Annotated in this window: 53 protein-coding genes and 1 pseudogene (2 of these 54 only partly in view); 21 read left to right on the forward strand and 33 right to left on the reverse strand. The window is 71.6% G+C overall.

The window, feature by feature from the left end; all coding sequences use genetic code 11:
• Positions 1–633, reverse strand: the 5' portion of a protein-coding gene (locus AACH11_RS08375) for a LysR family transcriptional regulator (RefSeq protein WP_341373760.1). The gene continues 384 nt to the left of window position 1, outside the view; only the first 633 of its 1,017 coding nucleotides appear in the window; it begins with the start codon at positions 631–633; the stop codon falls past the left edge of the window.
• A gap of 221 nt (positions 634–854) precedes the next feature.
• Here AACH11_RS08375 and pruA point away from each other — a divergent pair, with 221 nt between their 5' ends.
• The 5 genes from pruA to AACH11_RS08400 all read left to right on the forward strand — a co-directional run bounded on the left by pruA (position 855) and on the right by AACH11_RS08400 (position 9,743).
• Entirely contained in the window at positions 855–2,453 is a 1,599-nt protein-coding gene (gene pruA / locus AACH11_RS08380) for an L-glutamate gamma-semialdehyde dehydrogenase (protein WP_341373761.1), read from the forward strand.
• A 336-nt stretch (positions 2,454–2,789) separates the two neighbouring features.
• Positions 2,790–3,866, forward strand: a complete 1,077-nt coding sequence (locus AACH11_RS08385) for an ABC transporter ATP-binding protein (RefSeq protein ID WP_341373762.1) — start codon at positions 2,790–2,792, stop codon at positions 3,864–3,866.
• A 34-nt stretch (positions 3,867–3,900) separates the two neighbouring features.
• Positions 3,901–5,199, forward strand: coding sequence for an ABC transporter permease (locus tag AACH11_RS08390; protein WP_341373763.1), 1,299 nt, complete (start codon positions 3,901–3,903; stop codon positions 5,197–5,199).
• A 9-nt stretch (positions 5,200–5,208) separates the two neighbouring features.
• Complete coding sequence (locus tag AACH11_RS08395) at positions 5,209–6,039, forward strand: ABC transporter permease (RefSeq protein WP_341373764.1); 831 nt, start codon at positions 5,209–5,211, stop codon at positions 6,037–6,039.
• A gap of 38 nt (positions 6,040–6,077) precedes the next feature.
• Positions 6,078–9,743, forward strand: a complete 3,666-nt coding sequence (locus AACH11_RS08400) for a proline dehydrogenase family protein (protein ID WP_423228707.1) — start codon at positions 6,078–6,080, stop codon at positions 9,741–9,743.
• 129 nt (positions 9,744–9,872) lie between these two features.
• Here the strand turns inward: AACH11_RS08400 and hutG are convergent, their stop codons facing one another.
• Positions 9,873–10,700: an N-formylglutamate deformylase gene (gene hutG / locus AACH11_RS08405; protein WP_341373766.1), complete on the reverse strand. Its 828-nt coding sequence runs from the start codon at positions 10,698–10,700 to the stop codon at positions 9,873–9,875.
• A 210-nt stretch (positions 10,701–10,910) separates the two neighbouring features.
• On the opposite strand from hutG, the gene AACH11_RS08410 reads away from it, so the two are divergent.
• The 11 genes from AACH11_RS08410 to AACH11_RS08460 all read left to right on the forward strand — a co-directional run bounded on the left by AACH11_RS08410 (position 10,911) and on the right by AACH11_RS08460 (position 20,648).
• Positions 10,911–12,098, forward strand: a complete 1,188-nt coding sequence (locus tag AACH11_RS08410) for an NAD(P)/FAD-dependent oxidoreductase (protein ID WP_341373767.1) — start codon at positions 10,911–10,913, stop codon at positions 12,096–12,098.
• A 37-nt stretch (positions 12,099–12,135) separates the two neighbouring features.
• A complete protein-coding gene (locus AACH11_RS08415; protein WP_341373768.1) occupies positions 12,136–12,891 on the forward strand; it encodes an electron transfer flavoprotein subunit beta/FixA family protein in 756 nt (251 codons plus the stop codon).
• A gap of 22 nt (positions 12,892–12,913) precedes the next feature.
• Positions 12,914–13,846 (forward strand): electron transfer flavoprotein subunit alpha/FixB family protein, encoded by a 933-nt coding sequence (locus AACH11_RS08420; RefSeq protein WP_341373769.1) that lies wholly within the window; start codon positions 12,914–12,916, stop codon positions 13,844–13,846.
• Positions 13,846–14,463, forward strand: coding sequence for a HutD/Ves family protein (locus AACH11_RS08425; RefSeq protein ID WP_341373847.1), 618 nt, complete (start codon positions 13,846–13,848; stop codon positions 14,461–14,463). Before AACH11_RS08420 ends, AACH11_RS08425 begins: the two co-directional genes overlap by 1 nt.
• The gene (locus tag AACH11_RS08430) at positions 14,460–16,136 is read left to right on the forward strand and encodes an electron transfer flavoprotein-ubiquinone oxidoreductase (protein WP_341373770.1); all 1,677 of its coding nucleotides are present in this window, start codon (positions 14,460–14,462) and stop codon (positions 16,134–16,136) included. Before AACH11_RS08425 ends, AACH11_RS08430 begins: the two co-directional genes overlap by 4 nt.
• 76 nt (positions 16,137–16,212) lie before the next feature.
• Positions 16,213–16,536, forward strand: a complete 324-nt coding sequence (locus AACH11_RS08435) for a DUF1330 domain-containing protein (protein ID WP_341373771.1) — start codon at positions 16,213–16,215, stop codon at positions 16,534–16,536.
• A gap of 48 nt (positions 16,537–16,584) precedes the next feature.
• Entirely contained in the window at positions 16,585–17,289 is a 705-nt protein-coding gene (locus AACH11_RS08440) for a LysE family translocator (RefSeq protein ID WP_341373772.1), read from the forward strand.
• A gap of 37 nt (positions 17,290–17,326) precedes the next feature.
• A complete protein-coding gene (locus tag AACH11_RS08445) occupies positions 17,327–17,803 on the forward strand; it encodes an Lrp/AsnC family transcriptional regulator (protein ID WP_341373773.1) in 477 nt (158 codons plus the stop codon).
• 22 nt (positions 17,804–17,825) lie between these two features.
• Positions 17,826–18,503, forward strand: coding sequence for a 5,6-dimethylbenzimidazole synthase (bluB, locus tag AACH11_RS08450; RefSeq protein WP_341373774.1), 678 nt, complete (start codon positions 17,826–17,828; stop codon positions 18,501–18,503).
• Between the two features lie 162 nt (positions 18,504–18,665).
• The gene (locus AACH11_RS08455; protein ID WP_341373775.1) at positions 18,666–19,562 is read left to right on the forward strand and encodes a PhzF family phenazine biosynthesis protein; all 897 of its coding nucleotides are present in this window, start codon (positions 18,666–18,668) and stop codon (positions 19,560–19,562) included.
• A gap of 171 nt (positions 19,563–19,733) precedes the next feature.
• On the forward strand, positions 19,734–20,648 hold the full coding sequence (locus tag AACH11_RS08460) for a DMT family transporter (protein ID WP_341373776.1): 915 nt from the start codon (positions 19,734–19,736) through the stop codon (positions 20,646–20,648).
• Here AACH11_RS08460 and AACH11_RS08465 read toward each other — a convergent pair.
• From AACH11_RS08465 to AACH11_RS08515, 11 genes are all read right to left on the reverse strand, one after another.
• Complete coding sequence (locus AACH11_RS08465; RefSeq protein ID WP_341373777.1) at positions 20,611–21,633, reverse strand: DctP family TRAP transporter solute-binding subunit; 1,023 nt, start codon at positions 21,631–21,633, stop codon at positions 20,611–20,613. The two genes, AACH11_RS08460 and AACH11_RS08465, sit on opposite strands and share 38 nt — an antisense overlap.
• A gap of 23 nt (positions 21,634–21,656) precedes the next feature.
• The gene (locus AACH11_RS08470) at positions 21,657–22,694 is read right to left on the reverse strand and encodes an L-idonate 5-dehydrogenase (RefSeq protein ID WP_341373778.1); all 1,038 of its coding nucleotides are present in this window, start codon (positions 22,692–22,694) and stop codon (positions 21,657–21,659) included.
• A 46-nt stretch (positions 22,695–22,740) separates the two neighbouring features.
• Entirely contained in the window at positions 22,741–24,021 is a 1,281-nt protein-coding gene (locus AACH11_RS08475; protein WP_341373779.1) for a TRAP transporter large permease, read from the reverse strand.
• Positions 24,018–24,605 (reverse strand): TRAP transporter small permease, encoded by a 588-nt coding sequence (locus AACH11_RS08480; RefSeq protein ID WP_341373780.1) that lies wholly within the window; start codon positions 24,603–24,605, stop codon positions 24,018–24,020. Before AACH11_RS08480 ends, AACH11_RS08475 begins: the two co-directional genes overlap by 4 nt.
• A 15-nt stretch (positions 24,606–24,620) precedes the next feature.
• Positions 24,621–25,631 (reverse strand): TRAP transporter substrate-binding protein, encoded by a 1,011-nt coding sequence (locus AACH11_RS08485; RefSeq protein ID WP_341373781.1) that lies wholly within the window; start codon positions 25,629–25,631, stop codon positions 24,621–24,623.
• A 38-nt stretch (positions 25,632–25,669) separates the two neighbouring features.
• Positions 25,670–26,950, reverse strand: coding sequence for a TRAP transporter large permease subunit (locus tag AACH11_RS08490; protein WP_341373782.1), 1,281 nt, complete (start codon positions 26,948–26,950; stop codon positions 25,670–25,672).
• Positions 26,947–27,498 (reverse strand): TRAP transporter small permease, encoded by a 552-nt coding sequence (locus tag AACH11_RS08495; protein WP_341373783.1) that lies wholly within the window; start codon positions 27,496–27,498, stop codon positions 26,947–26,949. The genes AACH11_RS08490 and AACH11_RS08495 overlap by 4 nt, the downstream gene beginning before the upstream one ends.
• A gap of 20 nt (positions 27,499–27,518) precedes the next feature.
• Entirely contained in the window at positions 27,519–28,508 is a 990-nt protein-coding gene (locus AACH11_RS08500; protein ID WP_341373784.1) for a TRAP transporter substrate-binding protein, read from the reverse strand.
• Positions 28,509–28,581: 73 nt separating this feature from the next.
• Positions 28,582–29,574, reverse strand: coding sequence for a 2-hydroxyacid dehydrogenase (locus AACH11_RS08505; protein WP_341373785.1), 993 nt, complete (start codon positions 29,572–29,574; stop codon positions 28,582–28,584).
• Positions 29,571–30,818, reverse strand: a complete 1,248-nt coding sequence (locus AACH11_RS08510; RefSeq protein ID WP_341373786.1) for an enolase C-terminal domain-like protein — start codon at positions 30,816–30,818, stop codon at positions 29,571–29,573. The genes AACH11_RS08505 and AACH11_RS08510 overlap by 4 nt, the downstream gene beginning before the upstream one ends.
• A 6-nt stretch (positions 30,819–30,824) precedes the next feature.
• Positions 30,825–31,607, reverse strand: a complete 783-nt coding sequence (locus tag AACH11_RS08515) for an SDR family oxidoreductase (RefSeq protein WP_341373787.1) — start codon at positions 31,605–31,607, stop codon at positions 30,825–30,827.
• A gap of 134 nt (positions 31,608–31,741) precedes the next feature.
• Here AACH11_RS08515 and AACH11_RS08520 point away from each other — a divergent pair, with 134 nt between their 5' ends.
• The 3 genes from AACH11_RS08520 to AACH11_RS08530 all read left to right on the forward strand — a co-directional run bounded on the left by AACH11_RS08520 (position 31,742) and on the right by AACH11_RS08530 (position 34,769).
• Positions 31,742–32,527: a FadR/GntR family transcriptional regulator gene (locus AACH11_RS08520; RefSeq protein ID WP_341373788.1), complete on the forward strand. Its 786-nt coding sequence runs from the start codon at positions 31,742–31,744 to the stop codon at positions 32,525–32,527.
• Between the two features lie 9 nt (positions 32,528–32,536).
• On the forward strand, positions 32,537–33,685 hold the full coding sequence (gene dgoD, locus AACH11_RS08525) for a galactonate dehydratase (RefSeq protein ID WP_341373789.1): 1,149 nt from the start codon (positions 32,537–32,539) through the stop codon (positions 33,683–33,685).
• Positions 33,686–33,794: 109 nt separating this feature from the next.
• Positions 33,795–34,769 (forward strand): helix-turn-helix domain-containing protein, encoded by a 975-nt coding sequence (locus AACH11_RS08530; RefSeq protein WP_341373790.1) that lies wholly within the window; start codon positions 33,795–33,797, stop codon positions 34,767–34,769.
• 50 nt (positions 34,770–34,819) lie between these two features.
• On the opposite strand, the gene AACH11_RS08535 is transcribed toward AACH11_RS08530, so the two are convergent.
• The 9 genes from AACH11_RS08535 to AACH11_RS08575 all read right to left on the reverse strand — a co-directional run bounded on the left by AACH11_RS08535 (position 34,820) and on the right by AACH11_RS08575 (position 42,981).
• A complete protein-coding gene (locus AACH11_RS08535) occupies positions 34,820–35,842 on the reverse strand; it encodes a zinc-dependent alcohol dehydrogenase (protein ID WP_341373791.1) in 1,023 nt (340 codons plus the stop codon).
• Between the two features lie 12 nt (positions 35,843–35,854).
• On the reverse strand, positions 35,855–36,682 hold the full coding sequence (locus AACH11_RS08540) for an SDR family NAD(P)-dependent oxidoreductase (RefSeq protein WP_341373792.1): 828 nt from the start codon (positions 36,680–36,682) through the stop codon (positions 35,855–35,857).
• 14 nt (positions 36,683–36,696) lie between these two features.
• The gene (locus AACH11_RS08545) at positions 36,697–37,230 is read right to left on the reverse strand and encodes a 2,4'-dihydroxyacetophenone dioxygenase family protein (protein WP_341373793.1); all 534 of its coding nucleotides are present in this window, start codon (positions 37,228–37,230) and stop codon (positions 36,697–36,699) included.
• Between the two features lie 106 nt (positions 37,231–37,336).
• On the reverse strand, positions 37,337–38,446 hold the full coding sequence (locus AACH11_RS08550; protein WP_341373794.1) for a branched-chain amino acid ABC transporter permease: 1,110 nt from the start codon (positions 38,444–38,446) through the stop codon (positions 37,337–37,339).
• A 58-nt stretch (positions 38,447–38,504) separates the two neighbouring features.
• Positions 38,505–39,365: a branched-chain amino acid ABC transporter permease gene (locus AACH11_RS08555; protein WP_341373795.1), complete on the reverse strand. Its 861-nt coding sequence runs from the start codon at positions 39,363–39,365 to the stop codon at positions 38,505–38,507.
• Positions 39,352–40,104 carry an ABC transporter ATP-binding protein gene (locus tag AACH11_RS08560; RefSeq protein WP_341373796.1) on the reverse strand — a complete coding sequence of 251 codons (753 nt, stop codon included), beginning with the start codon at positions 40,102–40,104 and terminating at the stop codon, positions 39,352–39,354. The genes AACH11_RS08555 and AACH11_RS08560 overlap by 14 nt, the downstream gene beginning before the upstream one ends.
• A complete protein-coding gene (locus tag AACH11_RS08565) occupies positions 40,101–40,838 on the reverse strand; it encodes an ABC transporter ATP-binding protein (RefSeq protein WP_341373797.1) in 738 nt (245 codons plus the stop codon). Before AACH11_RS08565 ends, AACH11_RS08560 begins: the two co-directional genes overlap by 4 nt.
• Positions 40,839–40,868: 30 nt before the next feature.
• Positions 40,869–42,197 (reverse strand): ABC transporter substrate-binding protein, encoded by a 1,329-nt coding sequence (locus tag AACH11_RS08570; protein ID WP_341373798.1) that lies wholly within the window; start codon positions 42,195–42,197, stop codon positions 40,869–40,871.
• Positions 42,198–42,252: 55 nt separating this feature from the next.
• Positions 42,253–42,981 (reverse strand): SDR family NAD(P)-dependent oxidoreductase, encoded by a 729-nt coding sequence (locus AACH11_RS08575; protein ID WP_341373799.1) that lies wholly within the window; start codon positions 42,979–42,981, stop codon positions 42,253–42,255.
• 395 nt (positions 42,982–43,376) lie between these two features.
• On the opposite strand from AACH11_RS08575, the pseudogene AACH11_RS08580 reads away from it, so the two are divergent.
• Both AACH11_RS08580 and AACH11_RS08585 read left to right on the forward strand, forming a co-directional pair.
• Positions 43,377–44,066 (forward strand): annotated as a pseudogene (locus tag AACH11_RS08580) (HAD-IA family hydrolase); the annotation flags it as partial.
• A gap of 75 nt (positions 44,067–44,141) precedes the next feature.
• Entirely contained in the window at positions 44,142–44,492 is a 351-nt protein-coding gene (locus AACH11_RS08585) for a cupin domain-containing protein (RefSeq protein ID WP_341373848.1), read from the forward strand.
• Between the two features lie 67 nt (positions 44,493–44,559).
• Here the strand turns inward: AACH11_RS08585 and AACH11_RS08590 are convergent, their stop codons facing one another.
• The 11 genes from AACH11_RS08590 to AACH11_RS08640 form a co-directional block, all read right to left on the reverse strand.
• A complete protein-coding gene (locus AACH11_RS08590; protein WP_341373800.1) occupies positions 44,560–45,078 on the reverse strand; it encodes a YgjV family protein in 519 nt (172 codons plus the stop codon).
• A gap of 118 nt (positions 45,079–45,196) precedes the next feature.
• Entirely contained in the window at positions 45,197–46,165 is a 969-nt protein-coding gene (locus AACH11_RS08595; protein ID WP_341373801.1) for a LysR family transcriptional regulator, read from the reverse strand.
• Between the two features lie 28 nt (positions 46,166–46,193).
• Positions 46,194–47,129 (reverse strand): electron transfer flavoprotein subunit alpha/FixB family protein, encoded by a 936-nt coding sequence (locus tag AACH11_RS08600; protein WP_341373802.1) that lies wholly within the window; start codon positions 47,127–47,129, stop codon positions 46,194–46,196.
• Positions 47,130–47,131: 2 nt separating this feature from the next.
• Positions 47,132–47,881: an electron transfer flavoprotein subunit beta/FixA family protein gene (locus tag AACH11_RS08605; RefSeq protein WP_341373849.1), complete on the reverse strand. Its 750-nt coding sequence runs from the start codon at positions 47,879–47,881 to the stop codon at positions 47,132–47,134.
• Positions 47,882–47,899: 18 nt separating this feature from the next.
• Positions 47,900–48,625: a B3/B4 domain-containing protein gene (locus tag AACH11_RS08610; RefSeq protein ID WP_341373803.1), complete on the reverse strand. Its 726-nt coding sequence runs from the start codon at positions 48,623–48,625 to the stop codon at positions 47,900–47,902.
• Positions 48,622–49,833: an amino acid aminotransferase gene (locus AACH11_RS08615; protein WP_341373804.1), complete on the reverse strand. Its 1,212-nt coding sequence runs from the start codon at positions 49,831–49,833 to the stop codon at positions 48,622–48,624. The genes AACH11_RS08610 and AACH11_RS08615 overlap by 4 nt, the downstream gene beginning before the upstream one ends.
• 51 nt (positions 49,834–49,884) lie before the next feature.
• Complete coding sequence (locus AACH11_RS08620; RefSeq protein WP_341373805.1) at positions 49,885–51,360, reverse strand: aldehyde dehydrogenase family protein; 1,476 nt, start codon at positions 51,358–51,360, stop codon at positions 49,885–49,887.
• Positions 51,357–52,346, reverse strand: a complete 990-nt coding sequence (locus AACH11_RS08625; protein WP_341373806.1) for a 2-dehydropantoate 2-reductase — start codon at positions 52,344–52,346, stop codon at positions 51,357–51,359. The genes AACH11_RS08620 and AACH11_RS08625 overlap by 4 nt, the downstream gene beginning before the upstream one ends.
• A gap of 38 nt (positions 52,347–52,384) precedes the next feature.
• Positions 52,385–53,341 carry a fumarylacetoacetate hydrolase family protein gene (locus tag AACH11_RS08630; protein WP_341373807.1) on the reverse strand — a complete coding sequence of 319 codons (957 nt, stop codon included), beginning with the start codon at positions 53,339–53,341 and terminating at the stop codon, positions 52,385–52,387.
• A complete protein-coding gene (locus AACH11_RS08635) occupies positions 53,338–54,237 on the reverse strand; it encodes a DODA-type extradiol aromatic ring-opening family dioxygenase (protein WP_341373808.1) in 900 nt (299 codons plus the stop codon). Before AACH11_RS08635 ends, AACH11_RS08630 begins: the two co-directional genes overlap by 4 nt.
• Positions 54,238–54,354: 117 nt before the next feature.
• Positions 54,355–55,242, reverse strand: the 3' portion of a protein-coding gene (locus AACH11_RS08640; protein WP_341373809.1) for an aldehyde dehydrogenase family protein. The gene runs 588 nt beyond the window's last position; only the last 888 of its 1,476 coding nucleotides appear in the window; its start codon lies beyond the right edge, outside the window; the stop codon is at positions 54,355–54,357.

The following is a 55,242-nucleotide window of genomic DNA, read 5'->3' on the forward strand; positions in this document are numbered from 1 at the left end:
GACCTGCTCGCCGATCGACGAGCGCGCGCTGTAGCGGATCAGCGGCAGGCGGCCGCCCAGATCGCTCAAGGAGCTGGCCGGGCTGACGTCGAAGTTCGCCGGCACGGCCAGCAGGTACTGCTCGGAGAACAGCGGCAGGTGCGAGACCCCGGTCTGGTCCACCGCGGTGGCGGTGGTGACGATGACGTCGAGCTGCCGGTTGCCGAACTGCGTGACCAGCGACGGTGTCAGCCCCGACCACAGCCGCACCTGCTGCGTGGTGCTGGACAGCGCGCGGTAGAGCACCGGCCCGACCGTGGCCGCCAGCGAATCGACACAGCCGATGCGCACCACCGAGCGCCGCGCACGGCTGATGCCGCGCACCGTCTCCAGCAGCTCGTCGGCATTGCGCAGCAGTTCGGTGGTGGTCTCGTAGAGGCGCTGGCCGGCCAGCGTGACCTTGGCCGGACGGGTGCCGCGGTCCAGCAGCACGGTGTCGAGCTTGGTCTCCAGCAGCTTGACGCGCATCGAGACGGCGGCCTGCGACAGGCCCAGCCGGTGGGCGGCCTGCGACACGGACTCGGATTCCACGACCGCCACCCAGGCGCTGAGCAGGCTCCAGTCGGGGTACTGGCTGGTGGCTTCGTCACTCATGGCAGGATCGTCGCCGCACGCAGGGGGGCCGGTGGCTCACCCATCGTCCAGGCTGGTGTTTTGTATCGGGGGGACTGATGCTGCGGTGCGCCGGGCGGACGCCACGCCAGACTTGATCTTATCCGTCTCCCCATTTCGAGCGGTGGCTGCGGCGACGCCCGCCACCGTCGCATCCGGGTCCGGCGGTCACCCGCAACGTCCTCTCCCGTCCCGAGGTCCGCATGAATTCCCGTCCGATCTTTCCCTTCCCCGCCAACGAACCGACCTGCGACTACGCGCCGGGCAGCGCCGCACGCGAGGCGCTGGAGCGCCATCTGGCCGACCGCACGGTGGTCGACGTGCCGGCCGTCATCGGCGGGCGCAAGATCTACTCCGACGACGTGGAGACCGTCCATGCGCCGCATGACCGCAGCCGCGTGCTGGCGCGCATCCACCGGCCGTCGGCCGCGCAGGTGGCCGAGGCCATCCAGAGCAATCTGGAGGCCGCCCACGACTGGGCCCGCATGGACTTCGCCGACCGGGCCGCGATCATGCACCGCGCCGCGGCCATCATCCGCGGCCGCATGCGCCACCGCATCAACGCGGCCACCATGCTGGGCCAGAGCAAGATCCTGGACGAGGCCGAGGCCGACAGTGCCTGCGAGCTGATCGACTTCCTGCACTTCAACACCCACAGCGCCCAGCGCGTGGTGCAGGAGCAGCCGCTGACCGTGGCCTCGGCCCAGAACCGCACCGACTGGCGGCCGCTGGAGGGCTTCGTCTACGCGGTCTCGCCGTTCAACTTCACCGCCATCGGCACCAACCTGACCTGCGCGCCCGCGCTGATGGGCAACGTGGTGCTGTGGAAGCCGTCGATGAAGTCGGCCTGGGCCAACCACCTCTTCTTCGAGGCGCTGGAGGAGGCCGGCCTGCCGCCGGGCGTCATCAACTTCGTGCCGGGCGACGCGCGCATGGTGACCGATGCGGTCTACGGCTCGCGCGACTTCGCCGGCCTGCACTTCACCGGCTCGTCCGAGGTCTTCCGCTCGCTGTGGAAGCGGGCGGCCGCGGGCATCGACCAGTACCGCACCTTCCCGCGCATCGTCGGCGAGACCGGTGGCAAGGACTTCGTGCTGGTGCACCGTTCCGCCCATCCTGAGGAGGTGGCGGTGGCGCTGCTCAAGGGCGCCTTCGGCTACCAGGGCCAGAAGTGCAGCGCGGCCTCGCGCGCCTACGTGCCGGCCAGCCTGTGGCCGGCGGTGCGCGGCACGCTGTGCGATCTGCTGGCCGGCTGGCGCGTGGGCGACGTGGCGGATGCGGCCACCGACATGGGCGCCGTCATCGACGAGACCTCGTTCCGCAAGTTGGCCAGCCGCCTGGCGGCGGCCAAGGGCGACCCGGGTGTCAAGGTGATCAGCGGCGGCCGCTGCAGCGACGAGGTCGGCTACTTCGTCGATCCCACCGTGCTGCAGGTCGATGACCCGGGCCACGCGCTGATGAAGGAGGAGCTGTTCGGGCCCGTGCTGTCGGTCCACGTCTATGCCGATGCCGACTGGTCGGACCTGCTGCACGTCGTCGACAGCACCTCCGACTACGCGCTGACCGGCTCGATCTTCTGCACCGAGCGGGCCGCCCTGCTGCAGGCGCAGGACGTGCTGGTGCACGCGGCCGGCAACCTGTACGTCAACGACAAGCCCACCGGCGCCGTCGTCGGCCAGCAGCCCTTCGGTGGCGGCCGTGCCAGCGGCACCAACGACAAGGCGGCCTCGTGGATGAACCTGGTGCGCTGGACCTCGCCGCGGGTCGTCAAGGAGACCTACGCCCCGCCGCGCCAGCGCTGATGCCGGCGCACCGAGGGTGAGCGAGGGCGGACCAGTGGTCCGCCCTTGTCGTTTCAGGCGCGGCCGGAAGCGGTCGCGCCATCCGGATCAGCCCTGATCGACACGCCCCGGATCGGTGAGCGCGGACGCCTCGACTTGGGGATAGTCCCGTAGCCAAGTCCTTGATGCACCACATCGATTCCGGTGGATCAGCGCCGCTGAAGATGAGCATCAGTGCGGGTCCGTGACACCGGCGTGTCCGGGGCCGCGCCGTACGCTTGCCGGCATCCGTGGCCCTGGATGACCCGCATTCGCAGGGGCCCGCCTTCCACCCCTCTTGCATTCGGACGCCCGCGCATGCCCCCCATCGTTGCCTTTCGAGACGTGCAGAAGACCTACGACGGCGAGTCGCTGGTGGTCAAGAGCCTGAACCTCGACATCCGCGAGGGCGAGTTCCTGACCATGCTCGGCCCGTCGGGCTCGGGCAAGACCACCTGCCTGATGATGCTGGCCGGCTTCGAGACCGCCACCCACGGCCAGATCCTGCTCAAGGACCGCGAGATCAACCGCATCCCGCCCGAGCGCCGCAACATCGGCATGGTGTTCCAGAGTTATGCGCTGTTTCCGAACATGTCGGTGCGCGAGAACCTGGCCTTCCCGCTGAAGGTGCGCAAGGTGCCCAAGGCCGACATCGACGCCAAGGTGCGCCGCGCGCTGGCGATGGTCACGATGGAGAAGTTCGCCGACCGCATGCCGGGGCAGCTGTCCGGCGGCCAGCAGCAGCGCATCGCGGTGGCGCGGGCGCTGGTGTTCGAGCCCTCGCTGGTGCTGATGGACGAGCCGCTGGGCGCGCTCGACAAGCAGCTGCGCGAGCAGATGCAGTACGAGATCAAGCGCATCCATGCGCAGAGCGGCCTGACCATCGTCTACGTCACGCACGACCAGGATGAGGCGATGACGATGTCCGACCGCATCGCCGTCTTCAACAACGGGCGCATCCAGCAGCTGGCCGCGCCGTCCGATCTCTACGAGACGCCGGACAACGCCTTCGTCGGCCGCTTCATCGGCGAGTCCAACGCGCTGCAGGGCACGGTGCGCACCGTCTACGGCGCCTCCTGCGAGGTGGCGCTGGCCGATGGCACGGCGGTGCGCGCCGCGCTGGGCCCGCAGGTGCGCGGCGGCGCCGAGGTGACGGTGCTGATGCGCCCCGAACGCATCCTGGTCGGCGCCCAGGCCGCGACCTGCGAGAACCGCTTCACCGCCCGCGTGGCCGACGTCATCTACTACGGCGACCACCTGCGCCTGGTGTGCAGCGTCTGCGGCCGCGAGGACTTCATCGTCAAGCTCGCCAACGACGGCGAGGGCCGGCGCATCCATGTCGGCGACGCGATCGAGCTGGGCTGGCGCGCCGAGGCCTGCCGCGCGCTGCACTGATGCCCGCCCCTTCCGCCGCCGCCCAGGAGCTGCCATGAACACCGCCCGTCAGGAGTTGACGATGCCCGTGCCGATGCTCGCCGTCGTGCCTTCCGATCCGGCCCGCGACGCGCCCCAGGACATCTCGCGCCTGAAGGCCAGCCTGCGGCGCGCCGAGCGCCTGGGCCAGCTGCGTGCCTGGCTGCTGATCCTGCCGCTGCTGGCCTTCCTGGCCTTCACCTTCATCGTGCCGATCGCCAACCTGCTGCTCAAGAGCGTGCGCGACACCGTGGTGCACGACGAGATGCCGGGGCTGTCGCAGGCGCTGCAGGCCTGGGATCCGGCGGTCCTGGCCCGGCCGCCCGAGGCGGTCTACGCGGCCTTCGCCGCCGACCTGCGCGCCCGCCAGGGCAGCGACGGCGTCAGCAAGGTGGCGATGCGCCTGAACTTCGAGGAGCCCGGCCTGCGCAGCCTGGTGCTGCGCACCGCGCGCGGCCTGGAGCGCACCGAGGGCGCGACCTGGCGCGAGCGCTTCGTGGCGCTCGACGCCCGCTGGGACCAGCCGCTGACCTGGGTGCGCATCAAGTACGCGGCCACGCCCTGGACGCTGGAGTACTACGTCAAGGCCTTCGACCTGACGCGCGATGCGCACGGCGCCGTGGTGGCCCTGCCCGAGACCGAACAGCTCTACCGCGGCGTGTTCGTGCGCACGGTGGGCCTGAGCCTGCTGGTGGCCGCGCTGTGCGTGCTGATCGGCTATCCGGTGGCCTGGTTCCTGGCCGCGCTGCCCACGCGCATCAGCAACGTGCTGATGATCCTGGTGCTGCTGCCGTTCTGGACCTCGTTCCTGGTGCGCTCGATCTCGTGGATGGTGATCCTGCAGAGCAACGGCATCCTCAACAGCCTGCTGAACACGCTGGGCCTGGGCAGCGTGGCGCTGATCTACCAGCGCGGCGGGGTGCTGATCGCCATGACGCACATCCTGATGCCCTACGCCATCCTGTCGATCTACAGCGTGATGAAGAACGTGCCGCCGATCTACATGCGTGCGGCGCGCTCGCTGGGGGCCGGGCCGGTGCGGGCCTTCTTCAGCGCCTACTTCCCGCACACGCTGCCGGGCGTGGCGGCCGGCGGCCTGCTGACCTTCATCCTGGCCGTGGGCTACTACATCACGCCGGCCATGCTCGGCGGGGCCGAGGACCAGCTGGTCAGCTACTACATCGCCAACCACGTCAACAGCACGCTCAACTGGGGGCTGGCCGCCGCGCTCGCCACCCTGCTGCTGGGCGGCGTGATGCTGATCTACGCCCTGTTCGTCCGCCTGACCGGCGGCACGGGTGTCAAGCTGGGTTGAGAGGCCGACATGAAATTTCCCGCCTACGTGTCCTTCTGGGGGGCCTGCGGCCGCTGGCTGCACCTCGCTTTCTCCGTTGCGGTGCTGGTGTTCCTGCTGCTGCCCTTGCTGGTAGTGATGCCGCTGTCGTTCAACAGCGAGCCCTATTTCACCTACCCGATGCCCGGCTTCAGCCTGCGCTGGTACGAGACCTTCATCGAGCGTGACGAGTGGCGCCTGGCGCTGAGCAACACGCTGTTCATCGGCGTGGCCTCGACGCTGCTGGCCACGGTGCTGGGGGTGCCGGCGGCGCTCGGCCTGATGCATCCGCGCCTGAAAGGCGGTGCCATCGTGCGCGGCCTGCTGCTGTCGCCGATGATCGTGCCGGCCATCATCACGGCCGTCGGCGTGTACTTCGCGTTCAGTCCGCTGGGCCTGGTCAACAGCCTGACGGGCCTGGTGCTGGCCCATGCCGCGCTCGGCGTGCCCTTCATCGTCGTCACCGTCAGTGCCACGCTGGCCGGCTTCAACGAGACGCTGACGCGCGCCGGCCGCAGCCTGGGCGCCGGGCCGCTGTACGTGTTCTGGCGCATCAAGCTGCCGCTGATCGCGCCGGGCGTCATCTCGGGCGCGCTGTTCGCGTTCGCGACCTCGTTCGACGAGGTGGTGGTCGCGCTGTTCCTGGCCGGCGCCGACCAGCGCACGGTGCCGCGCGAGATGTGGTCCGGCGTGCGCGAGCAGCTCAGCCCGACCATCCTGGCCGTGGCCACCACCCTGGTGCTGATTTCCGCCCTGCTGCTGGTCACGCTGGAAGGCCTGCGCCGTCGCTCCGAGCGGCTGCGTGGCATCCAGGGCGCGTGAGCGGCTTTCCCCCTTTCCTGCTTGATCGAGAGTCCATCGTGTTGACTGATCCGTCCGTCCGGCCCAACGCCCCGGGTGCGTCCGACCTGGAGGCCCTGCATGCGCGCATCTTCACCTTCGACGACTGCGACGAGCAGGCGGTGATGGCCGAGCTGATGCCGCTCGCGCGGCTGGAGCCGCGCCAGCTGGCGCAGGCCACCGCGCTGGCCACGCGCCTGGCCGAGGGCGTGCGCAAGGCGCGGCTGGAGGCCGGCGGTGTCGACCTGCTGACGCAGGAGTTCACGCTCGACAGCCGCGAGGGCGTGGCCCTGATGTGCCTGGCCGAGGCCATGCTGCGCGTGCCCGACACCGAGACCCGCAACAAGCTGATCCGCGACAAGATCGTCGACCAGGACTGGCGCTCGCACATCGGGCAGTCGCCCTCGCTGTTCGTCAACGCGGCGGCCTGGGGCCTGGCGCTGACGGGCAAGGTGCTCAAGCCGGCCGACGAGCCCTCGCTGGCCGCGGCACTGTCGACCGTGCTGCGGCGCGGCGGCGAGGGCGTGGTGCGTGCTGGCGTGTCCTTCGCGATGAAGCTGCTGGGCAAGCAGTTCGTCACCGGCCAGACCATCGAGGAGGCGCTGACGCTGGCCGCCGGCCGCGAGAAGCTCGGCTACCGCTACACCTACGACATGCTGGGCGAGGCCGCGCTGACGCTGAAGGACGCGGACGCCTACCACGAGGCCTATGCGCACACCATCGAGGCGGTGGGCAAGGCCGCCCAGGGCCGCGGCCCGGTGCTGGGGGCCGGCGTCTCGGTCAAGCTCACCGGCCTGCATCCGCGCTACGAGGTCGCCCAGCGCGAGCGGGTGCTGGCCGAGATGTACCCCAAGCTGCTGCAACTGGCCCGCGAGGCCCGGCGTTGGGGCATGGGCTTCCACCTCGACCAGGAGGAGGCCGCCCGCTTCCCGCTCACGCTGGAGATGCTGCACCGGCTGGCCCATGAGCCTGATCTGGCCGGTTGGGACGGCCTCGGCATCTCGCTGCAGGCCTACCAGAAGCGCGCCCGCGCGGTGGCCGAGTGGCTGATCGCGCTGGCCCGCCGCACGCAGCGCAAGATCTGCGTGCGCCTGGTCAAGGGCGCCTACTGGGACACCGAGATCAAGCACTGCCAGAGCACGGGGACAGCCGGCTTCCCGGTGTTCACCCGCAAGGTGCATTCGGACGTCAGTTACGTGGCCTGCGCCAAGATCCTGTTCGGCGCGCAGGACGCGGTCTTTCCGCAGTTCGCCACCCACAACGCGTTCTCGATCGCCGCCGTCCACACGCTGGGCGAGGGCAAGGACTACGAGTTCCAGTGCCTGCACGGCATGGGCGAGTCGGTCTACGACCAGATCGTCGGCGATGGCCGCATGGGCCGCGCCTGCCGCGTCTACGCGCCGGTCGGCCCGCACGAGACGCTGCTGGCCTATCTGGTGCGCCGCCTGCTGGAGAACGGCGCCAACACCTCCTTCGTCAACCAGGTGGTCGATCCGGCCGTCTCGATCGCCGACATCGTCGCCGATCCGGTCGAGGTCGCGGCCCGCACCGGCGGGCGGCCCCATCCGGCGGTGGTGCTGCCGCGCCGGCTGCTGGGCTGGCGCGATGGTGATGGCGACGGCGACGGCGATGGCGCAGGCGTGGCCGAGGCGGCCGCCGCGGTGCCGCCGGGCGGACGCCCGGCCGTGGCGCTGGCGACGGCCATGCCGGCCGCGGTGCCGGCGGCCAGTCCCGACGCGGCACTGACCGCCGCGGTGGCGGCCGGTGCGGCCTGGGCGGCCCGGCCGCTGGGCGCCCGCGTGAAGGTGCTGCAGGCGCTGGCCCGCCAGCTGGAGGCCGGCGCGCCGACGCTGGTCGACGCGCTGGTGCACGAGCGCGGCATCACGGTGGCCGAGGTCGGCCGCGAGCTGCGCGCGGCGGCCGACGGCTGTCGCCTGCATCTGGCCAGCATCCAGGCCGAGCCGGCGTTTCTCGATGCGACGCCGGTCGGCCCGGTCGTGCTGCTGGGGCCGGCCACCTCGGCCGTGGCCTGGCCGCTGGCCCAGATCGCCGCCGCCCTGCTCACCGGCAATCCGGTGGTCTTCAAGCCCGCCAGCGGCACCGTGCGCTGTGCCCGTGCGCTGGCGGCCGCCGTGCGCGAGGCCGGCCTGCCCGACGGCGTGCTGCAGGTGGTCGAGGGCCCGGGCGAGCGCGTGGGCGCCGCCCTGGCACGGCACCCGCAGACCGCGCTGGTGCTGTTCGGTGGCACGCGGGCGGTGGCCGCGACGCTGCGCACGGCGCTGGCGGGCCGCCGCACGCGGCTGCTGGTGCGCGCCTCGGCCTGCAACGCGATGGTCGTCGACAGCTCGGCGCTGCCCGAGCAGGTGATCACCGATGCGGTCACCGGCGCCTTCGATGGCGCCGGCCTGCGCGTGGATGCGCTCAAGCTGCTGTGCCTGCAGGACGTGGTGGCCGATCGCATCGGCGAGATGCTGCGTGCGATGCTGGAGGAGCGGCAGCTCGGCGATCCCTCGCTGCCGGCCAGCGACATCGGTCCGATGCCGGATGCGGCCGCGGGCGAGGCGGTCGAGCGCCATCTGCAGCACCTGGCGGAGCGCGGCTGCCGTGTCGTGCGTGCGGGCCGGCGCCTGACCGGCCATCCCGGCGGCCGCAGCGGCGGCGCCTGGGTGCAGCCGGCCATCGTCGAGCTGCGCGGGCTGCAGGACCTGGCCCTCATCGACCCCGACCGCACGGGGCCGGTGCTGTACGTGCTGCGCTGGTCGGCCGGAGCGCTGCCGGCGCTGCTGCAGGCCCTCGATGGCCAGTTGATGCCGGCCACCCTCGGCCTGCACACGCGCATCTTCGAGACCGCCGGCGAGGTGCTGTCGATCGGCCGCTTCGGTGCCGTGTGCGTCAACCGCGGCGTGCACGGCAGCCGGCCGGGCATGCAGGTCGAGGCCCGCTCGCCGGCCGACCGGGGCGCCAGCGAGACCGGCCCGCTGTTCCTGCGCGAGTTCCTGGCCGAGGCCATCGACGGCCTGCCTTTCGCCGTCGGACCGTTCCGGCGCATCGCGCTGCCGGCGGGCGACTGTCTGTCGCAGTACCCGGTGGTGCAGCAGGGCCGGCTGCAGTCGCGTGCCGCCTGGCAGGACCAGCAGCGCCGCGAGCGCCTGGACCGGCTGGAGCGTCTGGCGCCGCTGCTGACCGGCGTCATCGACGTGCCGCGCTGGCAGGCGCTGAAGGCGCTGGCCACCGGCCTGGCACCGGTGTCGCTGCCGGCGCTCTCCGGCGAGGAGAACACGCTGCTGCTGGAGCCCTGTGGCCGCGTGCTCTGCCTGGCCGAGGGCCGCGCCGAGCTGCTGCAGCAGGCCGCGCTGGCGCTGGCCTGCGGCAACCGTCTGGTGCTGTGGTCGGGCGCGCCCGCGGCCCCGGCGCTGGTCGAGGCCCTGGGGGCGTCGGCGGTGCAGGTGGTCGATCGGGTGCGGGCGGGTGCGGTGGCCGCGCCGGTCGATGCGGTGCTGACCGGCGCGGCCGGCCTGCCGCCCGAGGCCGCGGCCTGGCTGGGGATGCACACCCGCGTGCTCTACCCCGATGCGCAGGGCCGCCATGCCTGGGCGCCGCTGGTGCGCGAGCGCCAGATCGCCGTCAACGCCAGCGCCTCGGGCGGCAACATGCAGCTGATGATGATGGACGCGGCGGCGGTCTGAGGGCGGCCGGCACGCGGGCCACATGCCGCGTGCCGGGATCGGGGCGGCCCGGCTGGTGATCCCCGGTCGCCGTCGCACCCCGGGCGCGACGGCGGTCGCACACCGGCGGCCCGGCCGCCGGTGATGCGTTCAGCGCGCTTGCCCGAGCTGCCCCATCGCTGCCTGCAGCATCTCCTGCAGCGCCTGCTGCACCGGTGCCGCCCGTTTCTCCTGGTAGGTGAACGGCGGCTGCTCGTCCATGTACAGGCACTGGCACATCTCCAGCTGGATCGCGTGGATGCCGCGCTGCGGCTGGCCGTGGTGCCGCGTGATGTGGCCGCCCTTGAAGCGCCCGTTGACGACCCAGCTGAGCGCCGGATGCCGCTGCAGCGGCGCGGTCACCGCCTCCAGCAGGGCCGTCGCGCAGGCCAGGCCGCCGTGGGTGCCGAAGTTCAGGTCCGGCAGCTTGCCGTCGAACAGGCGCGGCACGTGGCTGGCGATCGAGTGGGCCTCCCACAGCAGCACGTCCGGGTGCTGCCCGCGCAGGCGCGCCAGCTCGGTCTCCAGCGCCGCGTGATAGGGCGCCCACCAGGTCTCGACGCGACGCGCGATCTCGTCGGCGCCGGGCTCGCGTCCCGGCCGGTACAGCGGCTGGCCATCGAAGGTGGTGGTCGGGCACAGGCCGGTGGTGGCCTGGCCCGGGTACAGGCTCTCACCGCTGGACGGCCGGTTCAGGTCGATCACGTAGCGCGAGATGCGTGCCGCGATGACGGTGGCATCGAGCTGCGTGGCGAACGCGTACAGCCGGTCCAGGTGCCAGTCGGTGTCGGTCAGCGTCAGCGCCAGCGGCGTGTAGTCGTCGCGCAGCGCCTCGGGCAGCGTGGTGCCCAGGTGCGGAATCGAGATCAGCAGCGGGGCCCGGCCGCGGCGCAGCACATGGGTGGGGTGGACGTCCTCGGTCGGATGGGGGGCATGCATCGTGTGTTCTCCAGCAAGGGCGATCCGGCCGGACCCGGACCGGGCTGTACCAGAGACCAGAACGCGGCAGCCATCCTCATCGGGGCCTCGCCGTGCGGCCGCGGCATGCGTTGATCCTGAACCATAGCTTCAACGTCCGTGATCGTGTCGCGCTGCGCGAGGGCCGCCCCTAGGCTGCGAAGCATTCCAACCAACGGCTCGTTCGCAAGCATGGAAACCTACGATGTCATCGTGATCGGCGCCGGTGTGATCGGCTGCTCGGTCGCCTTCCACCTGGCGCGTCACGGTGCCGGCCGCGTGCTGGTGCTGGACCGCACGCAGATCGGCGCGGGCACCACCTCGCAGTCCAGCGGCATCCTGCGCACGCACTACTCGGTCACCGAGAACGTCGAGCTCGCCCGCCGCAGCTGGCGCGTGTTCAATGATTTCGCGGGTTATCTGCAGGACGACGAGGCCTCCGCCGGCCTGGTCAAGTGCGGCTACCTGATCGCCGCGCCGGACGGCGACAAGCTCGCGGCGCTGCGGGCCTCGCTGCAGGCGCAGCGCGACATGGGCATCGAGCTGCACCTGATCGACGCGCAGCAGGCGCGCGAGCGCCTGCCGATCGCCCGCTTCGATGACGCCGCGCTGATCGGCTACGAGCCCGAGGCCGGCTTCGCCGATGCCTACCTGGTGGCCACCAGCTTCGCCCGCGCCGCGCGCCGGCAGGGCGTGCGCATCCTGGAGGGCGTGGACGTCGAGCAGCTGCTGGTCGAGGGCGGCCGCGTCGTCGGCGTGCAGACCGCGCAGGGCCGCTTCCAGGCCGGCACCGTGGTCAGCACGCAGAACATCTGGGCCCGTGACATCGAGCGCTGGACCGGCATCCCGACCCCGGTCGAGGCCGAGCGCCACGCCGTGCTGGCCCTGGAGGCCGAGGCCGCGGCTTACACCTTCCAGATGCCGGTCTACAAGGACCTGGGCTCGGCCGGCATGCTGTACTGCCGCTCGTACGGCGGCAACCAGATGCTGGTCAGCGAGGGCATCGTCGGCGAGCGCCTGAGCCAGCCCGACAACGAGCAGGGCGACATCCCGATGGACTACGTCGTCGAGGTCGGCGCCCAGGTGGCCGAGCGCTTTCCGGCCTACGAGACGGCCGGCCTGGCCTCGTCCTGGACCGGCGTCTACGACGTCACGCCGGACTGGAACCCGGTGCTCGGGCCGATCCCCGACGTGCCGGGCCTGGTGGTGGGCTACGGCTTCTCCGGCCACGGCTTCAAGCTGTCGCCGGGCGTCGGCGCCATCCTGGCGCAGAGCGCGCTCGGCCTGCCGACCGACGTGCCGCTGGCGCCCTACGCGCTGGAGCGCTTCCGCAACGGCCGGCTGCTGACCGGCAAGTACGGCCTGGGCGCCGTCTCCTGATTCCGATCGTTCAAGAGTCTTTCCGACGAGAACTGACATGCACATTCTGGTACCCGTCAAGCGTGTCGTGGACTACAACGTCAAGGTCCGCGTCAAGTCCGACGGCCGTGGCGTGGACACGGCTGGCGTCAAGATGTCGATGAACCCCTTCGACGAGGTGGCCGTCGAGCAGGCGGTGCGCCTGCGCGAGCAGGGCGTGGCCACCAAGGTGACCGTGGTCACGCTCGGCGAGCCGGTGGCGCAGGACGTGCTGCGCACCGCGCTGGCCATGGGCGCCGATGCGGCCCAGCTGCTGACGCTCGACGGCGCCGAGGCCGATCCGCTGGCCGTCGCCCGTGCGCTGAGCGTGCTCGTCGAGCGCGAGCAGATCGGTCTGGTGCTGTGCGGCAAGCAGGCCATCGATGACGATCTGGGCGCTGCCGGGCCGATGCTGGCCGCGCTGCTGGACTGGCCGCAGGCCGTCTCGGTCAACCGGCTGACGATCGAGGGCGGCCAGTGCACGCTGGCCTGTGACGGCGACGGCGGCCTGGAGCAGTGGGTGCTGCCGCTGCCGGCGGTGCTCAGCGTCGATCTGCGGCTGTGCGATCCGCGCACCATCTCGCTGCCCAACATGATGAAGGCGAAGAAGGCGCCGCTGCTCACGCAGGCGGCGGCCAGCCTGCGCGCGCTGGAGGCCCCGCGCGCCAGCGTGGTGGCGGTGCGCGAGCCGCCGGCACGTGCGCCGGGTGTGCGCGTGGCGGACGTGACCGCGCTGGTCGAGCGCCTGCGCCAGCTGCCCCTGATGAACACCTGATGAACGCCTGAGGATAGACGTCATGACTTCATTCACGCTCGTTCTGCTGCCGATCGACGGCGAGGTGCTTGATGCCGGGGCCGGCCGCGTGGTGGCGGCGGCCCAGGCCTTCGGCCAGCCGGTGCATGCGCTGGTGCAGGGGCCTGCGGCCGTGGCCGCCCAGGCGGCGCGCCTGCAGGGGGTGGCTCGCGTGCTGCACGCCGAGACCGCGCCGCCCAACGCCGAAACCCTGGCGCGCCGCATCGCCGCGCTGGCCGAGCGCTACGACACCGTCGTCGCGGCCCACGGCATGCTGGCGCGTGCGGCGCTGCCGCGCGTGGCCGCGCTGACCGGCCGTGCCTATCTGTCGGACGTCACGGCCATTCCCTCGCGCCGCAGCGTCGTGCGGCCGATCTACGCCGGCAGCGCGATGGCCACCGTGCAGGTCGAGGGCGCGTTGTGCCTGACGGTGCGCGCCTCGGCCTTCGAGCCGCTGGCCGACCGCGCCGCGCCGGTCGACATCGAGGCGCTGGCGCCGGTCGAGCCCGATGGCCGCAGCCGCCTGCTCGGCCGCGAGACCGCCGGCCAGGACCGGCCCGATCTGACCCGTGCCCGCGTGGTGGTCGCCGGTGGACGCGGTGTCGGTGCCGCCGAGCACATGCGCCTGGTCGAGGCGCTGGCCGACCGCCTGGGCGGCGCGGTCGGGGCCTCGCGCGCGGCCGTCGATGCGGGCTTCGCGCCGAACTCGGTGCAGGTCGGCCAGACCGGCAAGGTGGTGGCGCCGGAGCTCTACATCGCCGCCGGCATCTCCGGCGCGATCCAGCACGTGGCCGGCATCAAGGATGCCAAGGTGATCGTGGCCATCAACAAGGACCCGGACGCCCCGATCTTCGCCCATGCCGACATCGGCCTGGTCGGCGATCTGTTCGAGGTGCTGCCGGCGCTCGCCCAGGCCCTGCCGGCGCGCGGCGCGTGATGCCGGCCGCGATGCGGGCCGAGGTGTCGGCCGAGTTGCCGACCGGCGTGCGCCGCTTCGCGGTCGACGCGCTGCAGGCCGAGCCCTGGCGCAACGGGGCCGGGCTCACGCGCACCGTGTGGCCGCACGCGGTCGACGGCCATGACCTGTGGCGGGTCAGCGTCGCCGATCTGCCCGAGCCGGCCGCCTTCTCCTGCTTTCCGGGGCGGGTGCGGCGCTCGGTCCTGCTGCGCGGGCCGGGCCTGGTGCTGGGCGCGCAGGGCGCGTCCTGGTCCTTCCCGCAGGTCGGCAGCGTCGCGGCCTATCCGGGTGAGCTGCCCATCCTGGCGCAGCCGCCGCAGGGCGGCTCGCGCCTGCTCAACGTCATGGCCGACCGCGCGCGCGTCACGCCGCTGCTGCAGGTCGACGACGGTCCGGCCAGCGGCCTGCGGCTGCCCCTGCCGTCCATCCTGATGGTGCTGTCCGGTGAGGCCGACATCGGCCCTGCGGGCGCCGCCTGGGGCACCTTCGGCGCCGAACAGGGCCTGGTGCTGGAGGCCGGCCTGCCGGGGCCCTTGTCCATCGAATCCCGAGCCCGGCCGCTGGTCTGGGCCCTCATCAGCTTTCAGATGTCATGAACGATCAGGACGCTCTGCTGGAGCGCTACGGCCCCCGCGAGTCGATGGACTACGACGTGGTCATCGTCGGCGGCGGGCCCGCCGGCCTGGCCACCGCGATCCGCCTGAAGCAGCTGCGCCCCGAGGCCTCGGTGGTGGTGCTGGAGAAGGGCGCCGAGCCCGGTGCGCACACGCTGTCGGGCGCCGTCATGGACCCGCGGGCCCTGACCGAGCTGCTGCCCGACTGGCGCGAGCGCGGCGCGCCGCTGAGCCAGCCGGTCACCGGCGACGACGTGCTGGTGCTCAGCCCCGACCGGGCGCGCCGCGTGCCCGATGCGCTGGTGCCCGACTGCCTGCACAACCCCGGCAACTACATCGTGCGCCTGGGCGCGGTCGTGAAGTGGCTGGCCGAGCAGGCCGAGGCCCTCGGCGTCGAGGTCTTTCCGGGCTTCGCTGGCGCCGAGATCCTGTACGACGAGCAGGGGCGGGTCCGCGGCGTGGCCACCGGCCACAGCGGCCTGGGCAAGGACGGCCAGCCCACCGCCGGCTTCCAGCTCGGCATGGCGCTGCACGGCCGCTACACCGTGTTCGCCGAAGGCGCGCGCGGCCATCTGGGCCAGCAGCTGATCCAGCGTTACCGGCTGGATGAGGGGCGGGATCCCCAGACCTACGCGCTCGGCATCAAGGAGCTGTGGGAGGTGCCGCCCGAGCGTGTGCAGCCCGGCCGCGTGGTGCACACCGCCGGCTGGCCGATGGACGACGCGACCTACGGCGGCGGCTTCCTGTACCACCTGGATGGCGGCCAGGTGGCCCTCGGTTTCGTCGTCGGGCTCGACTACACCAACCCCTGGCTCAGCCCCTTCGAGGAGATGCAGCGCTGGAAGACCCATCCGGCCATCCGCGCCCATCTGGAGGGCGGGCGGCGCATCGGCTACGGGGCGCGGGCCATCACGGCCGGCGGCATCCTGAGCCTGCCGCGGCTGGTCTTCCCCGGCGGCGCGCTGGTCGGCTGCGAGGCCGGCACGCTCAACGCGGCCCGCATCAAGGGCAGCCATGCGGCGATCGCCACCGGCATGCTGTGCGCCGAGGCGCTGGCCGATGCGCTGACCCAGGGCCGCGCCCATGACGAGCTGAGCACCTATCCGGAGGCCTTCGAGCGCAGCTGGCTGCATGCGGAGCTGCGGCAGTCGAAGAACTTCAAGCAGTGGTTCAAGCAGGGCAACCGCATCGGCGGCCTGATGACCGGCGTCGAGCAGTGGCTGCTGCCGCGCCTGGGCCTGCGCGAGCCGCCGTGGACGCTGCACCGCCGCGTCGCCGATCACGAGCGCCTGCGCCCGGCGGCGGATGCGCCGCGCATCGACTATCCGCGGCCCGACGGCGTGCTGACCTTCGACCGCCTGAGCTCGGTCTTCCTCAGTGGCACCCATCATGAGGAGAACCAGCCGGCCCATCTGGTGCTGCGCGACGCACGCGCGCCGGTGGAGGTCAACCTGGCCCGCCATGCCGGCCCCGAGGCCCGCTACTGCCCGGCCGGTGTCTACGAGTTCCTGCCCACCGACACGGGCGGATCCCGGCTGCAGATCAACGCGCAGAACTGCCTGCACTGCAAGACCTGCGACATCAAGGACCCGGGTCGCAACATCGTCTGGACCGTGCCCGAGGGCGGCGGCGGGCCGGTCTATTCCGGGATGTGAGCGGACTTTCATGTTCGCCGCCGCCACCACCGGCCTCACCCGCTCCGGCCGTCCTTCATTGCCCCCATCCACACCCATGCCCGCACCCGACATGCAGACCTCGCCCGCCTACTGGCTGATCCTGGCCAGCGAGGTCGGCGATGCCGCAGCCCAGGCCCGCTATGCCGCCGCCTGGGCACCGATCGCCGAGCGCTACCAGGCGCGCGTGCAGGTGCTGGACGCCGCCCGCGTGCTGGCCGAGCCCGACGGCCATGCGCGCGTGTTGACCGTCGCCTTTCCCAGCCTGGAGGCCGCCCGGGCCTGCCACGGCGATCCGGCCTACCAGGCCGCCGTCGCCCACGTGCTGCCGGTCTCGCGGCGCGCGCTGCTGATCCTGCCCGGCGAGCCGCCGGCGGCCTGAGGCCCGGGCGGGGCGGGCGGCCGGGCCCGGCTCTCCTATCATCGCCCCATGCCCGACGCCGCCCAACTCCTGTCCTTCCTCGTCGCTGCCGTCCTCATCACGGCCACGCCCGGTCCCGACAACCTGATGGTGCTGGGCATGGGCGTCTCCCGCGGGTGCCGGCAGGGCATCGCCTTCGGTCTCGGGTGTGCGGCCGGCTGCCTGAGCCACACGCTGCTGGCGGTGGTCGGCGTCAGCGCGCTGGTGGCGGCCTCGCCACTGGCTTTCACCGCGCTGAAGTGGCTCGGCGGCGGCTATCTGGTGTGGCTGGGGGTGCAGGCCATCCGCCATGCCGGCCAGGGCGTGGCCGCCGCGACGCCGGTGGCCGGGGCGGGTGTGCAGGGCGCGGCGGCGGATGCCCTTTCCGGTCCTTCCGGTCCTTCCGATCGTTCCGATGGGGCGGCCGGTGCCGCCGCCCGCGCGGCCTTCCTGCGCGGCCTGGTGGCCAATGCCGTCAACCCCAAGGTGGTGCTGTTCTTCCTGTCCTTCCTGCCGCAGTTCGTCGTGCCGGGGCAGGGCGCGGTCAGCACCCAGCTCGGGGTGTTGGGTGTGGTGTTCGCGCTGCAGGCGGCGCTGCTGTTCGGGCTGCTGGGCTGGTTCTCGGGCGGCATCGGGGCCTGGCTGGCACGCCGGCCGCAGGCCGCGGCCTGGCTGGACCGGGTGGCCGGCGGCGTGTTCATCGCGCTCGGCCTGCGCATGGTGGCCAGCCGCTGAGGGCGGTCGGCCTCGTCCGTCTCACCGCGCGCCGTCGATGAACCTGCCCCGCCCCGAGCTCGATACCCTCGACCTGCGCATCCTGCGCGAGCTGCAGGCCGATGGCAGCCTGAGCAATGTCGAGCTGGCCCGCCGCGTCGGCCTCTCGCCCTCGCCCTGTCTGGCCCGCGTCAAGGCGCTGACGGCCTCCGGCGTCATCCGCCAGTACGTGGCGCTGCTGGATGCCCAGCGCCTGGGCCTGCACCTGAACGTCTTCATCTCGATCAGCCTCAAGCAGCAGACGCGCGCCGCGCTCGAAGCCTTCGAGGCCCGCATCTGCGCCCGTGACGAGGTGATGGAGTGTTATCTGATGACCGGCGATGCGGACTACCTGATCCGCGTCGCCGTGGCCGACATGGCGGCGCTGGAGCGCTTCATCCTCGAACAGCTGTCGCCGATGCCGCAGGTCGAGAAGATCCGCTCCAGCTTCGCGCTCAAGCAGGTGCGCTACAAGACGGCGCTGCCGCTGGGCTGAGATGACGCGCTCCGATCCCGTCATGCCGGACCCCGACCGCCGCTTCACCGACGCCGAGCGCGAGGCCGTGCACGCGCTGATGCAGCTGCGCCGCGACATGCGGCACTTCCGCCCCGGCTGCACGGTGGCCCCGGCGGTGATCGCGCGCCTGCAGGCGGCGGTGCTGGCCGCGCCGTCGGTTGGCCTGATGCAGCCGCTGCGGGTGCTGCGCATCACCGATGCGGCGCTGCGCGCGGCGCTCGCGCAGTGCGTCGACGCGGAGCGTCTGCGCACGGCCGCGGTGCTGGGGCCGCGCGGCGACGACTTCCTGGCGCTCAAGGTCGAGGGCCTGCGCGAGTGCGCCGAGCTCTGGGCCCTGGTGCTGGCGCCCGATGACGGCACGGTCTTCGGCCGCCGCACGCTGGCGCGCGAGATGGCCTGGTGCTCGGCCGGGGCCGCGGTCGAGAACCTGTGGCTGGCCGCGCGGGCCGAGCACCTGGGCCTGGGCTGGGTCTCGCTGTTCGATCCGCAGGATCTGGTGCGGTTGCTGAACTTGCCCGACGGCGCCCAGCCGCTGGGTCTGCTGTGCATCAGCCCCGTCGACCACTTCTACCCGGCCCCGATGCTGATGCGCACCGGCTGGCGCCAGCCGCGCGCCCCGCGCGTGCTGTTCGGCGAGAACGGCTGGTCGGGGCTGCAGGACGACGCGCCGGGGCCTTGAGGCCGGCGGTGGCCGGCCTCAAGGCCCGCCGACCGCTGTGCTGCGTGTGCCGGGCCGCATCTGTGTCTGTCGCCCGGCGGCCGGGCTGACCAGAATCGGTCCTTCCGGCGACGGGCCCGTGCCGGGTCCGCGCCCCATCCGCTGCTCCACCGCGAAACCGCCATGCGCCACCGTGCCTTCCAGCAGGTCGATGTCTTCACCGACCGTCCCTTCCTCGGCAACCCGGTCGCCGTCGTGCTCGACGGCGAGGGCCTGGACACCGCCCAGATGCAGCGCATTGCCGCCTGGACCAACCTGTCGGAGACCACCTTCGTGCTGCCGGCCACCGAGCCCGGCGCCGACTGGCTGCTGCGCATCTTCACCCCCGGCGGCGAGCTGCCCTTCGCCGGCCATCCGACGATCGGCACCGCGCACGCGCTGCTGGAGGCCGGCCGCGTGCAGCCGCGTGACGGGGCCCTGGTGCAGCAATGCGCGGCCGGCCTGGTGCCGCTGCAGATCGACACCGGTGCCGATGGCCAGCGCCGCATCGCCTTCACCCTGCCGCCCACGCGCGAGACCGCGCTCGACGACGGCCAGCTCGACGCGCTGGACCGTGCGCTGGGCCAGCCCGTGCTGCGCAGCCCGCGCCCGCGCGTGATCGACGTCGGCCCGCGCTGGCTGGTCGCCCAGATGGCCGATGCTGCCGCGGTGCTGGCCCTGCGGCCGGACTTCGCCGAGATGGCGCGCCAGGACGCGGCGCGCGGACCGGGCAGCGGCGTGATCGTCTTCGGCGCCCATGATCCTCAGGTCGGCGGCCATGCCGGTGCCCAGGTCGAGCTGCGGGCCTTCATGCCCGCGGCCGGCGTGCCCGAGGATCCGGTGTGCGGCAGCGGCAACGGCTGCATGGCCGTCTTCGTGCGCGACACCGGCCAGACCGGGCGCTTCGGCGCCCGCTTCATCAGCACGCAGGGCCGGGCGCTGGGGCGCGACGGCCAGGTCGCGCTCGGCATCGCCGACGACGGCGCCATCACCGTCGGCGGGCAGGCGGTGACGGTGATCGAGGGGCGGATCCAGGCCTGAGAGCGCGGCCGTGCCGTGCGGCCGGCCGCGCCCCTGCGCTGATCCGGTCGCGATGGTGATCGACTGAGCCTGTACGGCCCGCCCACGCGATCCGACACTGGCGAGTCCGCCGGATCGGCGGCCGCTTCACCCGTTCGTGCTCTGCCCGTGTCCGCACCCACCGCCCTCGCCATGCCCGCCGCCTCCCCACACGCCAATCTGCGGGGCATCGGCTGGATGGTCGCCGCGATGGCCGCCTTCGCCATCGAGGACGTCTGCGTCAAGCTCGCCGCCCGCACGCTGCCGGTCGGCCAGGTGCTGATGCTGTTCGGCCTCGGCGGCATGCTGCTGTTCGCGGCCTGCCCGCGCGGGTCAGGGGCGCCCCTGTTCGATGCCGCGGTGCGGGCACCGGCGATGCGCGTGCGCGCCGTCTTCGAGTTCATCGGCCGGCTGTTCTACGTGCTGGCGATCAGCCTGACGCCGCTGTCCGCCGCCACCGCCATCCTGCAGGCCACGCCGGTGCTGGTGGTCCTCGGCGCCAGCCTGTGGTTCGGCGAGCGCGTGGGCTGGCGGCGCTGGCTGGCCATCGTCGCCGGCCTGCTCGGCGTGCTGGTGGTGCTGCGCCCGGCCGCCGGCGACTTCTCCGCGCTGTCGATGCTGACCGTGGTCGGCATGATCGGCTTCGCCGGCCGCGATCTGGCCAGCCGCGCCGTGCCGGCGACGCTCGGCACCCGCCACCTCGGCTTCTTCGGCTTCCTGACCGTCACCGTCGCCGGCGCGGCCTGTGCGCTGTGGGACGGCCGCGCGCCGGTGTGGCCCACGGCCAGCGCCGCCGCCGCCCTGGCCGGCGGCGTGGCCATCGGCGTGGCGGCCTATGCCTGCCTGATGAAGGCCATGCGCACCGGCGACATCGCCACCGTCACCCCCTTCCGCTACACCCGCCTGCTGTTCGGCCTGGGGCTGGGCGTGGCCGTCTTCGGCGAGCGGCTGGACGGGCCGATGCTGGCCGGCTGCGCGATCATCGTGGGGGCGGGGTTGATGATCGCGTGGGAGGGGCGGCGGCGCGGCCTCACCGCGCCGCACGCGCCTTCTGGATCTCGCCCATGAAGCCGCCCACGAAGTCGGTGCCCAGCGCGGCCAGGTTGCGCTCGACGACCGGCTGCACGACGGCGCGGATCCTGGCCAGCTCGGCGGGCGGCATCTCCTGGACCAGCATGCCCTTGGCCTTCAGCTCGGTGATGACCTCCGCCGCCTGCTTCAGCTCCTGGGTCCGCTGGACGCCGCGGATCTCCTCGGCCGCCTTGCGCACGGCGGCCTGCTGATCCGCAGGCAGCGCCGACCACCAGCGACGCGAGGCCACGATGGCCACCGGCGTGTAGACGTGATTCGTGATCGTCAGGTACTTCTGCACCTCGTACATCTTGTTGGCATGCATGTCGACGACCGGGTGCTCGTAGCCGTCGAGCGCCTTGATCTCGAGCGCCGGATAGACCTCGGTGAAGGCCATCGGCACCGCGTTCATGCCCATCGCGTTGAAGCTGGCCAGCGCCATCGGGCTCTGCATGACACGCACCTTCAGGCCCTTCATGTCCGCCAGCGAGCCCAGCGCGCGCTTGCTGTTGCTCATGTTGCGGAATGCGCCACCGGACCAGACCAGGCCCTGCAGGCCCAGGTCGGACAGGCCGTCCAGCAGCTGGCGTCCGGCGCTGCCGTCCAGCACGGCCGCGGCCTCGGCATCGTTGCCGAACAGGAAGGGCACGTCGAAGATCTGCAGCTCCTTGCGGCGGGCCGAGATCGGTGCCAGCGATCCCATGTAGAGGTCCTGGGTACCGCTCTGGGTGGCCAGCAGCATCTTCTCCTCGGAGCCCAGCACCGCGTTGCCGTAGACCTCGATGACGATCTTGCCGCCGGAGGCCTTCTGCACGGCTGCCGCGAACTGCTTCATCGCCATGGCGCGCGGATGGCTGTCGGCGAACGAGTGACCCAGGCGCACCTTGCGCGTCTCCTGGGCGCTGGCGGCCTGCGCCGTGAACAGGGTGCCGAGCGCGACAGCGGCGGTCAGCAGGCGGCGGCGGGCGGTGGGGTGATGCATGGGTGTCTCCGGGGGCGGTGTCGTCATTCGAAGTCCAGCAGGACCTTCATCGCCTGCGTGCGGTCGGCGGCCAGCGCGAAGGCCCGGCCGGCATCCCGGTAGGGCAGCGTGGCCGAGATCAGCGGCTTGAGGTCGACCAGACTGCCGTTGATCAGCGCCACGGCGGTGGCGAACTCCTCGTGGAAGCGGAAGGCGCCGCGCAGGTCGAACTCCTTGGCGACCACCATGTTGAACGGCAGCGTCGCCTCGCTGCCGGACAGACCGAGCTGCACCAGCGCGCCGCGCGGCCGCAGCACATCGAAGCCGCTGCGCATGGCCTGGGCATTGCCGCTGCATTCCAGCAGCACGTCGAACTGGCCCTTGTCGACGGCGTGACGGGCGAGGGCGGCTGGATCCTCCGCGACGTGGATGACCTCGTCGGCCCCCACCTGGGCCGCCTTGCGCAGCGGATGGGCGACCACATCGGTGGCCGCGATGAAGCCGGCCCCGGCACGGCGGGCCGCGATGATCGCCATCGCGCCGATCGGGCCGCAGCCGGTCACCAGCACCCGCCGGCCGAGCAGGGGGCCGGCACGGTTGACGGCGTGCAGGGCCACGGCCAGCGGCTCGGCCATCGCGCCTTCGGCATCGCTGACCGTGTCGGCCAGCACATGGGCCTGTGAGGCCTCGATCACCAGCTCCTGCCGGAACGCGCCCTGGACATGCGGCATGCGCATTGCGCTGCCGAAATAGCGCATGTCCAGGCAGTGGTTCTGCAGGCCCTTCTGGCAGAAGCGGCAGAGGCCACAGGGCCGGCTCGGGTTGACGGCCACCCGGGTGCCGACGCTCAGGCCCGCCACGCCCTCGCCGACGGCCGCGATGCGGCCGGCCACCTCATGGCCCAGCACCATCGGCTGCTGCAGCCGGATGGTGCCGAAGCCACCGTGCTGGTAGTAGTGCAGATCCGAGCCGCAGATGCCGCCGCAGCGCACGCGCACCAGCACCTGGTCGGGGCCCACCGGCGGGCGTTCCTGAGGTTCGACGCGAAGGTCGTGAGGGGCGTGGATGACCAGAGCTTCCATGAGAGCTTGAACGTGAAAAATGAGAGATAACGGCGCGACAACGGCGTCAGCGCGTCATCCACTGCAGCGGCCACATGACCAGCTGCGGGAACAGCACCAGCAGGAACATCACGATCGACTGCGCGACCATGAATGGCAGCACGCCGCGGATGGCGCCGCTCATCGGGATCCTGGCCACGCCGCAGACCACGTTGAGCACGGTGCCCACCGGCGGGGTCACCAGCCCGATCGCGTTGTTCATGATGAACAGCACGCCGAAGTACACCGGATCGATGCCGGCCTGCTTGAGCACCGGCATCAGCACCGGCGTGAGGATCAGCACCGTCGGCGTGAAGTCCAGCGCGGTGCCGATCACCAGCACCAGCAGCATCAGCACGAGCACCAGCAGCGTGGGCTGATCCATCAGGGGCTGCACCAGCTCGGCCAGCTGCTGCGGGATGTTCGCGGTCGTGATCAGCCAGGCCGAGACACCGGCGGCCGAGACCAGGAACATGATCACCGCCGTGGTCTCGGCCGCCCGGTAGAACAGGCGGTAGAGCTGCGACGGCCGGATCTCGCGGTAGACCAGCGTGCCGATCAGCAGCGAGTAGACCGCGGCGATCACCGCCGCCTCGGTCGGCGTGAACAGGCCGAACTTCAGCCCGCCGATGATGACCACCGGCAGCACCAGGGCCCACAGGGCGTCCCGGCTGGCCTGCAGGCGCTGCGCCGTGCTGCTGCGCGGCTCGACACGGATCACGTCACGGCCGCTGACCCAGCGCCAGGCCAGCATGATCGCCAGGCCCATCAGGATGCCGGGCACGATGCCGGCGATGAACAGCTTGGTGATCGACACCCCGCCGGTCACGCCGTAGAGGATCATCGCGATCGACGGCGGGATGACCGGCGCGATGATGCCGCCGCAGGCGATCAGCCCGCAGGACCGGTTGACGTCGTAGCCGGCGTTGCGCATCAGCGGAACGAGCACCGACGCCAGCGCCGCGGTGTCGGCCACGGCCGAGCCCGACAGCGAGGCCATGATCACCGCCGCGGCCACCGCCACGTAGCCCAGGCCACCACGGATGTGGCCGACCCAGGACATCGCCATCACGATGATGCGGCGCGTCATGCCGCCGGCGTTCATGAACTCGCCGGCCAGCATGAAGAAGGGCACCGCCAGCAGCGGGAAGCTGTTGGCACCATCCCACATGTTCTGGATCACGATCTGCGGATCGGTGATGCCCATCTGGAACATCACGGCCAGACCGCAGCCGATCAGGGCGAAGGCCACCGGCATGCCGAGGGCCATCAGGCCGAGCAGCGATCCGATGAAGACGAGGAGCGTCATGGACGGCCTCCCTGGGGCGTCGGGGCGGCGCCGTGGGCCGGCGCGTGGCCGAGGTCGTTCATCGCGTCACGGGCTTCGGCCATGCCTTCCTCGTGCACGTCGATCAGTTCGTCATCGGCCACCCGGCCCAGGGCCAGGCGCAGCAGGTTGGACAGGCAGATCAGGCCCATCACGGTGCCTGACAGGTAGGAGACACCGAAGACCCAGATCATGCTGATCTGCGCGACGGGCGAGGCATTGCCCGCCAGGATGTCGTGCTGCAGCCAGGTGCCGTAGACCATGTAGCCACAGCACACCAGCATCAGCGCCTGGCTCAGGCCCCAGCACAGCCGACGCCCGGCGCCGGGCAGCGCCTGGACCAGCAGATCGACGCCCAGGTGTGCCCGGCGGCGCATGCCCACGGCCGCACCGATGAAGGTCAGCCAGACGAAGGCGAACCGGGGCATCTCTTCCGACAGGTCGATGCCGGTGTTGAGGAACAGACGCAACATGACGTTGCCGAACACCATCACCAGCATCACCGCCAGGCACAGCACCATCACGCCTTCGAGCAGGCGGGTGAGGGTGTCGGCGAACCACTTCATGTGACGGTCCCGTGTTCAGCGCGCGGCGCGCGCCTTCTCGATCTCGGCCTGGAAGCCCTTGACGAAGTCCTCACCGATCTGCGCCGAGAACTTCGCCAGCACCGGCTTGACCTTGTCCTGGATGCGGGCCAGCTCGGCCGCCGGCACCGCGTCGACGGTGACACCGGCGGCGCGGAACCTGCCGATCACGTCCGCATTGCCTTCGTCCAGCAGCTTGCGCTGCAGCAGGCCGGCCTCGGTCGCGGCCTTCTGCACGCCCGCCTTGTCCTCGGCCGACAGCGTCTCCCAGAACTTCCTGGAGGCGACGAGCGCGACCGGGGTGTAGACGTGATTGGTCAGCGAGATGTGCTTCTGCACCTCATGCATCTTGTTGGCGTACATGTGCAGCAGCGGGTTCTCCTGGCCGTCGAGCGCCTTGATCTCGAGTGCGGGGAACACCTCGGCGAAGGCCATCGGCGTCGCGTTGGCCCCCAGCGCCTTCCAGGTGTCGAGGGCCACGGGATTGGTCATCACGCGCACCTTCAGCCCGCTGATGTCCTCCGCCCGCGTCACCGTGCGCTTGCTGTTGGACAGGTTGCGGAAGCCCATGCCGGTCCAGGTCAGGCCGACGATGCCGCTGGGCTCCACCGCCGCGAAGATCTTCTTCGACGACGCGCCGTCGAACACCGCGTAGACCTCGCGCTCGTTCTGGAACAGGAAGGGCAGATCCCAGACCTGGACCTCCTTGACCCGGGTCGACAGCGGCGCGAGCGTGCCGATGTAGAACTCCTGCGTGCCGGCCTGCACCGCCTGCAGCTGCTTCTCGTCGCTGCCCAGCGTGGCGCTGTGGTGGACGGCGGGCTGGATGCGGCCCTTGGTGTAGGTCTTCAGCAGTTCGGCGAAGCGGTTCATCGCCACGGCCTGCGGATGCGTCTCGGGCATCGCGTGGCCGATCTTGGCGCGGACCTGGGCGTGGGCCGTGGCGGTGAGCAGCGACACGGTGGCGGCGATCAGGGCACCGCGGCGGATCAGGGAGAAGGGCTTCATGGTCAGGAGTGCAGGGGGAAGAGTCGGCGCCGGGCGCATCAGCCCAGCATCCAGCGCATCGGTGCGAGCACCAGCGCGGGGAACAGGATCAGCAGCCCCAGCACGACGAGCTGGGACAGCAGGAACGGCCACACGCCGCGGATCACCTCGTGCATCGGGATGCGGCCCACGCCGCAGACGACGTTGAGCACGGTGCCCACGGGCGGGGTCAGCAGGCCGATGGCGTTGTTGATGATGAACAGGACGCCGAAGTACACCGGATCGATGCCGGCCTGGCGGACCAGGGGCATCAACACGGGCGTCAGGATCAGGACGGTGGGGGCGAAGTCCAGCGCCGTGCCGACCACCACCACCAGCAGCATCAGAAGAGCCATCAGCAGCCGCGGGCTGTCGTGGAACGGCTCCACCAGCGCCGCCACCTGGGCCGGGATGTTGGCGACCGTGATGAGCCATGCGGACACCAGCGCCGCGGCGACCAGGAACATCACGACCGCCGAGGTCTTGCCCGCCGCCAGCACGATGGCGTAGAGCTGCCGCGGGTGGATCTCGCGATAGATGAACATCCCGACCAGCAGCGCATAGACCACCGCCACCACGGCGGCCTCGGTCGGCGTGAAGACCCCGGCCTTCATGCCGCCGATGATGGTCACGGCCAGCAGGTAGCACCAGAACGCATCGGCGGTGACGCGCAGCCGCTCGCGCAGGGGCACCTTGGGCGCGACGCTCACGCGGTCGCTGCGGGCGACGATGCGCCAGGTCACCAGCAGGGCCAGGCCCATCAGCACGCCGGGCACGATGCCGGCCATGAACAGCTTGCTGATCGACACGCCGCCGATCACGCCGAACAGGATGAAGCCGATCGATGGCGGGATGACCGGCGCGATGATGCCGCCCGCGGCGATCAGGCCGGCCGAGCGGTCCATCCGGTAGCCCGCGTCGCGCATCATCGGCAGCAGCACCGCGGCCAGGGCGGCGGTGTCGGCCACCGCCGAGCCCGACAGGCTGGCCATCAGCAGCGCGGCGAAGACGGCGACGTAGCCCAGGCCGCCCTGCAGATGGCCGACCCACACCAGGGCCGACTGCACGATGCGCCGGCTCATGCCGCCGGCATTCATCAGCTCGCCCGCCAACATGAAGAAGGGCACGGCCATCAGCGGAAAGTTGTCGGCTCCGCTGATCAGGTTCTGCGAGACGATCTGGGTGTCGAACTGGTCGAGGTGCAGCATCAGCGCCACGCCCGAGACCAGCAGCGAGAACGCCAGCGGCATGCCCAGCGCCATGGCGCCGAGCAGCGACAGCACGAACACGGTGATCGTCATCGAGCGGCTCCTGCGGTGGTCGCCGGCGACGCGGGCGTGTGGCCCTCCTCGGCGTCCTGGACCTGGATCAGGTCGGCGTCGGTGATGTCGCCGCGCACCAGGCGCACCAGGTTGCCGAAGATCAGTCCGCCCATCGCGAGGCTGGCCACGTAGCCCACGCCATAGACCCAGATCATCGGCAGCTCGGTCACCGGCGACAGCGTGGTCGCGTGGATGCCGTGCTGCCGCCACGTGCCGTAGAACATCAGACCGCAGCAGCCGAGCATCATCAGGTTGCTCAGCGCGAAGCAGCCCATGCGGCCGGCGCGCGGCAGCACGCGGATCAGCGTGTCCAGCCCCAGGTGCGCGTTCTCGCGCAGCGCGATGATGGCGCCCAGGAAGGTGATCCAGATGAAGGCGAAGCGCGACAGCTCCTCGGAGAAGTCGATGCCGGTGTTGAAGCCGTAGCGCAGCACGACGTTGCCGAAGACCATCACCACCATGGCGGTCAACAGCAGCACCAGCAGCCCTTCGGCCAGCCGGAACAGCGCCTGTGTGAACGTGGTCATGCCGTCCCCGCGTGTCCGGCTCAGCGGGTGGCCTCGATGGCCTTGAGCAGGTCCGGTCCGTTCTTCTCGGCGAAGGTCTTGCCGATGGGCTCCGACACGATCTTCTGGAACGGCGCCATGTCCACGTTCTCGACCACCTGCATGCCGGCCTTCTTCAGCTCGGCCACCACCTTGGCCGCGTTGCCCGCGTTGAGCTCACGCTGGAAGCGGGCGGCGTCACGCGCTGAATCGACGATGGCCGTCTGGTAGGCCGGCGGCAGGCTGTCGAAGCGGGCCTTGTTCATCACCACGATCAGCGGCGAGTACACGTGGTTGCTGACGGTCAGGTGCTTCTGCACCTCGTGGAACTTGGCCGACAGGGTGACGTTGATCGGGTGCTCCTGCGCGTCGAAGGTGCCGGTCTCCAGCGCGGTGTAGAGCTCGCTGATGGGCATCGGCGACGGGTTCATGCCCAGCAGCTTGAAGGCCTGGATGTGGTACGGGTTGGGCGTCGAACGGATCTTCAGACCCTTGAGGTCATCGGGCGTGCGCACCGCACGGCGGTTGTTGGTGAAGGCGCGCCAGCCGTTCTCCCAGTAGGCCAGGCCCTTGAGGCCGTGGGGTTGCAGTTCGGCGAGCACGCCGCTGCCCACGCTGCCGTCCAGCACGGCATAGGCATGGGCTGCGCTGCGGAAGACGAAGGGCAACTCCATGGCCGCGGTGTGCGGCACGATGCCGTTGTAGTTGCTGGCCCCGCTGGAGACGATGTCGATCGTGCCGCCGCGGGCGCCGTTGATCATGGCCGCGTCGTTGCCGAGTTGGCCGGACGGGAAGACGGTGATCTCCACCTCGCCCCCCGTGCGCTGCTTGACCAGCTCGGCCAGCTTCAGCGCCGCCGCGTGCTGTCCGTCCGTCGTGGCCACCGAATGGGCCATCTTCAGGTTGAACCGCGCGGCCATGGCGCTGGGCGTCAGGACCACGGACAGGGCGGCCAGCGTGGCGGCGGCCAGGGAACGACGGACGGCATTCATGGGTGTGTCTCCAGTGGAATGGGGCGGGGGGCGGTCCGGCCGGGCGGATCTGCGTCGCGCTCCGGCCGGCCGTTCAGGCCGGGGTGGCCGCGCGGACCACGTGGTCCAGCGGGTGTCCGCGGACCAGGCGCGCGATGTTGTCGGCGATGGTCTGCTGACGGCGACGGACGGTGCCTTCCGTCCAGCCGCTCATGTGCGGTGTCATGGTGACGTTGGGCAGGGTGCGGAAGTCCAGCCGGGACGGTGCGCAGGTCGACCGCTCGGCGTTCGGGTACTGGTACCAGGTGTCGATCACCGCGCCGCCGAGATGGCCGCTGGACAGCGCACCGTGCAGCGCGGCCTCGTCGATCACCGGGCCGCGCCCGACATTGATCACCCAGGCGCCGCGCGGCAGCGCCGACAGCAGGTCGGCATTGACCAGGCCCTGCGTCTGCGGCGTCAGTGGCAGGGTCACGACCAGCACGTCCAGGCCGGCCAGGAACGGCGTCAGCTCGGTCAGCGACCAGGCCTGATGGACCTGCGGGTCGCGCACCGGGCTGCGGTTGGCCGCATGCACCCGCATGCCGAAGGCACGGGCCCGTGGCGCCAGGGCCTGGGCAATGTGGCCATAGCCCAGCAGTCCGAGCGTCTGGCCGCCCAGTTCGCTGCGCAGCGCACCCGGTCGGCCGGCCCACCAGGTCCAGCGGTCCTGGCGCAGGTCGGCGTCGGCGACCGCCAGTGGCACATGGCGCTGCAGCAGCGCCGCGAACACGTACTCCGCGATCGCCTGTTCATGGCCGTGGCAGTTGCACAGCGCGGTCGTGGCCGGCAGCCGGCGGGTGTCGATGGCGTCGGTGCCCGCCGCCGGGGCGTGGAACAGGCGCGCGGCGGCCGGCGCCGGCAGCGTGTCGTCGAGCCGGATGCCGACGATGACGTCGGCGCGGGCGTAGGCCTCGCGCTCGCCGGGGCCGGACAGGTCGTCGCTGAGGTCCAGCACGGTGTGGCCCGGCTCGATCAGCCGCTCGAAGCCGGCGCGGAAGTTGGCCGCGTTCTGCCCGTGGAAGGCGATCGTCAGTCCGTGTGTCATGGCGTGTGCAGGCTGCCGTCGGGCAGTCGGGTCTGGGTCCAGGTGGTGATGCCGGCCGTGCAGGGGTGGCGGGCCGCGGCCGCTTCGTTCAGCTCGACGCCCAGGCCCGGTCGGTCGCTGGGGTAGACATGGCCCGCGCGGCATTCGGGCAGGCCCGGGAACACCTCCAGCAGCGCCGATCCGGATCCGCTGATCTCCTGGATCACGCCGTTGGGCGGTTCGATGCCGGACCACTCCTGGATGCCGAAGTTGCGGGCCACCAGGTCGAGGTGGATGTTGGCGGCGTGGCCGACCGGTGACAGGTCGCCGGGGCCGTGCCAGGCGGTGCGCACGCCGTGGGTCTCGGCCACCAGCTGCAGCTTGCGGGTGGGCGTGATGCCGCCGAGCTGGCTGGGATGCACGCGGATGAAGTCGATCAGGCGCTCGGTCAGCAGCGTGCGCCATTCCAGCGGGTGGTTGAACAGCTCGCCCTGGGCCAGCGGCGTGCGGGTCTGCTCACGCAGGCGGCGCAGCCAGTCACCCTGTTCCAGCGGGATCGCGTCCTCCAGGAAGAACAGCTCGTGCGGCTCCAGCAGCTTCGCCAGACGGATCGCATCGGTCGGATGCAGGCGCTCGTGCACGTCGTGGCACAGCTCGACGTCGAAGCCGACCCGTTCGCGCAGCACATCGAACAGGCGCACCGTCTCGCGGATGTAGCGGCGCGGGTCGAGGTAGATGCCGTCGCGCGACTGCTCGGGCGCGCCGGCCGGCGCCGGACCGAAGGCGCCGCCGCCGTAGCCGCCGCTCTGGCAGCGGATGTGGCCGACGCCCTGCTCGCGCAGGCGGGCGATGCTGTCGGTCAGCTCGGCCAGATCACGTCCTTCGGCATGGCGGTAGACCGGCACACCGGTGCGGACCTGCCCGCCAAACAACTGGTACAGCGGCAGGCCGGCCTGCTTGCCCTTGATGTCCCACAGCGCCATGTCGACGCCGGAGATCGCGTTGTTCTCGATCGGGCCGTTGCGCCAGTAGGCGTTCTGGTGCATCAGCTGCCACAGCTCCTCGATGGCCTCGGCGCTGCGGCCCACCAGCAGGGGCTTGAGGTACTGCTCGACGACGCACTGCACGGCCAGATGCCGGTAGGCGAAGGTGGCGCAGCCCAGTCCGGTCAGGCCGGGCTGGTTCGTCTCGATCCGGACCACCAGCAGGTTGATGCCCTGCGGCGCGGTCGCGATCGTCCGGATGTCGGTGATGAGGACGGACATGGGGTGTCAGAGCACGGAGAGCCAGCCGCCATCGACATAGATGATCTGGCCGTTGACGTAGTTGGAGGCGGACGAGGCGAGGTAGACGGCGGTGCCGACGAGCTCCTCCGGGCGACCCCAGCGCTGGGCCGGGTTGCTGGCCTTGACCCAGGCGTCGAAGTCCGGGTTGTTGACCAGGGCGGTGTTCATCTCGGTCAGGATGTAGCCCGGGCCGATGGCGTTGGCCTGGATGTCGTGCCGGGCCCATTCGGCGGCCATCGCCTTGGACAGCAGCTTGATGCCACCCTTGGCCACCGTGTAGGGCGCGACGGTGGCGCGCGCGGCCTCGCTGGTCAGCGAGCCGATGTTGATGATCTTGCCGCCCCGGCCGCGCTCGATCATGCGGCGCGCGGCTTCCCGCCCGACCAGGAAAGCGGCGGTCAGGTTGGTGTCGATCACCCTTTGCCAGTCGGCCAGGGCCAGCTCGACCATCGGCTGGCGGTGCTGGATGCCGGCGTTGTTGACCAGGATGTCGACCGTCAGGCCCTGCCGGTCCAGCGCGGCGAAGGCCTGGGCGACGGCGGCTTCGTCGGTGACGTCGAAGGCGGCGCCGAAAGCCTGCAGACCGTCGGCCCGCAGGGTGGCCACGGCGGTGTCGATGGCCTCGGGCTGGCGGCCGTTCAGGATGACGCGGGCACCCGCGCCGGCCAGGCCGCGGGCCAGCGCGAGCCCGATGCCACGGGTGGCGCCGGTGACCAGCGCGGTCTTGCCCGTCAGATCGAACAGGGCGGGGGAGGAAGCGGTCTGCATGTCATCCACTTTATATGACGTATGATGTTTGAATCCCCGGGGCAACCCTGATGGGTCTATGCATGGCGTGCCATCATCAGAGAAACGTCCACGCCGGACCGCTGGCGTACATATGACGTTCTAGAATGCGGCCGATGGTCACCCGCCCCGCCACCGCCCGCGCCACTTTCCAGGAACAGGTCGTCGACCAGCTCGGCGCCGAGATCTGTGCCGGCCAGTGGCAGCCCGGGCAGATCCTGCCCTCGGAGCCCGAGCTGTGCACCCGCTTCGGCTACTCCCGCATCGTCATCCGCGAGGCGATCAAGTCGCTCGTCTCCAAGGGCATGCTCAAGGTCGGGCGGCGCTTCGGCACGCTGGTGCTGGAGCCGGCCTGCTGGAACCTGTTCGATCCGCAGGTGATCGCCTGGCGGGCGACCCATGCGGCGCTGGACGGCACCATGTCGCGCGATCTGCTGGAGCTGCGCCGCGTCGTCGAGCCGGCCGCCGTGCGCATGGCCGCGCTGCGTGCCAGCGAGGCCGAGCGGCGGGCACTGCGTGCGGCCTACATGGCGATGGCCCGGGCCGTGGTCGGCAAGGGCAACTACATCGAGGCCGATCTGGCCTTCCACGGCACCATCCTGCTGGCCTGCGGCAACCAGTACCTGCGCCAGATGCAGGAGGCCATGTCGGCGATGCTGGAGGCCAACTTCGAGATCGTCACCCAGAAAGTGGGCGGCACGGCCGTCTCGCTGCCCTTGCACGAGGCCGTGTGCGTGGCGATCGAGCAGGGGGATCCGGTGGCCGCCGAGCGTGCGGCGCTGGCCCTGATCGACCAGTCCGAGCGCGACCTCAAGGAGCTGATCGACGCCGGCGCGGTGCGCCAGCGGGGTGCCCCGCGCGCGCCGGGGCGGCCCGCGCGGGGTGAGCCGCAGGCCGGTTGAAGGGCGATCATGCGCATCACGCGTCTGTCGACGTTCCGCGTGGCGCCGCGGTGGATGTTCCTGAAGGTCGAGACCGACGAAGGGCTGACCGGCTGGGGTGAGCCGGTGCTCGAAGGACGCGCGCTCACCGTCGAGGCCGCGGTCCACGAGCTGGGCCAGACCCTGATCGGCCGCGATCCGATGCGGATCAACGACCACTGGCAGTCGATGTACCGCCATCACTTCTACCGCGGTGGCGCGGTGCTGATGAGCGCGATCGCCGGCATCGACCAGGCGCTGTGGGACATCAAGGGCAAGGCCCTCGGCGTGCCCGTGCACGAGCTGTTGGGCGGGCGGGTGCGCGACCGCATGAAGGTCTACAGCTGGGTCGGCGGCGACCGGCCGGCCGACGTGGTCGAGCAGATCCGGCGCCTGGTCGAGGGTGGCTTCGACACCTTCAAGCTCAACGGCTGCGAGGAGATGGCGATGGTCGATTCGGTGCGGGCCGTCGACCGTGCGCTGGCGGTGGTCGACGAGGTGCGCCGGGTCTTCGGCACCCGCATCGATTTCGGGCTGGACTTCCACGGCCGGGTCGCGCTGCCGATGGCCCGGCCGCTGCTCAGGGCGCTGGAGCCCTACCGGCCGCTGTTCGTCGAGGAGCCGGTGCTGGCCGAACAGGCCGAGCACTATCCGGCGCTGGCCGCGGCCACCGCCATTCCGCTGGCCGCCGGCGAACGCATGTACTCGCGCTTCGAGTTCAAGCACGTGTTCCAGCGCGGTGGCATCGCGATCGTGCAGCCCGATCTCTCGCATGCGGGCGGCATCACCGAATGCCACAAGATCGCCGCCATGGCCGAGGCCCATGACGTGGCGCTCGCCCCGCACTGCCCGCTGGGCCCGGTGGCGCTGGCGGCCTGTCTGCAGCTCGATTTCGTCGCCTGGAACGCCGTGCTGCAGGAGCAGAGCATGGGCATCCACTACAACGAGGGCGCCGAGCTGCTGGACTATGTGTCCAACCGCGACGACTTCCGCATCGAGCAGGGCTGCATCGCGGCCTTGCCCGGCCCGGGGCTGGGTGTCGTGATCGATGAGGACCGTGTCCGTGAGGCCGCGGCCCGCGCGCCCGACTGGCACAACCCGATGTGGCGCCACGCGGACGGCAGCGTGGCCGAGTGGTGAGGCCGCAGAAGGCGCGTCGCTCCGTACAACTGCCGATCGGCACCCCTGCCCCGCTCTGCTCCAATCGTCCGCTCATCGGCCACGTCGGCCGTCGTCCGCGACGAGAGCCATGCCCGCAGCCGTACGCCAGCGCCTGATCTTCGACACCCGGACCCTGCGGCCCGAGGACCGGGTCGCCTACTGGGAGAGCCAGTGCCGCGACAACGTGGTCAGCCTGCGCTGCTCGCCCCATGCCGAGGAGGGGCTGGTGGCGCGCCAGGTCTGCGTCGAGGCCGGGGCGCTGCGCCTGGGCAAGACCAGCGCCAATGCGCACGTGATCGAGCGCACGCCGCAGATGATCCGCGCCCATCCGCAGGAATCGGTCTTCGTCAACGTGGTGCTGCGCGGTGGCACCTTCACCTACCAGCGCGGCCACTGTGCCAAGCTGCAGCCGCAGGAGGCGCTGGTCTATGACGCGCGCCATCCCTACCTGATCGGCGGCGGGCCGGATTTCGAGCTGCTGCACATCGATCTGCCGGTGGCGCTGTTCCACCGCCATCTGCTGCGCGACGATCTCGCGCTGCCGCTGCAGATCGACGGCCATGACCGCACCGCGCAGCTGTATCTGCGCACGCTGTCGCGGCTGGTGCTGGCCCATGTCGACGGGCCCGAGCAGGCCGGGGCGGCCCCTGAGGTCGAGCTGCAGGTCTGCGACCTGCTCGCCGCGCTGCTGCGGCAGTCGCGCGAGGGGGCGGCGCCGCTGTCGACGCTGTCGGCCGGCCATCTGCTGGCGGCCAAGGCCTACATCGACGAGCACCTGGACGACGACGGCCTGCAGGCCGCCGAGGTGGCGCAGGCCGTCGGCATCTCCGAGCGCCATCTGCGCCGGCTGTTCGCGGCGCAGGACGGCACGCTGGCCGACCATCTGATGGCCCGGCGTCTGGATCTGGCCCATCGCCTGCTGCGCGAGTCCGCGCAGCGCGGGGCCACCGTGGCCGAGATCGCCTACCGCTGCGGCTTCGCCAGCGCCGCACACTTCGCGCGTTGCTTCAAGCTGCGCTTCGGCCTGACGCCGACCGAGCTGCGGCGCCAGGCCGGGCACTGAAGACTTGGCCCGGCCTGCCCGGCCGGCCGCGGTGCCGGCGGCTGCCCCGGCTACGGCGCCGCGCCCACCGCATGCGGATCGACCAGCACCTTGCACTGCGTGCTGCGCTGCTTCAGCGCCTCGAAGGCCTGCGGCAGCTGGTCGAGCGACACCGTCTCGCTGACCAGCAGCTGCGGCGCGACGCGGCCGGCGTCCAGCGCGCGGATCGCGGTATCGAACTCGTGCAGGTCGAAGAAGACGCTCATCACCAGCGTCACCTCCTTGCTGATCGCGCGGAAGCTGTCGAGGTGGTCGCGCGGCGTGCACAGGCCCAGCACCAGCACCGTGCCGCGGGGGCGCACGAGGCCGATGCAGTGGTCGATCAGGCCGGGCTTGCCCACGCACTCGAAGACGATGTCGGGCTCGCCGCCCAGCTGCTCGCGCACGCGCACGGCCTGCTCGGCGTCGGCGGCGATGAAGGCGTCCAGGCCGAGTGCCAGCGCCCGCTCGCGCTGGTGCGGCGCCAGGTCGGTGATGGCCACGCGGGCGGCACCCAGGCGGCGCGCCCACCAGCCCACGGCCAGACCGATGGCCCCGGCGCCGACCACCAGCACGCGGTCGCCGGGCTTCAGGCCGGCGCGCAGCACGCCGTGCAGCGCGACGGCCAGCGGCTCGGCCAGCGCGCCATCGGCCGGCGAGATGCCCCAGGGCAGCGGCCGGCACTGGCGTGCGGCCACGGCCGCGTACTGGGCATAGCCGCCGCCCACCAGCTGCATCCGGGGGCACAGGGCCGGGCGGCCGGCGTGGCAGGCCGGGCAGTCGCCGCAGCCGTGCAGCGGCGCGACGGTGACGGCGTCGCCCGGGCGCAGGCCGCGCACGTCGGCGCCCACCTCCAGCACCTCACCCGAGATCTCGTGGCCCAGCACGTCGCCGGCCTGGGCGCCGAACACCGGGTCCTCGGTGATGTGCAGATCGCTGCCGCAGATGCCGCAGCGGCAGACCTTCAGCAGCACGCCGTCGCGGCCGGGCCGTGGCGTGTCCACCGAGGCCAGGCGCAGCGGGCGGTGCAGGGCGTCGAACAGGACGGCGCGCATGGGCGGGCTCCTTCAGTCGGTGCGGCCGAGCATCTGGCCGCCATCGATCACGATCTGGGCGCCGGTCACGTAGCTCGACGCGCGGGAGGCGAGGAACAGCGCCAGCGGCTTGATCTCGTCGGTCTCGGCCACGCGGTGCTGGGGCACGCGGGTCTCGAAGGCGCGGCGGTCGGCGGCGTGGCGCAGCCGCCCGCCAGCGATGTTGGTGACGAAGGGCCCGGGCGCGATGGCGTTGACGCGGATGCCGTGGCGGGCCAGCTCCATCGCCGCCTGACGCACGAGTGAGGCGGCACCGGCCTTGGCCGGCATGTAGGGCGTGCCGACGATGGCCTCGTTGATGATCGCCGCGTTCGAGGTGGTGACGATGATGCTGCCGCTGCCCTGCGGCTTCATGCGCCGCACCGCCGCGCGCAGCGTGGTGAACACGCTGCCGAGGTTGGTGGCGATGACGGCGTCCCAGTGCGCCTCGTCCAGCGTCTCCAGCGCGCCCTCGGGGTTGCGCTGGTGGTCCGGCGTCAGGAAGCCGGGGCCGGCATCGATGCCGGCGTTGGCGAAGACCACGTCCAGTCGCTCGCCCTGGGCGACGGCCGTGCGCTCGAAGGCGGCGTACAGCGCGGCGCGCTCGGTGACGTCGACCGCTTCGGCCCGCACACGGGCGCCGGCCTCGGCCAGGCGGGCGCAGGCGCGGTCCAGGCCGGCGGCGTCGCGGTCCATCAGCGTGACGAGGGCGCCGTGTTCGGCCATCACCTCGGCATAGGCCAGGCCGATGCCGCTGGCCGCGCCGGTGACGGCGCAGGACAGGCCCCGCACGTCGAAGGTCTGGAGGGTGGGCGTGAGCATGGGCGGGCTCCGGCTCAGATGAACAGCGCCTGGTTGATCGGCAGGCCGTGCTCGCGGCAGTGGGTCACGTAGTGGTTGATGAACCAGAACACGTCCACCGTTTCCAGATACTTCCCCTGATCGTCGAAGAACTCGATCGGGCCGTTGAGCCAGAACATCGCCTTCATGCCGTTCGGATCGTCCGAGTACAGCGTGTGGTGCGTGCCCGGGGTCTCGTAGACGAAGCTGCCGGGGGTGGCGATCCAGTCGTACTCGTAGTAGCCCCAGCTGCCTTCCAGGGTGACGGCCGAGACGTGGCCGCGGTGGCGGTGGGTGCCGATGCGCCCGCCGCCCTTGACCCACAGGATGTTGGCGGCCATGCCCTGGCGCACGTCGAAGGCCAGATGGCGGATGGCCGCGCTCTCGCCGAAGGGCACCCAGGGCGAATCGGCCTCGCTGGCGCCGATGAAGCCGCCTTCGAGCGCGTACTCCTGGACGATGGCCTCGTGGGGCTGGGGCGGCAGGGTGACGATGCCGGGGTGGCGGCGCGGCGGGGTCATCGTGGTCATGGTGTTGTCTCCTCAGGTGGTGGGCCGCCTCAGGGGCGGACGGTCGGGGTCGAATGGGCGCAACAGTGGGCGCAACGGTGGGCGGGCGACCCGGGCGCGGGGCGGCTCAGGCCGCGTCGTCGCCGCGCCGCAGGCGCCTGCGCAGGGCGAACCAGGGCGCGTCGACGCGCCGGCTCCACAGCCCCCACAGGCCCTTGGGCGCGAACAGCGCGACGGCGATCGTCATCAGGCCGAGCGCAACCATGTAGGTGGCGCCGTACTGGCCGAACAGGCGGTCGGCCGCGAAGTACAGGACGGCGCCGATCAGCGGCCCCTCGATCGAGCCGATGCCGCCGACCATCACGATGAAGATGCAGATCGACGACCAGTTGACGTCGTAGGCCGCGGCCGGCGAGATGCGCAGCGCGCTGAGGTAGTAGACGACGCCGACCAGACCGGTGCCCACGGCGGCAGCCAGCCAGATCAGCAGGCGCAGGCGCCGCACGTCGACACCCTGGCTGGCGGCTGCCACCGGGTTGTCGCGCAGCGCCGTCAGCGCCAGACCGTGGCGTGAGCGCAGCAGCCAGAGGCTGCCGCCCACCGTCAGCACCAGCATCGCGGCGGCCAGCCACACGGTGCCCAGCTCGCGGGTGCCGGCCTCGTGCTGTGCCATCGCGCGCAGCGTCATGCCCGAGCCGCTGCCCACCGCGTCCTGGGTCGAGGTCCACAGCCGCAGCACCTCGGCCACCACCCAGGTGCCGATCGAGAAGTAGGGGCCGTCCAGACGGTGCAGCAGCGCATGGGCCGGCACGGCCACCAGCAGCGGCAGCAGCAGGGCCAGCGGTGCGGCCAGGAAGGGATCGAGCCCGGCACGCTCGGACAGCACGAACAGCGCGTAGCCGCCCAACCCGATGAAGGCCTGCTGGCCGACCGAGACCATGCCGCCATAGCCGGCCAGCAGGTTCCACATCTGGGCCAGCGCGATGTAGCAGGCCAGCTCCACCACCGAGCGCATCAGCCCGGCATCGGCCCACCAGGGCAGGCTGAGCATGACCAGCAGCGCGGTGACGGCCAGGGTGCCGCCGATGCGGCTGGAGCGGGTGTGGCGCTCGACGACGGGGCCGGCCGCGGGCGTGCCGACAGGCCCGGGGCGTGTGGCCGGTGTCGGTGGGCCGGACGGCGCCGGCGTTGCCGGCTCCACGGTGGCGAGGGCGGCGGTGACGACGTTCGGGGTCATCGGACGATGTCTCCTGAGAATTGGAGTTGGGTTGGCGAGGGCGGCCGCTGGCCCGTGCTCAGGCCCGCCGCGCCATCAGGCCCTGCGGCCGCAGCGCCAGCACGGCGAGGAAGACCAGGTGGCCGGCCAGCACGCCCCAGCCCGCGTCCAGCCGGAAGCCGATGGCCTGGGCCACGCCCAGCACCATCGCGCCCAGGAAGGCGCCCCAGACCGAGCCCATGCCGCCGATGATCACGGCCTCGAAGGCGTAGATCAGCTGCGCCGGCCCGTCCGACGGCGAGACGGTGGCCCGCAGCGACTGGCCGACGGCCGCCACCCCCAGCAGGCCGACCGCGATGGCGGTGGCCACCGCGTAGACGCGCCGCGTGTCCAGCCCGGTGAGGGCCGCGGCCTCCGGATCGGCTGCGGCGGCGCGCAGGGCGCGGCCGAAAGCGGTCAGACGCAGGCTCAGGTCCAGCCCGGCGCTCATCAGCAGTGCGGCGACGAAGATCAGCAGCGGCAGCATGCCGACGTACAGCGGGCCGACGGCCAGGCTCTCGGCCTCCAGCCCGTCGCCGGGCAGCGAGCGGGTGTCGGCCGACCAGATCTGCAGCATCGCGTTCTGCAGCGCGATCGACAGGCCGAAGGTGGCGATCAGCGAGGGCAGCGGATCGCTGCCCAGCACGCGGTCGAGCAGCAGACGCTGCAGCAGCAGGCCCGCCACCGCGGCGATGGGCACCAGCAGCGCCACCACCGCACCCGGGCCGAGGCCGAAGCCGGCGGCCAGCGTGATGCCCAGCAGCGCCAGCAGCATCACCATGTCGCCGTGCGCGGTGTTGACGATGCGCATGACGCCGAACATCAGCGCCATGCCGAGCGCGTACTGGGCATAGGTGCCGCCCAGCAGCAGGCCCTGGACCAGGGCATCAAGCCATTGCATGGTGGGCTCCGTGATCGGTGGTGCCGAAGTAGGCCTGGGCGATGGCCTCGCGCGGGATCGCGGCCGAGGCGCCCTGCAGCGTGATGCGGCCCTCCAGCAGGCAGTACAGGCGCTGCGAGGCGCGCTGGGCCAGCGCCACGTCCTGCTCGACGACGACGATGGCGGTGCCAGCGGCGGCGATGCCCGGCAGCGCCGCATAGATCTCGCGGATCACCAGCGGGGCCAGGCCCAGCGACAGCTCGTCGCACAGCAGCAGGCGCGGCTGCAGCAGCAGCGCGCGGCCGATGGCCACCATCTGCTGCTGGCCGCCGGACAGCGATTCCACCGGCACCCTCGCCTTGCTGGCCAGGGCCGGAAACAGTGCGTGCAGCCGCTCCAGTGTCCAGGCCTCGCCGTGGGCCCGGACCCTCAGCTTGCGCGCCTGGTCGATGGCCACGCGCAGGTTGTCCTCGACCGTCATGCCGGCGAACAGGCGCCGGCCCTCGGGCACCAGGGCGACACCTCGGCGCACCATCTCGTGCGGGGCCTGGCCGCCGACGTCCTGGCCGTCCAGCCGCACCATGCCGGGGGCCACCGGCAGCAGGCCACACAGGCTGCGCAACAGGGTGCTCTTGCCGGCGCCGTTGGCGCCGATCAGCGCCACCACCTCGCCGGCGGCCACCTGCAGGTCGAGACCGAACAGGGCCTGGAAATCGCCGTAGCGCGCGACCAGGCCCTGGGTGGACAACAGCGTGCTCATGCCTCGATCCCCATGTAGACGCGCCGCACGTCGGCCTGGGCCATCACGTCGGCGGGCAGGCCGTCGGCGATCTTCTCGCCGAAGTTCAGCACCACCAGGCGGTCGGCCACCGCCATCAGCGCGTGCAGCACGTGCTCGATCCAGACCACCGTCACCTGCTGCTCGCGGATGCGGCGCACCAGGCCGACCAGCAGGCGCGATTCCTCGTCGGTCAACCCACCGGCGATCTCGTCGAGCAGCAGCAGGCGCGGCCCGCTGGCCAACGCACGGGCCAGCTCCAGCCGCTTGCGGTCGAGCAGCGGCAATCCGCCGGCCAACTGGTTGGCCTTCGGGCCCAGGCCGCAGTCCTCCAGGATGCGGGCGCAGCGGGCATTGGCCGCCGCCTCGGCCTGCCGGCCGCCGAACATCGCGGCCACCAGCAGGTTCTCGAACACCGTCATGCCGCCATAGGGGCGCGGCACCTGGTAGGTGCGGCCGATGCCCAGCCGGCAGCGCTCGAACGGGCGCTGGCCGTCCAGGGTGCGGCCCTCGAAGGCCAGCGTGCCGGCATCGGGCCGCACATCGCCGCTGATCAGGTTGAACAGCGTGGTCTTGCCCGCGCCGTTGGGACCGAGCACGCCCAGCACCTCACCGGGACGCACCTCAAGATCGACGTCATGGATCACCTGCACCGCGCCGTAGGACTTGCACAGTCCGCGCGCGCGCAGCAGCGGGGTTTCGGGGGCCTGGGCCATGGTGGACCGCACTCCGTTCGGATGGGGCGTTCAGGCCGGGGCGCCGATCAGCGCCAGCTTGCCCTCGACCGGCACCAGCTTGCTGGCGCTGTTGTCGACGATGCGCAGGTCGTACTTGTGCTTCGCGCCCTTGACCCACTGGCCGCCGACGATCGGCGTCTTGCAGATGTTGGGCGTCGGGCCGTCCTTGAAGCGGATCGGGCCGGCCATCGTCGTCAGGTTGGTCTCGGTGATGGCCTGGCGGATGGCGTCGCGGCTCAGCGGATCCTTGGCGCGCTTGAGCACGTCGAGCGCCACCTCCCACAGCGCATGGGCATAACCGATGGGCTGTGTCCACTGCTTCTTCGTCGTGGCCTCCCAGTCGGCGGCCATCTTCGCGCCCGTCTCGCCGGTCAGCGAGCTCTTGAACGGGAAGGCCGGTGTCCACCACACCTCGGTGCTCATGCCCTCGCCGAGCGCGCCCATCGCCTCGACACCCGAGGGGAACAGCAGCGCCGCGGCCACCGTCACGATCTTCGGCCGGTACTGCTGCTGGCGGCACTGGGTGATGAAGGTCTTGAGGTCGACCGGATAGCTGATGCCGCCGACGATGTCGCAGCCGGCCTTCTTGAAGGCCGAGATCTGGGCGCTGAAGTCGTTGGTCAGCGGCTGGAAGCTGCTCGGGATGACGGTCTCGAACTTCGCCTTGGTGACGGCCGGCGGCAGGCCCCATTCCTTGTTGCCCCAGGCCTCGCCATCGGCATTGCGCGGGAACAGCATGCCCACCTTGCGGTTGGTCTGCACCGAGTTCCACATGCCGGTGAAGCTGGCCAGCACGTCCTCCAGTCCCCAGAAGAAGTGGTAGGTCCACTTGAACGGCTTCTCGGCCGAGCCGCCACGCGGGAAGACGAAGCTCTGCCACGGCGCCTGGCTGGAGATGCAGGGCACGCCGTGCAGCTCGCACTGGTCGCTGACCGGGTTGATCGCGTCCGTGGTGCTGGCCGGCAGCATCAGGTGGATCTTCTCGTTGAGGATCAGGTTGCCCGCCAGCTCGGCCGCCTTGTTGGGGCTGGACTGGTTGTCGCGCACCAGGATCTCGACCGCGTACTTCTGGCCGTTGACCGTCAGCCCGTCCTTGAGCAGCGCCTGGATCCTGGCGACGGTGTACTTGTCGGTCTCGCCGAAGGGCGCCTGCGGGCCGGTCAGCGGGCTGATGTAGCCGATGCGGATGGTCTTGCCCTGGGCCGCGGCCAGGCCGGGAAAGCCGGCGGCTGCCGCCGTCAGCGTGCCGCCGGCGAAGGCCTGCAGCAGCGTGCGGCGGGTGGGCTCGGCGCTGGCGGGGCGGTCGGTCACGGTGTCGTCGGGTTGCGTGTCGCTCATCGTCGTCTCCTGGAGGCCGCCTGGGTGCGGCGTTGGGTTTCGGGCCGTCCGGTCTTCAGCCGGTGTGCTGGCCGCCGTCGACCGGCACCACGGCGCCGGTCACGAAGCTGGCGCCGGGGGCGCCGAGAAAGGTGATCACCTGCGCCACCTCCTGCGCCCGGCCCCAGCGGCCGAGCGGGGTGGCGCGCATCGCGCGGGCGCTGGCCGCGGCATCGGCCAGCACCGGGGCCATCAGCGGGTCCTGCACGCAGCCGGCGGCCACGGCGTTCACCCGCACGCCCACCGGGGCCCAGGCGCGGGCCAGCGTGCGCGTCAGCTGCACCAGGGCGCCCTGGCTGGCGGCCAGGGCCGGCCGGTCGGCACCGTCATGGGCGCCGCCGGTGCTCAGCAGGTTGACCACCGCGCCACTGCGCTGGGCCAGCGCCGGCAGTGCGCGGGTGCACATCTGCATCGTGGTGCCCAGATTGAGGGCCATCACCTGCGCGAAGGCATTCGGCAGGTACTCGTCGCGGCCCAGGCTCAGCAGCGCGGCATTGACCAGCAGATCGAGCCCGGGCAGCGCATCGAGCAGGCGCGCGGCAGCCTCGCCGTCGCGCAGGTCGATCGGCCGGTGCGCGATGCGGGGATGGGCCAGCACCTCGTCATCGACGTCTGCCGCCGCACCCAGCACGGTGACGTGTGCGCCCAGCTCGGCCAGGCAGCGCGCGGTGGCCGCGCCGATGCCTGATGCGCCGCCGCTGACCACCGCGGTCTTGCCGTCGTACAGATCGGGTCGGAAGGTCATGGCCGCAGGGTCCGCTCCGGGGCGTGGCTGAAAGGGGGCGCGGGGTGCCGGCTCGGGGCCGGTCCGCGTGTGCAGCCAGTCTAGGAAGCGGCCCGTTCCGGGCCTGTCCAGGGCGGACATCGGCCTTGTCCGTGGCGGACATCGCCGGCCGCCGAGGGCAGGACTTTCCCGGGGTTTGAGGGTGGACCCTGAGGTCGGCAGCGGCAGATCCTGCCGATCCCCCCGCCCCGAACAGATCACCCTGCGGTCCGCCCGGCCCGCTTCGCAACGCGGCCGGCCGGGGCCCGACCTAAGCTGTGTGCATCGCGCCGGCGGTGGCCGCGCAGGCCACGGCCTGCCGCCGCCCGACGGTGTGCCGCCCCGCCTTCACCGTCCCACCTCCGTTGCGAACGCCCATGTCCCTCACGCAGTTCAAGGTCCTCACTTTCGACGTCGTCGGCACCCTGATCGACTTCGAGCGCGGCATGCTCGATTACCTGCGCCAGGCCGTGCCCGGCAGCGATGTCAGCGACAGCGCCTTCCTCGCCGCCTACCGTCAGGCGCGCAAGCGGCCGGGCACGCTGGCCTATCCGGACGATCTGGTGCCGGTCTGGCATCTGATCGCGCCGCAGCTCGGCCTGCCCGACACCGAGGCCCTGGCCCAGGGCTTCCGTGACTCGGTCGCGCACTGGCCGGCCTTCCCGGATTCGGTGGCGGCGCTGCAGCGCCTCAAGCGCCGCTTCAAGCTGGTCACGATGACGAATGCCCAACGCTGGGCCTTGGTGCACTTCAGCCGCACCTTGGGCGACCCGTTCGACCTGTTGATCAGCGCCGACGAGGCGCTGTGCGAGAAGCCCGATCCGCGCTACTTCGCCTATGCCCGTGGGTGCTATCAGACGCTGTGGGGCTTCGGCCAGGCCGACAACCTGCACGTCGCGCAAAGCCAGTACCACGACATCGGCGTCAGCAAGCGCCTGGGCATCACCACCTGCTGGATCGAGCGCCGCCATGGCCAGAAGGACTCCGGTGGCACGATCGAGAGCGCACACACGGTGCCGGACCATCACTTCCACGGCATGGCCGCGCTGGCCGATGCGGTGGAGGCCGATGCGCAGCGCTGCGCCGCCGCCGAGGCGCCTGAGGTGGACGGTCAGGCCCCGGCGGTGATCCGGGCCGGCGGCATCACCGTGCTGCGCCAGTCGGCGCAGTTGGGCGGCCTGGCCGACGAAGGCACGCCGCTGCGCCCGATCGGCGAGCCGGTGTGCGCGCTGTCCGGCCATGCGGTGACGCTGGCCGGCGCCGACGGCCATGCCACCGGCCTGTGGGCCTGCACGCCGGGCCGCTTCGAGCGCCAGCTGGCCCAGGCCGAGGTCATGCACATCCTGGCCGGCCGCTGCACCTTCACGCCCACCGGCGGCCAGCCGCTGGCCATCGGCGCGGGGGACACCCTGTTCTTCCCGGCCCACACCACCGGCGTGTGGGATGTGCAAGAGACGCTGCGCAAGGTGTACGTGGTGATGCCGCAGGGCTGAGGCCTTGCGGGGACGCTCTGCCTCACGGCGTCCCGGCCGCATCGCGGCGTCGTGGCTGAATCCGCGCTCAGGTGGCCGGCGTGTCCGCCCCGCGCGCCCGCACCATCCGCACGATGGTGCGCAGGTTCACCAGCGCCACCACCACCTCCAGTGCGGTGCCGCCGATGGAGCCGGCCAGCAGGTTGTTGATCACCCACAGGCCGGTGCCGCACAGCATCACCACGCGCATCGGGATGCCCTGCAGCAGGAACAGCGCCAGCGTGCCCAGGCAGGAAGCCAGCAGCGGCAGCCAGTCGGCGGGGCGCTGCGCCATCGCCAGGCCGAAGCCCAGATTGGCGGCCACCACCGCGGCCGCCACCCACCAGGCCCGTGTGCGCAGCGCCAGCAGCGAGCGCACGGTGGAGATCACCGAGCTGGCCACGGCCGTCGGATTGCCCAGCAGCGCGAAGTGCAGCACGTAGGCCAGGCACTCGCCGGTCATGAAGAGCTTGAAGCGCCGGTCATCGGTCTGCAGGAAGCAGCCGACACCGAGCGCGAAGGCGATGTAGCCCGCGCACTGCGCGGGCGAGAACCAGTCGGAGAACATGCGTGATCCAGGGCCCGGCCGGATGCCGGCGCGCGATTGTCCGCGCGATGGCCGCGTCCCGCACACGATGCCGGATGCCGAAGACCCAGCGCCTGACATCAGGTGCCGGGCGCCCGGCTCAGCGCGCGGGATCCGCCGGACGGCGCGCACGGCGCGATCGGCCGCCCGTGCTGCGCTGCTGGTGCCACCGCGGCATCCAGTCGGCCAGGAACTCGGCGAAGCCCTCCGCGGCCGGTGAGCCGGCGCGGGCCAGCGGCCGGTACAGGCAGACCTTGCGCACCGTCTCCGGCTCGACCACGCGCTGCATGCGCAGATCGAACAGCCGGGCCAGCTCACCGACATAGGCCGGCGCCAGCGTCGCGGCCCGGCCCTGGGCGGCAATGCCGAGTGCGGTGCTGATGTTGTCGACCACGTCCACCGGCGTCACCCGCTGGCCCTCGGGCATGTTCAGGCGCATCTGGGCCACGCCCAGCTCGTGGTCGCGGCCGGCCGCCACCAGGGCGACATCGCGCAGATCGCGCCACGGCACCGGCGTGCGGCGGCGGGCCAGCGGATGGTCCTTGGCGCACCACAGCACCCAGGCGCTGTCGAACAGCGAGGTGGCCGACACATCGGCATCGGTGGCCCGGTCGGGGCCGATGCTGAGGTCCACGTCGCCGCTGGAGACGGCGTCGACCAGCTGGTCGACCGCCACGTCGCGGATGCGGATCACCACCTTGGGCCGCTGCAGCGCGAACTCGCGCACCGCCTGCGGCAGCACGACCGAGGCCAGCACCATCGGCGCACCGATGCGCACCACGCCCGAGGCCCGGTGCCGCACGTCGTCGGCCGCGCTCTCGGCGGCCTGGGCATGGCGCAGCAGCGATTCGGCCGGCCCGCGGAAGTCCCGCCCCGCGCTCGACAGCTGCACCTTGCGCGTCGTGCGGTCGAACAGGCGGAAGCCCAGCAGGTTCTCCAGCTCGCCCACCAGCTGACTCACGGCCTGAGCGGTCAGCCCCAGGCGCGCGGCCGCGCTGGTGAAGCTGTGGACCTCGGCCACGGCCACGAAGGCCTCGATCTGGCGCAGGGTGAAGCGGGTGAAGGCCATCGGTGGATTATCCGGGGCGTGCCCGGGTCTACGGCAGCTGCCGCGTCAGCTCCGGCAGCGCGGCGAAGAGATCGGCCTGCAGCCCGTAGTCGGCGACGCTGAAGATCGGCGCCTCGGGATCCTTGTTGATCGCGACGATCACCTTGGAGTCCTTCATGCCGGCCAGGTGCTGGATGGCGCCGGAGATGCCGGCGGCCACGTAGAGCTGCGGGGCGACGACCTTGCCGGTCTGGCCGACCTGCCAGTCGTTGGGCGCATAACCGGCATCCACCGCCGCCCGGCTGGCGCCGAGTGCGGCGCCCAGCTTGTCGGCCAGCGGCGTGAGCACGGCGTTGAACTGCTCGCTGGAGCCCAGCGCCCGACCACCGGAGACGATGACCTTGGCGGCCGTCAGCTCGGGCCGGTCGCTCTTGGCCAGCTCGGCGCTGACCCAGGCCGAGCGGGCTTCGGCGGTCGCCGCGTTCACGCTCTGGACCGATGCTGAGCCGCCGGTGGCAGCCGCCGCGTCGAAGGCCGTCGTGCGCACGGTGATGACCTTGACCGCGTCCGCGCTGCGCACGGTGGCGATCGCGTTGCCGGCGTAGATCGGGCGCTCGAAGGTGTCGGCGGCCACCACCTTGGTGATCTCGCTGATCTGGGCGACGTCCAGCAGCGCGGCCACGCGCGGGGCGGCGTTCTTGCCGCCGGCGGTCGCCGCGAACAGCACATGGCTGTAGTCGCGGGCGACGCTCAACACGGTGGCGGCGACGTTCTCGGCCAGGCCGTGGGCCAGGCTGGCGTCGTCGGCGTGCAGCACGCGGGCCACGCCGGCGATCTGCGCGGCCGCGGCGGCGGCGGCACCGGCGTTCGATCCGGCCACCAGCACGTGGACCTCGGCGCCGCAGGCCGCGGCCGCCGTCACCGTGTTCAGCGTGGCCGGCTTCAGGCTGGCGTGGTCGTGTTCGGCAATGACGAGGACGGGCATGTTCAGATCACCTTGGCGTCGTTCTTGAGCTTGTCGACCAGCGTGGCGACGTCGGGCACCTGGATGCCGGCGCCGCGCCTGGGCGGCTCGGTCACCGACAGCGTGCTCAGGCGCGGCGTGACATCGACGCCCAGGTCCGCCGGCTTGACCACGGCCAGCGGCTTCTTCTTGGCCTTCATGATGTTGGGCAGGGTGACGTAGCGCGGCTCGTTCAGGCGCAGGTCGGTGGTGACCACGGCCGGCAGCGCGAGCTTGAGCGTCTCCAGGCCACCGTCGATCTCGCGGGTGACGGCCACGGCGCCATCGGCCACCTCGACCTTGCTGGCGAAGGTGGCCTGCGGCAGCTTGGCGAGCGCGGCCAGCATCTGGCCGGTCTGGTTGCAGTCGTCATCGATGGCCTGCTTGCCGAGGATGACGAGGCCGGGCTGCTCCTGGTCGACCAGCGCCTTGAGCAGCTTGGCCACGGCCAGCGGCTGCAGCTCGACATCGGTCTCGACCAGCACGGCACGGTCGGCGCCGATGGCGAGCGCGGTGCGCAGCGTCTCCTGGCACTGCGCGACGCCGCAGGACACGGCGATGACCTCGGTGGCCACGCCCTTCTCCTTCAGCCGGACCGCCTCCTCGATGGCGATCTCGTCGAAGGGGTTCATGCTCATCTTCACGTTGGCGACGTCCACGCCCGTGCCGTCGCTCTTGACGCGCACCTTGACGTTGTAGTCGACCACCCGTTTCACGGACACCAGGATCTTCACTTCCACCTCACGGACACATCATGATTCGATCGACAGGGTCAGCGTCGGGTGTGCGGCATCCAGCACCGCGCAGCAGACGATCTGCCCTCCTGTTTCCTGCTCGACCAGCGTGACGATGTCCTGCATCGCCAGACGGACGCGGTCGGCCGTGACGGGCGGCAGCCCGTCGATGTTGAAGAAGACCGCGGAGGTCGACGGCAGCGTCTGCGTGCCGGCGCCCTGTCGCCAGGTCCAGCGGCGGGTCAGCACCTGGGACCCCTGGCAGAACACGATCTCGTCGGGCGGGGGCGCTTCGGTGTCCCCGCCGTCCGCTGGCTCGAAGCGGTCGCCGTCGCGGGCCGGACGCAGTTCCAGCGGGGTGGGCGTGCCCGGAAGCGGGTGGACGCCGGCGGGCAGCAGGTGCCGCAGCGACACGATGTTGCCGATGTCCACCAGCGCGTTGATGTGGGGCAGGGTGTCGGGCCTGAGCACGCGGCGGCTCAGGGCCTCGATCGCGCTGCGGTGCTCGGCGGGCTTGGCGCCGAAGGCGCGGAAAGCCTCGCGCCAGGCCGCGATCTCCGGCACGTCGGTCACCGCTCGTCCCGCCGTCCGGCTGCGCAGTCCGGCCTCGGTCTGGCGCAGCGTCTCGATCAGCGCGGGCGAGGACGGCCCGTTGCGTGCCCCTCGCACGGCCACGATGCCGCGGCAGTAGCCTGGCCAGCGCGCGAAGACGGTGGGGTCGATGCGGTGGACCTGCGCGCTCATGGGTGGTCCGTCGCCATCACGGCCGCGATCGCCCGCGCCACCTGGCCCACATTGCCCGCGTTCAGGCCGGCGATGCACAGGCGGCCGCTGCGCAGCAGGTAGATGCCGTGCTCGATGCGCAGACGATCGACCTGGCCGGCCGTCAGCCCGGTATAGGTGAACATTCCGCGCTGCTGGACGTAACGGTCGAGTCGAGGGCTGGAGATGCGGCTGGACAGGTCGGCATGCAGGCTTCGGCGCATGGCCGCGATGCGTTCGCGCATGTCGCTCAGCTCGGTGGTCCATTGCCTGCGCAGCTCGGCATCGTTCAGGATCGCGGCGATCACCTTGGCCCCGTGCGTGGGTGGATTGCTGTAGTTCGCCCGCACCGTGCCGTTCAGCTGGCCCTGCACGCGCTGTGCCTCGTCCGCATCCGCACACACCACGCTGAGTCCGCCGCAGCGTTCGCCGTAGAGCGAGAAATTCTTCGAGAACGAGTTGGCCACCACACAGGCCACGCCGGCCTGGGCCAGGGTGCGCACCGCGAAGGCATCGTCGTCCAGGCCGGCGCCGAAGCCCTGGTAGGCCATGTCGATGAAGGCGATGGACTCCCGTTCGCGCAGCACCGGGGCCAGTTGCAGCCATTGCTCGTGCGACAGGTCGACGCCGGTCGGGTTGTGGCAGCAGGCGTGCAGCAGCACGATGCTGCGCGGCGGCAGCGCCGCGATGGCGGCCATCATGGCCTCGAACTGCAGCCCACCGGTGGCCGCGTCGTAGTACGGATAGGTGTGGACGGTGAAGCCTGAGCCCTCGAACACCACGCGGTGGTTCTCCCAGGACGGGTCGCTGATCCAGACCTGGGACTGAGGGAACAGCCGGCGCAGGAAGTCACTGCCGACCTTCAGCGCGCCGCTGCCACCCAGCGTCTGCAGGGTGGCGACGCGTTCGTCACGCAGCAGGGGACCGTCGGTGCCGAACACCAGCGCCTGTACCGCCTCACGGTAGCTGGCGATGCCGGACATCGGCAGATAGGGGCGCGGGCCTTCGCCGCGTTCACCCTGCAGCGCCTGTTCGGCGTGCTGCACGACGCGCAGGACCGGCAGCAGGCCCTTCGCGTCGAAGTAGATGCCGATGCTCAGGTTCACCTTGCCCAGGCGGGCATCGCGGTGGAAGTCCTCGTTGAGGCTGAGGATGGGATCGCCAGGGTAGGCGGGAATGTGCTCGAACATGAGTCGTGTCCTGCGGGAAAAGGGGTGAGAGGACGGCGCGCCGGGGGGCGCTCAAGGCTGGACGTAGCTGGTCTTGACCGTCGTGTAGAACTCGGCCGCGTGGCGGCCCTGCTCGCGCGGGCCGAAGCTCGACGCCTTGCGACCGCCGAAGGGCACGTGCGGATCCACGCCGGCGGTCGGGGCGTTGACCATCACCATGCCGGCCTGGGCCTGGCGCTTGAAGTGATGGGCCTGCCGCAGCGAGGTCGTCACGATGCCGGCCGACAGGCCGAAGGGCGTGTCGTTGGCGGTGGCCAGCGCCTCCTCGGCATCCCGGACGCGGATCACGCAGGCCACCGGGCCGAACACCTCCTCGCGGTTGATGCGCATGGCGTTGCTCGTCTCGATGAACAGCGTGGGCTGCAGGTAGTGGCCGGGCTGGCCGTCGACCTCGTCCATCGCCTCACCGCCGAAGGCGCGCTGCGCACCCTCGCGCTGCGCGATGGCGATGTAGGCCAGATCCTGGTCGCGCTGGCTGGCGTCGACGACCGGACCCATGCGGGTCGTCGGCTTGCGGGCATCACCGACCGTCAGCGTCCTCAGGCGCTGCACCAGCGCCTCCACGAAGCGGTCATGGATGCCTTCGGTCACGATCAGGCGCGAGGAGGCGGTGCAGCGTTGGCCGGTGGCGTGGAAGGCGCCGTTCAGCGCGCAGTCCACCGCCAGGTCCAGCTCGGCATCGTCGAGCACCACCAGCGGGTTCTTGCCGCCCATCTCCAGCTGGAACTTCGCCATCGGTCCGGGCCGTTCGACGCAGGCCTGCGCCACCTTGCGACCGGTCGCCTCCGAGCCGGTGAAGCTGACGGCGGCCACCCGCGGATCGGTCAGCAGCAGGTCGCCGATGTCGCGGCCGCGGGCCATCACCAGATTGAAGGTGCCCGGTGGCAGGCCGGCACGGCTGATGATCTCGGCGAGCGCCCAGGCGCTGCCCGGCACCAGATCGGCCGGCTTGAACACCACCGCATTGCCCCAGGCCAGCGCGGGCGCGATCTTCCAGGCGGGGATCGCGATCGGGAAGTTCCAGGGCGCGATGATGCTGACCACGCCGACCGGTTCGCGGCTGATCTCCACCGCCATGCCGGTCCGGGTGGATGGCAGCAGCTCGCCACCCGGGCGCAGCACCTCACCGGCGAAGAAACGGAAGATGTGCGCGGCACGCAGCACCTCGCCGGCCGCCTCCGCCAGGGTCTTGCCCTCCTCGCGGGCCAGCAGGTCGGCCAGCTCGGCCTGGCGGGCCGCGATCTCCTGGCCGATGCGCTCCAGCGCGTCGGCGCGCTGCTGCAGGCCGGTGGCGGCCCAGCGCGGCTGTGCTGCCGCCGCCGCGGCGATGGCCGTCTCGACCTGGGCCCGGTTGGCGCGGGCGTACGCGCCGATGAGGTCGCGGGTGTCGGACGGGTTGAGGTTGCGCGACACCTCGTCGCCGGCCAGCCACTCGCCGGCGATGAAGTTCGGATGCGGGTCGCCCGGGCGATGCGGCGGCGTCGTCATGCCTGCACCTCAGGATAGAGACCATGCACACGCCCGAACAGCCGCGCCAGCCCCAGCAGCGCGTCGATGTTCGGCGTGGCGATGCCCAGACGCCGGGCGATCTCGTGCACGGCGGTGACGATGCTGTCGAGCTCGATCGACCGGCCGGCCTCGACGTCCTGCAGCATCGAGCTCTTGAAGGCGCCGAGCCTGGCCGTGACCGCATGGCGGTCCTCCGGCGTCTGCGTGATCGGGCAGCCCAGGCGCTCGCCGACGAGGGCGGCCTCGGCCATGGCCGCCGAGCAGAAGCCGCGCACCAGTGGGTCGGCCAGCACGCGGTCGATGGTGGCGCCGGTCAGGGCGGAGACCGGGTTCATCGTCAGATTGCCCCAGAGCTTGTACCAGATGTCCTGGCGGATGTCGGCCGAGTGCGTGGCGTCGAAGCCGGCCTGCGCCAGCAGGTCCACCACGGCCTGGGCGCGCGGCGAGTGGCCGCCAGCGGGCTCGCCGACGATCAGGCCGGCGCCCATCCGGTGCTGCACCAGGCCGGGCTCCGGACAGGCGGTGCTGGCGTGCACCACACAGCCCAGCACGCGCGACAGCGGGATCGCCTCGCGGATGCAGCCGCCGGGATCCACGCTGTCGAGTGCGCGCTCGCCCAGGCCCGGCAGCCCTTCGCAGAACCACCAGGGCACGCCGTTCATCGCCGGCAGCACCCGCGTGTCGGCGCCCAGCAGCGGGGCGATGTCGCGCGCCACGGCCGACAGCGCCGGGCCCTTGACCGCGATGACGACCAGGTCCTGGGGCCCCGCATCCGCCGCGCGGTCCACGGCCCGCGCCGGCACCTGAACCAGACCGTTGGCCGTCTGCAGTCGCCAGCCCTGCGTGCGCAGCGCCTGCAGCGTGGCACCGCGCGCCAGGGCGGTGACCTGGGCCTGGCCGGCCGCGGCCAGCCGGGTGCCGATGTAGCCGCCGATCGCGCCGGCGCCGATGATGCAAACCTTCATCTGGTGGGTCCTTCGTGGTGGGTCTGACGGGCGTGCACTCAGCCGCGGCTGTTCTCGGCCCTGGCCTGGGCCAGGTTGTCCTTGAAGCGCTGGGGCACGCGCTCGTCGAAGCCGAGGGCCACGCGGCGCACCTCCGGCGTGTCGGTCGGGGCATGGCCGACGCCGAGCGCGGCGGCCCGTGGCGCGTCGATGGCCACCACGGTGCCGCTGACGCGACCGATGCCGGTGATCTCGCAGGCGACGGTGTGGCCCGGGTCCACGCTGCGCGAGTGGCAGGGCGTGCCCATCAGGATCACGTCGCCGGGCAGCAGCGTGATGTGGCGCGCGAGGTCGGCGATCACGTAGTGCGGGCCCCAGATCGTCTCCTCGCCGATGTGGGCCTCCTGCACGACGCGGCCGTTGACCAGCGTGCGCAGCGTCTGCTCGAACAGGTTGACGCCGCGCACGAGTCCCGGGCCGATCGGCAGCAGCGTGTCCGCGCCCTTGACCCGCAGCATGCTGCCCTGGTCGGTGTCGCGGAAGTCCTGCAGGCCCATGTCGAGGGCCGGGCAGAAGCCCTCGATGAAGTCCCAGGCCTCGTCGGGCGTGACGTTGCGGCAGGTGCGCGAGATCACGACCGCGTACTCGCCCTCGTAGTTCAGGTACTGGCAGTCGGCCGGCTTGAGGATCTGGCCGCCATGGCCGTTCAGCGAGGTGCCGGGCTTGGTGAAGTAGGTCGGTGTCTCGGTCGGCCGGGGCTTGTTGCGGGTCTCGAAGCTGCGTGAGGCGTAGCTGATGTGGACGGCGATGATCTTGCTGGGGTTCACCGGCGGCAGGTAATGCTGGGATTCAGCGTCCAGCAGCCGGCCGTCGTCCAGCCGCAGGCGGCCGGCATCGGCACCGGTCTCGACCATCGTGCCCCAGAAGGCGCTGCCGCCGAGCAGCACGCGCCGGCGCTCGACGCGGGGGCCCTGCATCACGGCGGGCAGGGTGCGCAGCGGAAATTCGAAGTTCATGCGCCTGCTCCGCTGTCGGCCTGGGTGTCGAACCAGATGTGGATGTTGCCGGTGCCGCGGGCGTTCTCGTAGTCGCACAGCGGCTCGCCGGGTGCGCGGCAGGCGCGGCCGCCCATGGCGCCCAGCATCTGCAGGTAGTGCGCGCCGAAGGCTTCCCAGGGCAGGGTGCGGTACTCGTCCTGCCAGCGGTCGAGGATGCGGTCATGGCGGCCCTCGCGCATCAGCGCGATCGCGCCCTTGTCGCTCTCGATGTGCTCCGGCCGCGAGACGTTGCTCTCGTGGAAGATGCGCGGATGGCGCGGCTGCCAGTCGATGCCGTTGAAGCGGTGGCTGAGCGCGCCCGAGGCCAGCAGCACGACGCGCAGGCCGCTGCGCCGGATGGCCTCGCCGATGGCCTCGCCCGAGCTCAGGAAGTGCGGCCACTCGCAGTTCTGGCAGGAGCTCAGCGACAGCACCGGCAGCCCGGCCGCCTCCAGGCGCAGCTGCTTGACCAGGTTGACCGTCGCGTACTGGCGGCCGAGCTCGGGGTGGCCGATCGCGCGGTTGTAGCCGCCGCGCTCGCGCGAGACGGTCTCGATCAGCTGGGCCAGCTCCGGACAGCCGCGGTAGTCATAGGGCACGCCGTGCAGATACCAGGGCATCTCGTCGGAGATGTAGCTGCCCTGGTAGCGGGTGCCGGCGTCGGCCAGGTGGTAGCCGGTGGTGAACCAGTGCGAGTCGAAGATGGCCACCACATCGGGGCGGGCCGCCGTGATGCGTTCGCGCAGGCGGGCATAACCCTGGATCAGGTCGGAGTCCGAGCCTGCGCCCTGCAGCACGCGGAACTCCTCGCATTGCATCAGGCCGGGGTGGTGCGAGACCACTGCCGCGCCGACGATCTGTCCATCCATGTCCATCGGAAATCCTCTCGTCCGGGAGTCGGGAACGACACCGCCTCCGGCGGCTGCCCGTGCGGCAGCCCCGGCGGAGGTCTCGCGGGGGAAGGGCACGCCGGCAGGGCGTGCCGCGGGGTTTCAGCGGTGGCTGAAGCTGGCCTTGAACGGCTGGCGGGGCAGCACGACGTCCTTGACGTCGCAGAAGAACTCGAAGCTCCAGTCGCCGCCCTCGCGGCCGATGCCGCTGCGCTTGATGCCGCCGAAGGGCGCGGCCAGGTCGCGGATGCCGAAGCTGTTGACCCAGATGAAGCCGGTGCGCACCCGTTCGGCCATGGCCTGCGCATGGTCGGTCTGGCCGTAGCACACGCCGCCCAGGCCGTAGTCGGTGCCATTGGCCAGGGCCACGGCCTCGTCGTCGCTGGCGAAGGTCTGCAGCGTCAGCACCGGGCCGAAGACCTCGTTCTGCACGATCTCGTCGTCCTGCCGCACGTGGTCCAGCAGCGTGGGCTGCACGTACTGGGCGCCAAAATCATGGGCCTGGCCGCCCCACAGCACGCGGGCGCCGGCCGCGACCGCCCGCTCGACGAAGCCCAGCACGCGCTCGACCTGGCGTGGATGGATGATGGGCCCCACCTCGGTGGCCGGATCGCGCGGGTCACCGACCACCAGTTGCGACACGATCGAGCGCATGCGCTGCGCGAAGTCCTCGGCCACCCGCTCGTGCACCAGCAGCCGGGTGCCGGCCAGGCAGACCTGACCGGCGTTGCGGTACATCAGCGCGGCGGTGGCGGCGGCCGCGTCCAGATCGGCGTCCTCCAGCACGATGAAGGGGCTCTTGCCGCCCAGCTCCAGGCTGCAGGGCACCAGGTTGGCGCCGGCGGCCTGGGCGATGCGGCGCGCCGTGGGCACGCTGCCGGTGAACGAGATGCGCGCGATCCGCGGATCGGCCACCAGCTGCGCGCCGGTGGTCGCGCCCGTGCCCTGCACCAGGTTGAAGACGCCCGGCGGCAGGCCGGCCGCATCGGC

This window comes from Pseudaquabacterium rugosum, assembly GCF_038066575.1.
Taxonomy (GTDB): domain Bacteria; phylum Pseudomonadota; class Gammaproteobacteria; order Burkholderiales; family Burkholderiaceae_C; genus Pseudaquabacterium; species Pseudaquabacterium rugosum.

What these genes read in the sequence shown, in the direction of transcription:
- AACH11_RS08435 (WP_341373771.1), top strand. Translation starts at nt 16,213, where the DNA reads ATGCCCGCACCCGACATGCAGACCTCGCCCGCCTACTGGCTGATCCTG.
- AACH11_RS08505 (WP_341373785.1), bottom strand. Translation starts at nt 29,574, where the DNA reads ATGACACACGGACTGACGATCGCCTTCCACGGGCAGAACGCGGCCAAC.
- AACH11_RS08415 (WP_341373768.1), top strand. Translation starts at nt 12,136, where the DNA reads ATGCACATTCTGGTACCCGTCAAGCGTGTCGTGGACTACAACGTCAAG.
- AACH11_RS08515 (WP_341373787.1), bottom strand. Translation starts at nt 31,607, where the DNA reads ATGCAGACCGCTTCCTCCCCCGCCCTGTTCGATCTGACGGGCAAGACC.
- dgoD (WP_341373789.1), top strand. Translation starts at nt 32,537, where the DNA reads ATGCGCATCACGCGTCTGTCGACGTTCCGCGTGGCGCCGCGGTGGATG.
- bluB (WP_341373774.1), top strand. Translation starts at nt 17,826, where the DNA reads ATGCCGGACCCCGACCGCCGCTTCACCGACGCCGAGCGCGAGGCCGTG.
- AACH11_RS08395 (WP_341373764.1), top strand. Translation starts at nt 5,209, where the DNA reads ATGAAATTTCCCGCCTACGTGTCCTTCTGGGGGGCCTGCGGCCGCTGG.
- AACH11_RS08570 (WP_341373798.1), bottom strand. Translation starts at nt 42,197, where the DNA reads ATGAGCGACACGCAACCCGACGACACCGTGACCGACCGCCCCGCCAGC.
- AACH11_RS08480 (WP_341373780.1), bottom strand. Translation starts at nt 24,605, where the DNA reads ATGAAGTGGTTCGCCGACACCCTCACCCGCCTGCTCGAAGGCGTGATG.
- AACH11_RS08565 (WP_341373797.1), bottom strand. Translation starts at nt 40,838, where the DNA reads ATGGCCCAGGCCCCCGAAACCCCGCTGCTGCGCGCGCGCGGACTGTGC.
- AACH11_RS08470 (WP_341373778.1), bottom strand. Translation starts at nt 22,694, where the DNA reads ATGGAAGCTCTGGTCATCCACGCCCCTCACGACCTTCGCGTCGAACCT.
- AACH11_RS08475 (WP_341373779.1), bottom strand. Translation starts at nt 24,021, where the DNA reads ATGACGCTCCTCGTCTTCATCGGATCGCTGCTCGGCCTGATGGCCCTC.
- AACH11_RS08410 (WP_341373767.1), top strand. Translation starts at nt 10,911, where the DNA reads ATGGAAACCTACGATGTCATCGTGATCGGCGCCGGTGTGATCGGCTGC.
- AACH11_RS08425 (WP_341373847.1), top strand. Translation starts at nt 13,846, where the DNA reads ATGCCGGCCGCGATGCGGGCCGAGGTGTCGGCCGAGTTGCCGACCGGC.
- AACH11_RS08560 (WP_341373796.1), bottom strand. Translation starts at nt 40,104, where the DNA reads ATGAGCACGCTGTTGTCCACCCAGGGCCTGGTCGCGCGCTACGGCGAT.
- AACH11_RS08520 (WP_341373788.1), top strand. Translation starts at nt 31,742, where the DNA reads ATGGTCACCCGCCCCGCCACCGCCCGCGCCACTTTCCAGGAACAGGTC.
- AACH11_RS08495 (WP_341373783.1), bottom strand. Translation starts at nt 27,498, where the DNA reads ATGACCACGTTCACACAGGCGCTGTTCCGGCTGGCCGAAGGGCTGCTG.
- AACH11_RS08575 (WP_341373799.1), bottom strand. Translation starts at nt 42,981, where the DNA reads ATGACCTTCCGACCCGATCTGTACGACGGCAAGACCGCGGTGGTCAGC.
- AACH11_RS08595 (WP_341373801.1), bottom strand. Translation starts at nt 46,165, where the DNA reads ATGGCCTTCACCCGCTTCACCCTGCGCCAGATCGAGGCCTTCGTGGCC.
- AACH11_RS08540 (WP_341373792.1), bottom strand. Translation starts at nt 36,682, where the DNA reads ATGCTCACGCCCACCCTCCAGACCTTCGACGTGCGGGGCCTGTCCTGC.
- AACH11_RS08630 (WP_341373807.1), bottom strand. Translation starts at nt 53,341, where the DNA reads ATGAACTTCGAATTTCCGCTGCGCACCCTGCCCGCCGTGATGCAGGGC.
- AACH11_RS08500 (WP_341373784.1), bottom strand. Translation starts at nt 28,508, where the DNA reads ATGAATGCCGTCCGTCGTTCCCTGGCCGCCGCCACGCTGGCCGCCCTG.
- AACH11_RS08510 (WP_341373786.1), bottom strand. Translation starts at nt 30,818, where the DNA reads ATGTCCGTCCTCATCACCGACATCCGGACGATCGCGACCGCGCCGCAG.
- AACH11_RS08445 (WP_341373773.1), top strand. Translation starts at nt 17,327, where the DNA reads ATGAACCTGCCCCGCCCCGAGCTCGATACCCTCGACCTGCGCATCCTG.
- AACH11_RS08460 (WP_341373776.1), top strand. Translation starts at nt 19,734, where the DNA reads ATGCCCGCCGCCTCCCCACACGCCAATCTGCGGGGCATCGGCTGGATG.
- AACH11_RS08620 (WP_341373805.1), bottom strand. Translation starts at nt 51,360, where the DNA reads ATGACGACGCCGCCGCATCGCCCGGGCGACCCGCATCCGAACTTCATC.
- AACH11_RS08490 (WP_341373782.1), bottom strand. Translation starts at nt 26,950, where the DNA reads ATGACGATCACCGTGTTCGTGCTGTCGCTGCTCGGCGCCATGGCGCTG.
- AACH11_RS08615 (WP_341373804.1), bottom strand. Translation starts at nt 49,833, where the DNA reads ATGTTCGAGCACATTCCCGCCTACCCTGGCGATCCCATCCTCAGCCTC.
- AACH11_RS08555 (WP_341373795.1), bottom strand. Translation starts at nt 39,365, where the DNA reads ATGCAATGGCTTGATGCCCTGGTCCAGGGCCTGCTGCTGGGCGGCACC.
- AACH11_RS08545 (WP_341373793.1), bottom strand. Translation starts at nt 37,230, where the DNA reads ATGACCACGATGACCCCGCCGCGCCGCCACCCCGGCATCGTCACCCTG.
- AACH11_RS08530 (WP_341373790.1), top strand. Translation starts at nt 33,795, where the DNA reads ATGCCCGCAGCCGTACGCCAGCGCCTGATCTTCGACACCCGGACCCTG.
- AACH11_RS08385 (WP_341373762.1), top strand. Translation starts at nt 2,790, where the DNA reads ATGCCCCCCATCGTTGCCTTTCGAGACGTGCAGAAGACCTACGACGGC.
- AACH11_RS08420 (WP_341373769.1), top strand. Translation starts at nt 12,914, where the DNA reads ATGACTTCATTCACGCTCGTTCTGCTGCCGATCGACGGCGAGGTGCTT.
- AACH11_RS08590 (WP_341373800.1), bottom strand. Translation starts at nt 45,078, where the DNA reads ATGTTCTCCGACTGGTTCTCGCCCGCGCAGTGCGCGGGCTACATCGCC.
- AACH11_RS08430 (WP_341373770.1), top strand. Translation starts at nt 14,460, where the DNA reads ATGAACGATCAGGACGCTCTGCTGGAGCGCTACGGCCCCCGCGAGTCG.
- AACH11_RS08550 (WP_341373794.1), bottom strand. Translation starts at nt 38,446, where the DNA reads ATGACCCCGAACGTCGTCACCGCCGCCCTCGCCACCGTGGAGCCGGCA.
- AACH11_RS08440 (WP_341373772.1), top strand. Translation starts at nt 16,585, where the DNA reads ATGCCCGACGCCGCCCAACTCCTGTCCTTCCTCGTCGCTGCCGTCCTC.
- AACH11_RS08625 (WP_341373806.1), bottom strand. Translation starts at nt 52,346, where the DNA reads ATGAAGGTTTGCATCATCGGCGCCGGCGCGATCGGCGGCTACATCGGC.
- pruA (WP_341373761.1), top strand. Translation starts at nt 855, where the DNA reads ATGAATTCCCGTCCGATCTTTCCCTTCCCCGCCAACGAACCGACCTGC.
- AACH11_RS08390 (WP_341373763.1), top strand. Translation starts at nt 3,901, where the DNA reads ATGAACACCGCCCGTCAGGAGTTGACGATGCCCGTGCCGATGCTCGCC.
- AACH11_RS08455 (WP_341373775.1), top strand. Translation starts at nt 18,666, where the DNA reads ATGCGCCACCGTGCCTTCCAGCAGGTCGATGTCTTCACCGACCGTCCC.
- AACH11_RS08635 (WP_341373808.1), bottom strand. Translation starts at nt 54,237, where the DNA reads ATGGACATGGATGGACAGATCGTCGGCGCGGCAGTGGTCTCGCACCAC.
- AACH11_RS08610 (WP_341373803.1), bottom strand. Translation starts at nt 48,625, where the DNA reads ATGAGCGCGCAGGTCCACCGCATCGACCCCACCGTCTTCGCGCGCTGG.
- AACH11_RS08465 (WP_341373777.1), bottom strand. Translation starts at nt 21,633, where the DNA reads ATGCATCACCCCACCGCCCGCCGCCGCCTGCTGACCGCCGCTGTCGCG.
- AACH11_RS08600 (WP_341373802.1), bottom strand. Translation starts at nt 47,129, where the DNA reads ATGCCCGTCCTCGTCATTGCCGAACACGACCACGCCAGCCTGAAGCCG.
- hutG (WP_341373766.1), bottom strand. Translation starts at nt 10,700, where the DNA reads ATGCATGCCCCCCATCCGACCGAGGACGTCCACCCCACCCATGTGCTG.
- AACH11_RS08485 (WP_341373781.1), bottom strand. Translation starts at nt 25,631, where the DNA reads ATGAAGCCCTTCTCCCTGATCCGCCGCGGTGCCCTGATCGCCGCCACC.
- AACH11_RS08535 (WP_341373791.1), bottom strand. Translation starts at nt 35,842, where the DNA reads ATGCGCGCCGTCCTGTTCGACGCCCTGCACCGCCCGCTGCGCCTGGCC.